Below are 54,648 nucleotides of genomic sequence, written 5' to 3' on the forward strand. Positions count from 1 at the left end.
GGCGACCATGCGGATGCCGCGCCCGCCGCCGCCCGCGGTGGCCTTGAGCATCAGCGGGTAGCCGATCTCGTCACCGGCGCGCAGCGCCTCCTCCAGGGTGGCGACCTCGCCGCGGCTCCACGGCGCGACCGGGACGCCGACCTCCTCGGCGATCAGCTTGGCGCCGATCTTGTCGCCGAGCTTGCGCATGGCCTCGGCGCTGGGCCCGACGAAGGTGACGCCGATCCTCTCGCACAGCTCGGCGAAGGCCGGGTCCTCGGCGACGAAGCCCCAGCCCACCCACGCGGCGTCGGCTCCGGTCCGGAGCAGCGCGCGCTCCAGGACGGCGTGGTCGAGGTAGGGGCGGGCCGAGGCGGGACCCAGCGAGTAGGCGACGTCGGCCTCGCGGACGAAGGTCGCGTCGCGGTCGGCGTCGGTGTGGAGGGCCACCGTCTCGATCCGCACGCCGGTTTCCGCTGAGAGGTCCCGAACAGCGTGGATGAGCCGCATCGCGGCCTCTCCACGGTTGACGATGGCGACACGACTGAACACCGGTTGAGCCTCCCAAGTACCCACGCGCAGAAGGCGACGTCCGGGTCTCGGAGCGTCGCCTGCACCTACCCTTTCTACCCTGGTCGATTACCGCCGGGTACACCAATGGTCCGAACCACGCATAGCGAAGCCGATGCGTTGTGGGAACCCCACAAAAAACGTCCGGCCACACCGCCTCGCTCCTGTTTCACGCGAGGTTCGCCACATCGAACGGCCGCCTCCCGCGGTGGCGGTGACCAGGACGGCGTCCGTCCGGCGAACGCGTCACCATAAAGGACTATTGGCCTATCCAATAGACCAAAGAATGTCCGCTGGTGCGACCGCCACGGTTTTCCCGGACGCCGTTTCCCTCCGGCGCGACCCGATGCCGCGGACCCGCCACGGACCGCGGGCGGACCAGCGACGGCCCCTCCCACCACACGAGCGGCCGCCCTCAGGAGAGCGACGACCGCGGCAGGGACCGCTCCACCACACCGGGCGCCCCTTCTCCCCCGGCGGCGAAGTGGCGTCCGGCCCCACCTGAGCCGGTCACAGCTCCAGCGCGGTCTGCCCGGGCACCTGCCGCTGGCGCTCCTGACCGCTCTGGGCCAGACACCTGCGACAGGTCACCGGCCCGGCGGAGGCACGCAGGCGCAGCGGATCGACGGAGGCGTGGCAGGCCACGGCCGGGACCGGTACCCCCGCCCACATGTGCGTGGTGACCGCGTGCACGACCAGGCCGCTCCCGATCCGCACCCCGTCCGCGCCCGCCAGCTCCTCCCGGCGGCGGCGCAGGGTCGCGGCCAGGTGCTCCACGGCCGGGTCGCCTCCCGCGTGCGCCTGCCCGCCCATCAGGCCTCGGCCCAGACGCCCAGTTCGTTGCCGCTGGGGTCGGTGAAGTGGAAGCGGCGCCCGCCGGGGAAGGCGTAGGGGCCCCGCACCACACGGCCGCCCGCGTCCTCCACGTCCTTGACGGAACGGTCCAGGTCGGCCGAGTACAGCAGGACGAGGGGGCCGCCCGCGCGCGTCTCCTCGCCCAGCGCGAGGCCGCCCACCTCGGGCGCGTCCGGCCCCTCGGGGTTCTGGATTCCCGCGTAGCCGGGGCCGTAGTCGTTGAAGCGCCACCCGAACGCCTCGGAGTAGAAGCGCCGCGCCCGGTCCAGGTCGGTGACCGTGAGCTCCAGGTAGTCGATGGCGTGGTGTCGGTGTGCTGCCTGTGTCATACATCGATTCTCCGCGATGGTGACGACAGTCGCGTCCCGTTGTGGGATCCGGCCTCAGGACGGGGATACCCCGGCCAAGAGCAAAACGGACAAACGCCACCTTTACCGCGTAGATTCATATTTCCCACCAGAGGGATGAAAGCCGGGAACAGTCCCCTGCAACCGCACGGACCGGCCCACCGGCGACACCTCACAGACCCCGGTGTCCGCCGTCCCGCAACGTGGCCGAGGCAAGGTTCGGCTAACCTCACCTGGAAGCAGCCCGCCCCCGTGCTCCCAGGCAAGGAAGAAGAGGTCCCGTGCGCGTCGAACAGCCCGGCCACCGCGCCATGATCCGCACCCGCGTGGTGCGGACCGAGCGCCTGAGCAAGCACTTCGTCACGGTGACCCTGGGCGGCGCCGGGCTGGCCGACTTCGCCTTCCTCGGCCGGGACCAGTTCGTGCGCCTGTTCCTGCCCCGCGCGGGCCAGGACCGGCTGCACATGCCCGCCGACGCCGACAAGCGGTGGGTCGAGCAGCTCCACGCGATGCCCCCGAGCCGCCAACCGCACGTGCGCAGCTACTCGGTGCGCCGCTTCGACGCCGAGGCGCTGGAGATGGACATCGAGTTCGTGGACCACGGCGACGCCGGTCCCGCCTCCGCCTGGGCCGCCGGGGCCGTTCCCGGCGACGAGGCGGGCATGCTCGCGGACGGCGTGTACTACCTGCCGCCCGAGGAGGCCGACTGGCACCTGCTCGTGGGCGACGAGAGCGCCGTACCCGCCCTGCTCTCCATCCTCGAACAGGCCCCCGCCGACCTACGGGGACAGGCATTCCTGGAGGTGCCCTGCACCGACGACATCCGCCCCGTGACCGCCCCGGCAGGAGTGGACGTGCACTGGCTACCGCGCACCGACCCCCACGCCGTCCCCGGACGACTGGCCCTGGAGACCGTACGCACAGCCCAGCTTCCCCAAGGACGCCCCTACTGCTTCCTCGCCGGAGAGAACACCCTGCCCACCGAACTCCGCCGCACCCTCGTACGCCAACACGGAGTACCCAAGGACCACATCGCCTTCATCGGCTACTGGCGCCACGGCCGCGCCGCCATGGACTAGCCGCCCGGTCAGGCGGCGGGCCGTCCGGTCAGGAATCGAGAAGCACCGCCCCCGGCCCCCCGTCTAGCGTGGGCACCACGGACCCCACCGCTCACCCGGGCCGACACGCGACGGCCGTCGCCCGGCGCCGGTGGGACCGATCCAGACGACGCCGACGACGCCGACGCAGAGGCCTCGCCCGACCGAGGGAGATCACGATGAGCACGGCCACCAGGGCGGACGCGGGGACGTCCGAACCGCACGCCGCCGACAGCCACGACCTGATCCGCGTGTACGGCGCACGCGAGAACAACCTCGGGGACATCAGCGTCGAGATCCCCAAACGACGGCTGACGGTGTTCACCGGCGTCTCCGGCTCGGGCAAGAGCTCCCTGGTGTTCAACACGATCGCCGCGGAGTCGCAGCGGATGATCAACGAGACCTACAGCGCCTTCGTGCAGGGCCTCATGCCGACGATGGCCAGGCCCGACGTCGACGTCCTCGACGGGCTGACCACGGCGATCATCATCGACCAGGAGCGGATGGGCGCCAACATCCGCTCCACGGTGGGCACCGCCACCGACGCCAACTCGCTGCTGCGCATCCTCTTCAGCCGCCTCGGGGAACCGTACGTCGGCTCGCCCAACGCGTTCGCGTTCAACGTCGCCTCGGTCCAGGCGAGCGGTGCCATCAAGGTCGGCACCGGCAAGGCCGTGAAGCAGACCTTCACCCGCACCGGCGGCATGTGCACGCACTGCGAGGGACGGGGCACGGTCTCCGACATCGACCTCACCCAGCTCTACGACGACTCCAAGTCGATCGCCGAGGGCGCGTTCACCATCCCCGGCTGGAAGTCGGACAGCTTCTGGACGGTGCGGGTCTACGCCGAGTCGGGCTTCGTGGACCCGAACAAGCCGATCCGCGACTACACCGAGGGGGAACTCGCCGACTTCCTCCACAAGGAACCGGTCAAGGTGAAGGTCGAGGGCGTCAACCTCACCTACGAGGGGCTGATCCCCAAGATCCGGAAGTCGTTCCTGTCCAAGGACCGCGAGGCGATGCAGCCGCACATCCGGGACTTCGTGGACCGGGCGGTCACCTTCACCGCCTGCCCCGAGTGCGACGGCACCCGCCTGAGCGAGGCGGCACGGTCGTCGAGGATCCGCGGCGTCAACATCGCCGACGCGTGCGCGATGCAGATCAGCGACCTGGCCGCGTGGGTCCGCGACCTCGACGAACAGTCCGTGGGGCCGCTGCTGACGAAGCTGGGGCACACGCTCGACTCGTTCGTGGAGATCGGACTGGGCTACCTCTCGCTCGACCGGTCCTCGGGCACCCTCTCGGGCGGCGAGGCGCAGCGCACCAAGATGATCCGTCACCTGGGCTCCTCGCTCACCGACGTCACCTACGTCTTCGACGAGCCCACCGTCGGACTGCACCCGCACGACATCGAGCGGATGAACCACCTGCTGCTGCGGCTGCGCGACAAGGGCAACACCGTGCTCGTCGTGGAGCACAAGCCGGAGACCATCGCGATCGCCGACCACGTGGTCGACCTCGGCCCCGGGGCCGGTGACGACGGCGGCCGGATCGTCTTCGAGGGCGGCCTCGAGGGGCTGCGCGCCAGCGGCACCCTCACCGGCCGCCACCTCGACGACCGGGCCCGGCTCAAGCCGAAGGTGCGCACGCCCCGCGGCGCCCTGGAGATCCGCGGCGCCGACGCCAACAACCTGCGCGACGTCGACGTGGACGTGCCGCTGGGCGTGCTGTGCGTGGTGACCGGTGTGGCGGGCAGCGGGAAGAGTTCGCTGATCCACGGTTCGGTCCCCGCGGGCGCGGGCGTGGTGTCGGTGGACCAGAGCGCGATCCGCGGCTCGCGGCGCAGCAACCCGGCCACCTACACCGGGCTGCTCGACCCGGTCCGCAAGGCCTTCGCCAAGGCCAACGGCGTGAAACCGGCCCTGTTCAGCGCCAACTCCGAGGGCGCCTGCCCGGCCTGCAACGGCGCCGGGGTGCTCTACACCGACCTGGCCATGATGGACGCGGTCGCCTCGCCGTGCGAGGAGTGCGACGGCAGGAGGTTCCAGCCGCAGGTGCTGGAGTACCGCCTGGGCGGTCCGGACGACGGCCGGGACATCAGCGAGGTGCTCGCGATGTCGGTGGCCGAGGCGCACGCGTTCTTCGACGGCGAGGGGGCGAAGGTGCCCGCGGCCGCGAGGATCCTGCGGCGGTTGGAGGACGTCGGCCTCGGCTACCTCAGGGTCGGCCAGCCGCTGACCACCCTGTCCGGCGGTGAGCGGCAGCGGCTCAAGCTGGCCGTCCACATGGCCGAGGAGGGCGGCGTCTACGTCCTGGACGAGCCGACCAGCGGCCTGCACCTGGCCGACGTCGAGCAGCTGCTCGGCCTGCTCGACCGGCTCGTCGACTCCGGGAAGTCGGTCGTGGTCATCGAGCACCACCAGGCGGTCATGGCGCACGCCGACTGGATCATCGACCTGGGCCCCGGGGCGGGCCACGACGGCGGCCGGGTCGTGTTCGAGGGCACGCCCGCCGACCTCGTCGCCGCCCGCGCCACCCTCACCGGCGAGCACCTCGCGGCCTACGTCGGCGCCTGACCGGACCGCGCGAAGCCGACGGCCCCGGCCGGTCCCGTGACCGTCCGGGTGGCCGCGGCCCGCGCCCGGGCAGGGCGAAGCGGGCAGGGCGGAGCGGTGTCCGGCCCGGGACCGCTACCCCCCGCCTCCCAGGGCGAGCTCGCAGCTGAGCGCGTCCGGCACCTCGTCGCACGGGACGAAGGCGCGTTCCTCGGTGTCGGAGACCGTGTAGCCCGCCACCCAGTACTGCTCGGGCTGCCTGGGCAGCGCTTCGGCAAAGAAGGGCCGGTCTCCGTCGCGGAGGACGACCTCGTCCTCGTTCTCGCGGGCGTCGACGTAGCGGGCGCTCAACTCCCACTCGCACGAGCGGTCGTGCACCACCGCCTCCACCCGCAGCCCGCCCGGGTCCAGCCCGCCACCGAGGTCGATCCGCCTGCGGCTGAAGTACGGCTGCTCGCGGTCGGGGCCCTCGTCGGCGATGTACAGCTGCGGCTCGTCGTGGTGGAGGTCGACGGTCACGCCCGGATAGGACGCCTCGCCCGAGGGCGGGGAGTCCACAACGGTGACGGCCGTGGGTTCGGTGCAGGAGATGTTGACGGGGGTCATGTCCACGATGCTCAGCTGGGAGCTGCGCGTGGACAGCAGGTTCATGGTGAACACGGTCGCGGCGGGCGAGCCGTCCTCTCCACGCCAGGACCATCCGCCCGCGGGCGCCGCGCTCATGCGGTCGAGATTGCGGACCAGCCGTCCGCCCAGCGGCCGCAGGAACTCCCAGACCTCGGCGGGCTCGACGGCCTGGAGCGCCTCCCCCTCCTGCTCCGTCAGGGGCCGGTCGAGGACGATCTTGAAGCCCTCGGGAAGTGAGGTGTCGTAGGTGACGGAGCTGGTGAACGGCGCCCTCTCCTGGTCCACCTCCGCCTCGGCCGCGCGCTCCTCGCGGAAGCGCGCCTCGGTGGACCACAGGTCGTAGGCGTAGCCCGCGGCGTACCCGCCCAGGGAGACCAGGAGGAGCAGCGCGAGGCAGACCGCCCACGCCCCCAGGCGCGTCCGCCGCCGTGCGCCCCGCCCCTCGGGGAAGTACCGCTGCTCCAGGAGGCCGAGCACGGACGGCTCGTCCGGCCGGGGCCGGGACCGTCCGCGTGCGCGGGTCCACCGGGGGAGCCGGGGCCGTCGTCGTGGCCGCCGGGGGGACGGAGGCGAGGACCGCGTTCTCGGCGGGTGTGAGCTCGGGGACCGCTCAGGGGGTCCGGAGGCCTCGCGCCCGGCGCCCTGCTCGTCGTTCTTGCCCATGTCGAACGCCGGACCTCCTCCGTGCGGGGGACACATCCGGCGAGAGTAACCCAGGGATCACTTTCGGTCGCCGGGTTTGACCGTAAACGGCCACCCGGCACAGCCCTTTCGGGCCCTCAACCGGCGGCGGTGACCTCCAGCAGCGAGCCCACGCGCTCCACCGTCAGCCGGGACTCGCGGCGCAGGGCCACGGTGTCCATGCCCTCGTCGCCCAGCACGACGAGCAGGGCCTCCATCCCGACCGCGTAGACGACCGCGTAGCCGCCCTGGCAGCGGGTGACGACCTCGCGCAGGGGCCCCAGCCCCGTCTCGTCACCGGTGCGCTTGCCCAGGCCCAGGGAGGCGGCGGCGAGCGCGGCCAGCGCGTGGGGGCGGCCGCCCTGGATGTCGGAGGCCACCAGCATGCCGTCGGAGGCGGCCACGGCGCTGTCGGTCACACCGACGACGCGCTCGCGCAGCCGCGCCAGCTCCTCGGCGATCTGCCCCTGAACCATCTACTTCTCCTTCAAGAGAGTGCCACCGGCTTCAGCCGGTGGGTGAATCGCCCGTCACGAAAAGTCACACCCCGCGCTAGGGTCGATTCAGACTAGCCAAGGGAGGTGACACATCAAGCGCGAACGCGGCCACAAAGCCCGCCTCTACCCCACCAAGGAACAGCTCTCCGGGCTGGAGACCCAGGGCCACGCCGCCCGCGCCCTGTGGAATCTCCTGCACGCGTGGGTGCGACGTGAAGTCGCTTGTTGGTAGTGATCAGAAACAAGACAGAAGGAGTTGCTGATTCCGGGCGGTGTGCGAGCCCGGTCCCCACGGACAACTGCGGGAGGAGTAATCCACCGGTGGAGAGCAGTCCGGAAAAGCCCAAGGCGAGACCGCCCATCGGTCGAGTACAGGCAACCGGAGGAAAGGGGTCGCCCCCTGCCCGGCAATGGGTACTGGACGCTGATCTACAAGCGGCGTTCGCCCAAATCGACCACGCCATGCTCTTGGAGACCATCGGGGATGTCCCGGGAAGGGGATTGATCCGGGGGTGGCTCAAGGCAGGTGTCCTGGAAGGCGGGAAGCTCGCTCGTACCGAGGAAGGTACCCCGCAAGGGGGAGTGATCAGCCCGCTCTTGCTCAACATCGCTTTGCATGGAATGGAGGAGGCGGCTGGATGCCGGTATATCCCGAGAGGGGATACCCGCAAAGGCTCTCCTGTCCTGGTCCGGTACGCGGACGACTTCGTGGTCATGTGTCACACGGAGGAAGAAACACGGCAGGTCAAGGCTAAGCTGGAAGAATGGTTGAGGCTGAGGGGCTGAGGTTCAACGAGGAGAAGACCAAAATCAGGCACCTGACGGAGGGCTTCGACTTCCTCGGATTCACCATTCGACGCTTCGTGAAGGACAACAGATCCGTCACGTTGGCGCAACCCAGCAAGGACTCCATCAAGAGAGCCCGGGAGCGACTGAAATCGGACGCCAGGGACCTATACGGGTCCAATGCGACTGCGGTCGTCGCGCGACTCAACCCCTTCATTCGGGGATGGTCGACATACTTCCGGGCGGCATCATCCAGCACGACCTTCAATCGCCTGGATGCCTTCCTTTGGAAGAGGACATGGCGATGGGTCAGCTGGACGCACCCGCATAAATCGGCGAGCTGGAAAGCGAGCCGGTACTACGGGAAAAGGGGCCGAAAGGGTACATGGCACTTCGCTGACCCACAGAGTGGGTTGAAGCTACTCATGTTCTCAAAGACCAAGATCGTCCGACACCCCATGGTCAAGGCAGGGGCATCCCCCGATGACCCTGAACTCAGTGACTATTGGAAAAACCGCCGTAAGAGAAAGGTTCCGCCGACCATGACCGTCTCCAAAACGGCCTTGGCGGCGCGGCAGAGCGGGCTTTGCCCGCTGTGCCGTACGGACCTGATCATCGGCGCCGAGTACGAACCCGACAACGTTCGAGACTGGGTGAAGTGGTTCGAGGCCATGCGGCATCGGCTTCACGAAGATCACCTGGTGTACCGGCGCCACGGCGGCAGTGACGACCCGAAGAATATGCGTCTCGTGCACGCCGAATGCCACCGCCTGCACCATGCGGGCGACGGGCGTCGGTTCCCCAAGAAAACCTCCACCAAACGGCCTGAAAAAGGTCATGGGAAAGCAGCCGAAGGGTCTGCTTGAGCCGTATGCGGGGGAACTCGCACGTACGGTTCTGAGGGGGCGGTAGCCCGGTAACGGGCTACCGCTACCCGACTGGACCATGTCCTCCGAGAACCGGCGGGTATCCCTCACCGACGCCGATGCCGCGATTCGTCAGGCCCGTAAGGATATCCCCTGGCTCGCCGACCTGCCCGCGCAGGCCGCTCAGCAGGTGTTGAAGACCTACTTCCGGGCGTGGCAGAACTGCTGGGCCGGACGGGCAGGCCCGCCCACCCTCAAGGCCCGCTCGCGCACCCGGATGTGCATGGACGTCCCCCAGGGCCGGGATCTGGCCATCGAGCGCCTCACCCGCCGTTGGGGAATCGTGAGAATCCCCAAGGTCGGCGTGGTCCGGGGTCGAGGACCTGCACATCACCGGTATGGTCCGCTCAGCCCGGGGCACGGTGGACGCCCCGGGCACCAACGTCAGGCAGAAGGCCGGATTGAACCGTGCCATCGCCGGTCAGGCGTGGGGACGCACCATCACCCTGCTGGAGTACAAACTCGCCGACCGGGGCGGGCACCTGGTCCGGGTGCCCGCCCCCTACACCTCACGGCGCTGCTCGCGGTGCCGGGCCATCACCGAGGGCAGCCGCGAGTCACGGGACCGGTTCGTGTGCAAGGCACCCGGGTGCGGTTATGCCGCGCACGCCGACACCAACGCCGCGCGCAACGTCGAGCACCTGACCAAGCAGCAAGCGCCCCAGGACATTGTGGGTGCCAGGACGTGGAGCCCTCGCCGCCAGGCGGGCTGTGAAGCGTAGACCACCAGCGGCGGGCACCTTCGTTAGCTGGATTCTTCCGTCTCCAGGCGGAAGAGGATGTCAATCGCTCCCGTGCTCGTCGGTCGGCCGCGGTGCGCGGCCGGTGTGGGCGTCCAAATCCTGTAGCGCGCTGCGCACCCTCTCCAGAGGCACCGCGGCGCGCTGCGCACGGCGCAGGGCGGCGAGCGGCCCCGGCTCGGGCTCCTTGGGGCCGAACAGGCCCGGCCGGGGGCGCGGCCCCCGGGGCACCGGGGAGGGGGTGCGCTTGGGAAGGGCGGTCAGGCCGCCCGCCTCGTGTCCTCCGGCGGGGGGTTCGCCGCCGCGGGCCGGACGGGGGCGTCCGGTCGTGCTCATTCGGCCCTCCCTCCCGCGCCCGCTCCGGCCGTCCCGTGGTCGGCGCCCAGCGAGCGCAGGCGTTCGCGCACGCTCCCGGGGACGGGGACCGACGAGGCCCGGGGCGCGGAGCGCACGGCGTTGGAACCCGGCCGCCGCTTGGCCAGCGCGGACGGGCCCTCGTCCCGGGCGGGGCGTTCGGGGGTGCGACGGGTGAGGCCGTCCGCGCCGCCGGGGGCGGCGGCCTCCAGCAGCCCGCGTTCGGTGAGGCGCGCGACGTCGGCCATGACCCCGGTCAGCCCCCGGCCCAGGACGAAGGCCAGGTCCCGGGGGGTGCGGCGGCCGTTGGCCTGGGTGAGCAGGAGCCGGTAGGCGGAGGGGAGGGAGTCGCGTACCGGCCCGGCGGACACCGGGCGGTGGCGGGCCAGTTCCGCGGGCGCGCCCCACCGGTCGGCGAGGAAGGCCAGGCGGCGCCCGGCCTCGGCCAGCACCTCCTGCGGGTCCAGGCCGTGCTCCAGGCCCAGCAGCGGCGGCGCGGCGTCGGCGAGCACGGCCTCCACCCGGGTTTCGGGGGACAGGCACAGCGCCAGGACGCCGTCCGCCAGGGCCGTGGCGCACGCGAGTTCGAGTACCGCGGCCGAGACGGCGCCGCGGCTCAGCAGTTCCCGGGCCAGGCCGTCGGTGTGTGCGGCGGCCTCGTAGGCGTCGGCCCAGGCCCCGGCGGGGACCGCGCCGGACCGGACCAGGAGGGTCTCGGGCGTGGGCGCCGCCGGTGTGGTGACGGCGGTGACGCGACCGGCGTTCAGGTGGACCAGGGCCTCGGGCGGGCCGGTCAGGCGCAGGGCTCCGGTGAGCTCCTCCTCGCGGGCGCGGAGCAGGGCCTCGGTCAGGGCCCGCGGGGGCGCGGCAGCGCTCATGAGAGCAGCGCCGCGGTGTGCTCGTCGGCCTGGTAGCGGGCCAGCGCGAGGTTGGTCCGCGCGCGGTCGAAGACCAGGACGAGCAGGACCTCGTCCGCGCCCGGGGAGGGCACGGCGCGGGTCAGCACGTGGTGGCCGCCGGTGGTGACCACGCTCTCCTGGACCGCCGGTTCGTGAGAGGCGACGGCGAGGTCGAGGGCCAGGTGGTGGGAGTCCGCCACGTGCTCGGGATCGGGCAGCGCCGACACCGCCCCCGATCGCGCGTGCGCCTGACCCGTCGCGCGGTCCACAAGCATCGCGGCCACGACACCGTCACAGCTCAGGTAACGCTCCGTGGATACAGCTGTGCTCGACACGTGCCCCCCGGCGTCTGGTTTGCTCCAAAAGACATTTAACAGTCAAAGTGGAGCAAAGAGAACACACTGTGGTAACGATGGACCCCGCCGCAAACTGTCCACTTACGCACCCTCCAGGCGTTTCGCTAATTTTCGACATGTATCGCCGCTCCTGCGGTGGACACCGAGCGTGAGGAGACAGCATGAACGCCGAAGCGGCGATGAAGGAAGCCATGGGGATCGAGGGCGCCATCGGCGTCGCGGTCGTCGACTACGAGAGCGGCATGTCCCTGGGCACCATGGGCGGGGGCGGCCACTTCGACCTGGAGATGGCCGCGGCGGCCAACACCGAGGTCGTGCGCGCCAAGACGCGCGCCCTGGGCGCGATCGGCCTCGACGACCGCATCGAGGACATCCTCATCACGCTGAGCAGCCAGTACCACCTCATCCGCCTGCTGGAGAAGTCGCACGGCAGCGTCTTCCTCTACCTCGCGCTGGATCGCCAGCGCGCCAACCTGGCCATGGCCCGCCACACCCTCCGGCGCGTGGAGAGCGAACTCCAGCTGTAGGCCCGGCCCGGGTCGGCACGCTGCCGCGCCGACCCCGACCACGGTCAGCGGGAGAGCAGTTCCCCGTCGTCCGGCGCGCCCTGCCAGCTGCGCCACAGATCGGCGTAGCGCCCTCCGGCCGCGACCAGCTCGGTGTGCGTCCCCTGCTCGACGACGCGGCCCCGGTCCATGACCACCACGCGGTCGGCGGTCTGCGCCTGGGTCAGCCGGTGCGCCACCACCAGCGTCGTGCGCCCGGCGGTGGCCGCGGCGGCGGCCCGCTCCAGGCGCCGGGCGCCGGAGCTGCCAGCCTCGGCGGTGGCCTCGTCCAGGACCGCCACGTCCGGGTCGGCCAGCACCAGCCGGGCCAGCGCCAGGTGCTGGGCCTGCTCGGCGGTCAGGGCGTGCCCGCCCTCGCCGACCACCGTGTCCAGCCCCTCGGGCAGGGCGCGCACCCACTCCAGGGCACCGACGGTCTCCAGGGCGGCCTCCGCCTCGACCGCGTCGGCCCCGGCGCGGGCCAGGCGCAGGTCCTCCAGCAGGGTTCCGGCGAACACGTGGGTCTCCTGGCTGACAAGGAAGACGTGCTCGCGCACCCGCCGCTCCCCCAGCTCCTCCAGGGGGATCCCGCCCAGGTACACGGTTCCGGCCGTGGGCGTGCGCAGACCGCTGACCAGGGCGGCCAGGGTGGTCTTGCCCGCGCCGCTGGCCCCGACCAGGGCCACGCGCTCGCCCGGGGCGACCTCCAGCGACACCTCCTCCAGCGCGGCCGGACCGCCGGTGCCGTAGGAGTGGGTGACCCCCGCGACGCGGACCGAGGAACCGGCCGGGCCCTCCTCCGCGCCCGGGTCGGCCTCCACCGGGAGGTCGACCACACCGGCCAGGCGGGCCAGGCTCGCCCCGGCCGACTGCACCTCGTTGAAGTTCATGACCAGGAAGATCAGCGGGCCGAACAGGCGGTGGAAGTACAGGGCGGCGGCGGTGACCATGCCGACGCTGGCCAGGTCGGCGCGCACCAGCCAGAACCCGGCCACCAGCACCGCGGTCAGTCCGACGCACTCGGCGGCGTTGAGTCGCGACCCGAAGCGGGTGAACAGCCGGAACACCGCGACCGTGATGTCCATGGCGGCGGTCGAGCGCTCGCGCACCCGGGACTCGTGCTCGTCCTCCAGGCGGTAGGCGCGCACGGCGGAGCGCCCGCGCAGGGCGCCCATCATCGCGTGCGAGCGCTCGCCCATGGCCACGCGCTCGCGGGCGTAGTAGGGACCCGAGCGGGGCAGGTACCAGCGCACGGCGGTCACGTAGACAGGCACGCAGAGCATCGCGGCCAGGCCCAGGCGCCAGTCCAGGGCGGTGATGCCCACCGCGGTCAGCAGAACGGTGGCCAGCGCGACGACCGCGTCGGGGCCGCTGCGGGCGATGCTGGCGGTGACCACGGCGACGTCGTCGCCGACCCGGGAGAGCAGGTCACCGATGCGTACCCGCTCCAGGCGGGCGGCGGGCATGCGCAGCACGCGGTCCATGACGCGTTCGCGCAGGCGGGCCAGGACGGTCTCGCCGACCCGGCTGACCAGCCAGCTGCCCACGCCCGTGAGCAGACCGCCGAGCAGGCCCGCCCCGGCGATCAGCAGGACCGAGGACAGGACGGTGTCCAGCCCCCGCCCCGCCGAGATGTCGTCGACCATCCGGCCCAGCACCCAGGGGGCGACCAGTCCGGCGGCGCTGCCCACGAGCACGGTGGCCAGGGCCAGGGGGGTGCCCCAGCCGGTGCCGCGCACCCCTTCTCCCAGCACGGCCCACGTGCGGCGGGCCGAGGCGGTGGGCAGCAGTTCCCCGTGTTCGCTCGCGGAGTCCTCCACCGGCGTGCTCATCGGTCGTCCTCGGGGTCGTGGGTGTGGGGAAGGAGGGCTCGGCGCCCTGGGGCGGCGGTCGGTGACGGAGCGCTCTGGTGTGCGGCGGGCTGCCGTGGGACGCTCCGCGGCGTGGCGGTCAACGCAGTACCGCCTCGCGGTAGTCCGCGTCCTCCTCGACCAGCAGCGCGTGCGTGCCCGCGCACCGCACCCGCCCCCCGGCCAGCACCACGACGCGGTCGGCGCGGGCCAGCAGCGCCGGGCTGTTCGCCACGACCAGGGTGGCCCTGGCCGCACCCGCGCGGGCGGCGGCCGTGCCCCGGGCGATGGCCTCCTCGGTGACCGCGTCCACGGCGGTGGTGGGGTCGTGCAGCACCAGGACGGGCGGGTCGGCGACCAGGGCACGGGCCAGGGCCACACGCTGTCGCTGGCCGCCGGAGAGGTTGGCGGCGCGGTCGGCGACCGGTCGGTCCAGGCCCTCGGGGTGACCGTCGACCAGGTCCGCGGCGGAGGCGGCGCGCAGGGCGTCCAGCAGCCGCTCCTCGTCGCCGCCCGCGCCGGTGTCCAGGTTGGAGCGCAGGGTGCCCTCGAACAGGGTGGCACCGTGCTCCTCCACCAGAACCGCCTCGCGCAGTGCGTCCAGGGCGAGTTCGGGGACGGGGACGCCGCCCACGGTGAGCGTGCCGTCCAGGGCCGCGGGCTCGGCCCGGCCCGAGAGCAGTTCCAGCAGCGCCTCGGCGTCGCGGGGGTCGGTGGTGAGCACACCGACGAGTTCGCCGGGGGCGAGTTCGAGGTCCACCCCGCGCAGCGTGCGGTAGCTGACCCCGGAAAGCGCGACCACGGGCTCCCCCGCGCAGACGCGCTCGCCCGGGGTGACCGCGTCGGGGGCGTTGAGCAGACGCACCAGCCGCTGGGCGGAGGCGCGGGCGGTGGCGAACAGCTGGCCGACCATGCCCAGCCCCTGCACGGGTTCGGCCAGGAACTGGGCGAGGCCGATGACGGTGACGAGTTCGCCGACGCTGAGGCGCCCCTGGAGGGCCATCCACCCGGCCACGCCCGCCACACAGGCCAGGAAGACGGCGCTGGCCGCGGTGACCAGGCCGCGGTAGACGCCGTTGCTGGCGGCGGCGTCGACCGAGGCGTCCAGGGCGAGGGTGCTGGCCCGGCGGTAGCGGGTGGCCGCGTTGTGCCGCGCCCCGATGCCCATGAGGACCCGCAGACCGCCGACCAGGTCCGTGGCCAGGGCGGTGGCCCCGGCGGCGGTGGCCTGCTTGGCCTCGCTGCGCCGGGTGATGCGGGCGGCGGGCAGGCGCAGGAGCAGCATGAGCAGGGGGACGCCGACGAGGACGCCGACCCCCAGGGGGACGTCGATGGCCAGGAGCGCGACGGTGGTGACGGCGATGGCGACCACCACGGCGATCGACGCCGACCAGGCGCGCACGTACAGGGCGGCCTGCTCGGCGTCGGAGGTGGCCACCGACAGGACCTCGCCCGCGCGCAGGCCGCTGCGTTCGCCGCGCGGGTCCAGGGCGCGGCGGGCGGCCTCCACCCGCAGCAGGTGCGCCTCGTTCTCGACGGCGCGCAGGGTGAAGCGGGCGCCGTTGCGGTAGGCCTGGGCCAGGACGGTGAAGAGCACGACCATGCCCGCGACGCAGACCGCCAGGGCGCCGACGTCGCCGGTGAAGACGGCCCAGTCGATGGTCAGGCCGATGGCCACCGGGACGAGGGCCTCGGCGACCTGGTGCAGGGAGAGCAGGACCACGCCGACGGTGACGTGGCCGCGGTTGCGCCTCAGGGTGCGGCGGCGCAGGGCGCGCACGCTGTCGGGGACCTCCCACTCGGGGGCACGGGGAGAGCGCCGTTCGCGCTCGGCGGCGGGGGCGGGGGCGGCGCTCATACGGCGCGTCCGCTCGGCGCGGGGCGCGCGGCCCCGTACAGACGTCTACTCATCCGATGTCCTGTTCCTCCCGCGATGTCGTGCCCTGGGCAAGGCTAGTCGGTGTTCCCTGGGGCCTCCGGCCCCGGACCACCGTGCCACACCGACCTTGGTTAGGCTAACCTTTCCCGTGTCGGTATACGGTCACAGCACCCCGAGGCCGGACGAACCCGACACCCGCCGCTCTCCGACCCGAACGAAGGGGCCGCGCCTTGCGCATCAGGTATCCGAGCCACCGCACCATGATCCGCACCCGGGTGGCGCGCACCGAGCGGACCAGCGAGCACTTCCTCACCGTGACGCTCACCGGCGAGGAGCTGACCGGGTTCGAGTTCCTGGGCCTGGACCAGTGCACGCGGATCCTCTTCGCCCGGCCGGGCCAGGACCGGCTGCACCTGCCCGTCGCCGACAGCGGCGGCGACGGCAACGGGTGGGTGGCCGCGTTCCGCGCCATGCCCGACGACCTGCGCCCGCACGTGCGCAACTACACCGTCCGCCGCTTCGACGCCGAGGCGCTGGAGATGGACATCGAGTTCGTCGCGCACGGGGACGAGGGCCCGGCGTCGGCGTGGGCGCTGGCCGCCCGACCCGGCGACGAGCTGGGCCTCTACCCCGAGGGGATCTACTACCTTCCGCCCGAGGAGGCCGACTGGCACCTGCTCGTGGGCGACGAGAGCGCCGTGCCCGCCCTGCTCTCCATCCTCGAACAGGCCCCCGCCGACCTGCGAGGACAGGCCTACCTCGAAGTGCCCTGCGACGACGACATCCGCCCCGTGACCGCCCCAGCCGGAGTAGAGGTGCACTGGCTACCGCGCACCGACCCCCACGCCGTCCCCGGACGACTGGCCCTGGAGACCGTACGCACAGCCCAGCTTCCCCAAGGACGCCCCTACTGCTTCCTCGCCGGAGAGAACACCCTGCCCACCGAACTCCGCCGCACCCTCGTACGCCAACACGGAGTACCCAAGGACCACATCGCCTTCATCGGCTACTGGCGCCACGGCGTGGACGCCTACGCCTGACGGTGTGACCCTCGACACGAATGCGCCCCTCAAGGAGGGCCGTGCGGGCCCGTCGGTCACCGTGCATACCGCGCTTCACCGGCATACGTGACTTTTTCCGTTCTTCGGCACGGGCTTGCGCAAAACCGCCGGCTCCAGCACCATAACCCTTGCTTAGGCAAGGCTAAGCTCATCCACTCGACCGAATGAGGCCCCATGAACCCCGGTCCGCTGACCCGCGGCGGCGCGATCGCCGCCGGTGCGCTGTCCCTCCTACTGCTCGCCGCCTGCGGCGGCCAGACCTCCGGTTCCGCGGAGGGCGGCTCGGACGGCGAGGTCGCCGAGGGGTACCCGGTCACCGTCGAGACCCTCTTCGGCGACGTGGAGATCGCGGACAAGCCGACCAACGTCGTCGCCATGGGCTGGTCCGACGCCGAGACCGCGCTGGCGCTGGGCGTGCAGCCGGTCGGCGTGGCCGACTGGCAGGCCTACGGCGGCACGGGCGTGGGCCCCTGGGCGGCCGACATGTTCGACGAGGAGCCGGTCCAGCTCGGCACCATGGAGCCGAACCTGGAGGCGATCGCCTCCCTGGAGCCCGACGTCATCCTCGACACCCGCTCCGACAACAGCCAGGAGCGCTACGACACGCTCTCGCCGGTGGCCCCCGTGGTCGGCCCGCCGCCCGGAGTGGAGGTCACCTACGGCACCACCTGGCAGCAGCAGACCCGCCAGGTCGCCCAGGTGGTCGGCGAGCAGGAGCGCGCCGAGGAGCTCATCGAGGAGCTGGAGGGCCGCTTCGCCCAGATCCGCGAGGAGAACCCCGAGTTCGCCGACATGACCCTGACCGTGGGCGCCTACTTCGACGGCCAGTACGGCGCCTACGTGCCCGGCGACTCCCGGGTGGACCTGCTCCAGGAGCTGGGTTTCCAGTACGACCCCGAGGTCCAGGAGATGGCCGACGACGCGTTCTACGTCGACCTGAGCCCGGAGCGGCTGGAGGTCCTGGACGCGGACCTGACGGTCATGTTCCCCATCGGCGGCACGGCGGACCACCTGCACGAGGACCCGGTGCTCCAGGGCATCCCCTCCGCCGAGGACGGCCGACTGGTCATCCTGGACGACCCGGAGCTGGCCAACGCCTTCTCCAGCGGTTCGCACCCGGGCATCTCCCACGCGCTGGACGAGCTGGTCCCGCTGCTCCAGGAGACCCTGAACGGCTGACGCCCCCGTCTGACGGGCCTCGCGGAGCACGCGCTCCACGGGGCCCGTCGTCGTTCGGGAGGCGACATCACCCCAAAAGCACACAGAGCACACGTTTCACCCAGCCCTATGGGAGCGGTCCCAACTTTTTCGCGCGACCCCCCTTGTCCGCGAGCGGTCGCGTACGTACAGTCACTTAACGCTTGTTCAGTGGGCGCCCGCCCACGCGGGCGCGCCCCTCGCGATCCGTGCGGAACCCGCTATTTCGCACGCGTCGCGGCGCCGGACGCGCCCGTCCCCCCGCTCAACGGAGTACGCCATGACCAAGAGCGCCCGCCGCAGTACCCGCCGCACCGCCACCGCCGCCACGGCGGTGACCGCCTCCGCCGCGCTGGCCGCGGCGATCCTCACCGCACCGCAGTGGACGGGAGGCACCGTGGACGAGGCCAACGCCGAACTCAGCGCGGCGCCCGGGGACATCGTCTGGTCCGACGAGTTCGACGGCGCCGCCGGAAGCGCCCCCGACCCCGCCAACTGGAACCACGAGACCGGCGACCACGGCTGGGGCAACAACGAACTCCAGAACTACACCAACAGCCGCGCCAACTCCGCCCTCGACGGAAACGGCAACCTCGTCATCACCGCACGCCAAGAAACCCACGGCGGCTACACCTCCGCACGCATGACCACCCAGAACAAAGTCGAACACGCCTACGGCCGCATCGAGGCACGCATCAAGATCCCCCGCGGACAAGGCATCTGGCCCGCCTTCTGGATGCTCGGCGCCGACTTCCCCAACACCCCCTGGCCCGACTCCGGCGAGATCGACATCATGGAGAACGTCGGGTACGAACCCCACATGGTGCACGGCACCGTGCACGGGCCCGGCTACTCGGGCGCGAACGGCATCGGCTCCTCCTACACCCACCCGCAGGGCTGGTCCTTCGCCGACGACTTCCACACCTTCGCCATCGACTGGAGCCCGGGATCGATCACCTGGTCGGTGGACGGCAACGCCTACCACACCCTCACCACCGCGGACGTGGGCGGAAACCCCTGGGTCTACGACCAGCCCTTCTTCATGATCCTCAACATCGCCGTGGGCGGGAACTGGCCCGGCTACCCCGACGGCACCACACAGTTCCCCCAGCAGATGGTCGTCGACTACGTCCGGGTCTACGAGAACTAGCCCCCGGCCACCACGGTCAGAAAGGCGCCCCGGGCCGGATCCCCCGGCCCGGGGCGCCCGCCTCCGGCGGGTCAGGGCCGGAAGACGACCTTGAACACGCCGTCCTGCTTCTTCTGGAACTTCTCGTAGGCCAGCGAGGCCGCGTCCAGGCCCACGTGGTGGGTGGCGAAGTCGTCCACCCCCAGCGGGTCGGCCCCCTCCAGCAGCGGCAGGATCTCCGGCACCCACCGGCGCACGTTGGCCTGACCCATCCGCAGCTGGATCTGCTTGTCGAAGAGCGTGAGCATCGGCATCGGGTCGGCCATGCCGCCGTACACGCCGATCAGGGAGACGGTCCCGCCGCGCCGCACCAGGTCGATGGCGGTGTGCAGGGCGGTCAGCCGGTCCACCCCGGCCGTCTCCATCATCTTGGCCGCCACGCCCCGGGGCATGAGGTTGGCCACGCGCTGGGCGAACCTGGCCGAGCCGTGCCCGGCCGCCTCCATGCCGACCGCGTCGATGACCGCGTCCGGGCCGCGCCCGTCCGTGCGGTCGCGGATCTCCGCTACCACGTCGTCGGTGCCCTTGGAGGAGTCGAACACCTCCACGTCCCGCGCGGCGGCGCGGGCGCGCCGCTCCGACACCGGGTCCACGCCGAACACCCTGCCCGCGCCCAGGTGGCGGGCGATCCGGCAGCACATGTCGCCGATCGGCCCCAGCCCCAGAACGGCCACTGATCCCCCCTCGGGGACGTCGGCGTAACGGACGGCCTGCCAGGCGGTCGGCAGCACGTCGGACAGGAACAGGTAGCGGTCGTCGGGGCCCTGGTCGGGTACCGGGACCGCGGTGGTCTCGGCGCGCGGGACGCGCAGGTACTCGGCCTGCCCGCCGGGCACCGCGCCGTAGAGCTTGCTGTAGCCGAAGAGCGCGGCGCCCATGCCCTGCTCCTCGACCTGGGTGTTCTCGCACTGGCTCTGGAGGCCCGTGTCGCACATGAGGCAGTGCCCGCAGGAGATCTGGAAGGGGATGACGACCCGCTGGCCGGGGGTGAGGGAGGTGACACCGGAACCGACCTCCTCGACCACGCCCATGGGTTCGTGTCCGAGGATGTCCCCCGGGGTCATGAACGGCCCGAGCACCTCGTACAGGTGCAGGTCGGATCCGCACAGGCCCGAGCTGGTGACCCGGACGACGGCGTCGCCGGGTTCCTCGATCCGCGGGTCGGGAACGTTCACGGTGTCGACGTTCCTGGTCCCGTTCCACACCACTGCCTTCATTGTTCCCCCTGGTCTCACGACGGTGGCGGTCGTCGCCTGGGGAGCGCGCGGCCCCCTGGGCTGCCCCCGGCCACTACCCCTCGCGTGTCGGCGGAAACGGGCGGCGCGGGCTCCCCGGGACGGTCCCGCTCACCCCCGCTCGGAGGTGTCCCTGACCGAGCTGTCCTCGACGTCCGCGCCGGGAGCCCCGCGGTCGGGGGCGGCGGGGCTGTGCGCGTGCTGGTGCGGCGCGGTGTCGTCGCCCGCTCCCTCGCCCACCGACGGGATACGCAGGGCGAGCAGGGCGACGTCGTCACCGCTGGGGTCGATACGGGCGAGGAGTTCGTCGCAGAAGTCCTCGACGTCGCGGCGGGCCAGGGCGGCGGCGTGGCGGCGCAGGTTGGCCAGGCCCGTGTCGATGGGGTGGTCGCGGCTCTCGACGAGGCCGTCGGTGTAGAGCAGCAGGGTGGACTCCGCCGGGATCTCCTCGCGGGCGTCGGGCCAGTGCAGGCCCAGGTGCAGGGCGGCGCTCATGCCCAGCAGGGGGCCGTGGCCGCCTTCCAGGTAGCGGGTGTGGCCGTCAGAGGTGACGAGCAGCGGCGGCGGGTGCCCGGCGTTGACCCAGTGCAGGGTCCAGGGCCCGCCCTCGGGGCCCTCGATGCGGGCGAAGACGGCGGTGGCCATGGGGGCGTCGCTGGTGTTGGTCATGGCCTCGTCCAGCCGCCGCATGATCAGGCTGGGGGGCTCCTGACGGTCCCAGGCCAGGGCGCGCAGCATGTTGCGGACCTCGGCCATGTGCGCGGCGGCCTGGAGGTCGTGGCCGACCACGTCGCCGATGACCATGGTCATGACGCCGTCGGCGAGCAGGAAGGCGTCGTACCAGTCCCCGCCGATCTCGGCGGCCTGCTGCGCGGGCTGGTAGCGGGCGGCGAACCGCAGGTGGCCGACCTGCGGCAGCGGGGTCAGGAGCTGGCGCTGCATGGTCTCTGCGACGTGGCGCTGCTGTTCGAAGAGCTGGGCGCTCTCCATCACCAGACCGGCGCGCCGGGCGACGTCCCCCAGCACGAGGACCTCGGCGTCGGTGTAGGCGGACCGTTCCCCGGTGCGGGCCACGGTCAGCGCCCCGAGGACCTGTCTGCGGGTGTGCAGCGGCACCACCACCGCGGAGTGCCCGCCCAGGCGGTCGAAAAGCTGCCGGTGCGCCCGGGCGAGCGGCTCGGCCGGCTCGCGGTCCAGGTCATCGGCGTCGAACAGGACGGACTGGGTGGTGTACAGGGCGCGCAGCAGCTCCGCGTGGGAGTCGGAGGACAACTGCGGCAGTGGGCCCTTCAGCGACTCGGCCGTGCCGTGGTCGCCGAAGGCGTGCACGGCGACGCGCTCCATCTCCTTCGTGTGCCCGTCCGTGACCATGTCGACCACCGCCCAGTCCCCCAGTTCCGGCACCAGCAGCCGGACCAGCCTGTCCAGCATCTCGGGGACTTCCAGGGTGGAGACCAGGACCACGGAGATCTCCGCCACCAGGCTCAGCCGGGCGGTGAGTTCCTCCAGGGCCGCCAGGTGCGCCGCGGTCTGATCGGCGGCGTCGCGGTGCGCCCGGAAGTCGTGGAAGACGATGACCGCGCCCTCCATGCGGCCCTCGTGCTGGAGCGGGGTGGCCGCCCAGATGATGGGCACGAGCGTGCCGTCCCCGCGCAGGAAGGACTCGCTGCTCCCCTCGGCCGGGTGGCCGCTGTCGAGCGCGGCCAGGACGCGGCAGTCCTCCCGGGGCGTCTCCTCCCCGTCCGGGTCGCGGTGCAGCAGGTCGTGCAGGTCGGAGCCCAGCATCCGTTCCCTGGGGCGACCGAGGATCCGCTGCGCGTAGGGGTTGGCGGCGGTGATGCGGCCGCTGGTGTCGATGACGAACATCCCCGCGCCCACGCTGTCGAACACCGCGCGCAGCAGACCGGTCTCCAGCGGCCAGCCGACGTCGCTCATCGCCCCGCCCTCCGGTCCCCGCGCGTCCGCGAGGGGCCGCACCGCCGCGCGGGCGTTCGCCCCGGCCGTGCCGGGGCCGTCCGAAGATCGTGCTCAAAGACACTCATCTGTTTGTTGGGCGTGGAAACCCCGTGTCCTTCAGGACGGGGAGGAAACGCCCTCTCCTTCTCGTGACTTTGTGTTGGATTCCCATCACGCGATCGCAGGGCGGCCGCTACGGTGTGTGCTATGACCAGGAAGAGCGTGAAGCGGGCGTTTCGGTACCGCTTCTATCCGACCGATGCGCAGGCGGCTGAGCTGTCGCGCACGTTCGGGTGCGTGCGCCTGGTCTACAACCGCGCCTTGGCCGAACGCACCGCCGCCTGGCAGCAGCGTCAAGAGCGAGTGGGCTACTCCCAGACCTCGGCCATGCTCACCACGTGGAAGAGGACCGAGGAGCTGTCCTTCCTCACCGAGGTCTCTTCCGTGCCGCTCCAGCAGACGCTGCGCCACCTGCACACCGCGTTCGGCAACTTCTTCGACCGGCGTGCGCGGTACCCGCGGTTCAAGTCGAAGAAGACCTCGCGCGCCAGCGCGGAGTACACCCGGTCCGCCTTCCGCTACCACGACGGGCAGCTGACCCTGGCCAAGATGGCCGAACCGTTGGACATCGTCTGGTCGCGGCCCCTGCCCGAAGGAGCACGCCCCTCGACCGTGACGGTCTCGCGTGACGCGGCCGGGCGTTGGTTCGTATCCCTGCTGTGCGAGGACACCGTCGAACAGACACCGGCCGCCAACGGCGCGGTCGGCATCGACGCCGGAATCACCTCCGTGGTGACGTTGTCGACCGGGGAGAAGGTCGCCAACCCCCGCCACGAGCAACGCGACCGCGCCAGGCTGGCCAAGGCCCAGCGGGCGCTGGCCCGTAAAACCAAGGGCAGCGCGAACCGGAACAAGGCCCGTCGCAGGGTGGCGCGGGTGCACGCCCGCATCACCGACCGCAGGCGCGACTTCCTGCACAAGCTCACGTCTCGACTCGTCCGCGAGAACCAAGTGGTCGTGATCGAGGATTTGACGGTGAGCAATCTGTTGAAGAACCGGAGGCTGTCCCGGGCGATCTCGGACGTGGCCTGGCGTGAACTGCGCACGATGCTGGAGTACAAGGCGCAGTGGTACGGGCGGGAGCTGGTCGTGGTGGACCGGTTCCTCCCCTCCTCCAAGGCGTGCTCGACACCCGGGTGCGGCTACGTGCACCCGTCGCTGCCGCTGCACGTACGGACGTGGACATGTCCCCACTGCGACATCAGTCATGACCGTGATGTGAACGCGGCGCTCAACCTCGAAGCCGCCGGGCTGGCGGTGTTGGCCTGCGGAGCTGGTGTGAGACCTCAACGGGAGTCCTCCCGGACGGGGCGACCGGCGACGAAACAGGAAGGTCACGGGGCGACCCGTGACGAGGCGCTGGCCTCGAACCATCGGTAGGTGGTTCCGAAATCTCCTGCCTCCAGGCAAGAGAGGAAGTCAAGCGGTTCGCGTACCCACATTTCTCCTGACGACCAGCGCGGCCAGTCTGCCCCGCGAGACGGTCCGGGGGGCGCATTGCGGCGTCGGCGGCATGTCACCACACCACCGAACGGGGCCCTTCCCCCGCGAACGCCGCGCCGGACCCGGGGGAAGCGCGGACCGACCCGGGTCCCGGACCGTCACCGGTCGGCAGCCGGGACCGCTGTCTCCTCCGTCTCCTCCGTACGCCTGCGCAGGGCCGGGGCGAGGGCGAACAGCACGAGCCCCAGGACCACCGTCCCGGCGCCGACCGCACCGAAGTACACGCCCGCGGTGTCGGCGTCGTAGAACCCGACGAGCTGCGCGGCGATGCCCTGGCCCGCCGCGCCGGAGGCGAGCCACAGGCCCATCGTCTGGGTGGAGAACGCGGCAGGCGCCATCCTCGACGTGGCCGAGAGCCCGATCGGGGCCAGGAACATCTCCCCGACGGTGACCACCGCCAGGCTGGCCACCAGCCACAGCGGGCTGCTCAGGCCCTCCTGCGACGCGGGCAGGACGAGCAGGACGTAGGACAGGCCCGCGATGACCAGGGCGGCGCTGAACTTCTGGGCGGTCGTGGGCGGGGACGCGGACCGGTCCAGGCGCAGCCACATCACCGCGAACAGCGGGGTCAGCGCGATCAGCACGACCGAGCCCACCGACTGGAACCACGGGGCGGGGATGGCGAAGCCGAACGCGGTGAGGTCCGTGCTCTCCGCCGCGTACTGCGCGATCACCGTCGCGCCCTGCTCCTGGATGACCCAGAAGAAGACCGCGGCGACGAACAGGGGGATGTACGCGCGCAGGCGGACGCGCTCGGCCGGGGTCGTGCGCCCGCTGCGCAGCATCACGGTGAAGTAGGCGACCGGCAGGGCGATCGCCGCCAGGCTGACGGCGTCCACGACGGTGTCGGCGGTCAGGGCTCCGGTCAGGGCGGCGGTCACCGCGGCGGCGGCGAGCAGGACCACGGCTGCCAGGACGGGAACGGACCGCGAACGCGGCACCTCACGCAGGCGCAGCGGGTTCTTGGGCTCGCGGCTGGCCGCGCTCAGGTTGCGCTGGGTGCACAGGTACACGACGAGGCCGAGGGCCATGCCGACCGCGGCGATGCCGAAACCGAGGTGGTAGTCGTAGCGCTGGCCCACCGTGCCGACCACCAGCGGCGCCGACACCGCGCCGAGACTGATCCCCATGTAGTAAATGCTGAAGCCGGAGTCCCGGCGCGGGTCCCCGTCGGCGTACAGGTCCCCGACGGAGGCGGAGATCGTCGGCTTGAGCAGCCCGGTGCCCAGGGCCAGGAGCACCATCGAGGCGAACAGGGCGGTCGCGCCCGCGGGCAGCGCCAGGCAGACGTGCCCGCACATGATCAGTACGCCGCCGCAGAGGGTCGCGCGGCGGTCGCCGAGGAGGCGGTCGCTGATCCAGCCGCCCAGGATGGCGGCCATGTAGGTGGCCGACCCGTACACCGCCACCAGGGACCTGGCCGTGTCGTCGGGGATGCCCAGTCCCCCGTGGGCGACCTGGTCGTACATGTAGTACAGCAGCAGCGCGCGCATGCCGTAGTAGGAGAAGCGCTCCCACGCCTCGGTGAAGAACAGACCCACCAGGCCGCGCGGATGTCCGAAGAACGTCCGCTCACGCGCGGCCGCGGGGGGCGGGGACGGACTGCTGGGCACACCCACCGGCTACCTCCGGGACGACTGCGACAGGGCCCGTGGCACCACGGGAGGATCTCGACACGAGCGCCGACGCTACATCCGCCAAGGTGGACGCGCAAGGGATGATCCGCAGACGCATGAACCGGAAGCGTCGCTGAAACGGTGGTCACAGCAGCTTGTGAAGGGGTATGCGACGGTGCCTCCGGCCCCCGGGAGGGGGCGGGCGGTACGGTAAGTTGACCGCCTCGACCTCCCCTGGCCCGACCTCCCCCGAAGGGACGCGCGTGGAACTGGACCGCGTGGACGAACAGCTGGTCCGCGCCCTGCAACGGGACGGACGGGTCTCCTACGAGGCCCTGGGCCGCCTGGTCGGCCTGGCCCGCTCGACCGTCCAGGCGCGGGTGCGGCGGCTGTCCGACGCGGGTGCGCTGCGCGTGGTCGGCGCCGTCCATCCGGCCGTGTTCGGCCTGCGCCAGCTCGGACACGCCATCATCTCGGTGGAGGGTCCCGCCCGCCGGGTGGCGGACGCGGTGGCCGCGATCGGGGAGACGTCGTTCGTCACCACCACGGCGGGCCGCTTCGCGGTGACCGCGGAGCTGCGCGCGCCCGGGCTGGACGCGTTCGCCCGGGGGCTGGAGCGCGTGCAGGCCGTGCCCGGGGTCCGCGCCGTACAGGTCCTGACCTACCTGCGCATCTGGAAGGACCCCTACTTCCCGCCGGGCCCGCTGGAGAGCCCCGGCCCTCCGGGCGGCCTCGAACTGGACGGCTCCGACCACGCGCTGCTGGAGCGCCTGCGCGCCGACGGGCGCGCCTCCTACGTCGAGCTGTCCGAGGCGAGCGGCCTGTCCCCGGGGGCGGCGCGCGCCCGCGTGCTGCGCCTGCTCGACTCGGGGGTCGTGCACGTCGGCGCCCTGGTGCGGCTCAGCCCGCTCAGCACGGTGCACACGGTCGGGTTCGCGCTCACCGTGGACGGGGCGACCGAGCCCGTGGCCCGCAAGGTGGTCGCGCTGGAGGAGGTCGACTGCCTCGCGACGGGCCTGGGCTGGTGCAACGCGATCGGCACCGTGCGGGCCGCCTCTCAGGAGGAGGTGTTCGCCGCCCTGGAGAGGCTGCGCGAGCTGCCCGGGGTCCGCGCGGTGGAGTCGTGGGCGCACCTGCACGCGGTCAAGGAGGAGAACGACCTGGCGCTCCCCCGCTGAGCGGCCCCGGCCGCCCGGCGACGCCCTCCGTCCGTCAACGGTCAGCGGCCGGGACCGCCACCTCCTCCGTCCGCCCGTGCGGAGCCGGGGCGGGGGCTAGGGCCTGTACCCGCCTTTCTCGCTGCGTTTCGGCAGCCCCGGCTGGAAACCCGCCAGGTCGTCGATGACGCTCTCCACCAGCAGGTCGATCCGGTCCCGCTGGACGTACTTCCACGTTCCCTGCCGGTCCTGCCATGCCCACGACCAGCCCTGCTTGAGGCCGATGGGGGCGTTGCCGAGGTAGGCGGGACCGATCAGGGCCCGTTCGACGTCCGCGCCGCGGGTCCAGGGGAAGCGCCGCCATTCCAGGGTGAAGGCCAGTCCTCGCTGGCTGAGGAACGCCTCACGGGCCTCGGCGAAGGGATTGGGACGAGGGTTGGCGTTCATTCGACGCTGTTCTGTTTCGTTCATGATCCCAGCGTCCGACCGAAACCCCAGGTTGCACAGCGTCTGATCGGATTCCGCTGTTTCACGGCTAGAGGTGGGACGCTGTGGCTACCATCTGGGATATGACGGGATCTGACTTTGCATCCACTCTCACGCGGTACCGAGACGTTGCGGGATTCACGCAGAGCCAGCTTGCAGTCAGAGCACGGACGTCTTCGTCTTCCGTGTGCCGTTGGGAGGGCGGTTCCGTCCTACCCAAGCGCCGAAACGCGGAGCTTCTGGACGAAGCGCTCGAAGCGAAGGGCAGGCTGTTCGCGCTGTGGCTCACGGCCACGGGTGGGAAGTCAGTCCCCGAATGGGGATTGGACGTCGCGGAGTTGGAAGCGTCGGGGTTGTCGGTTGAGTGGGTTTGTCCGCTTCCCGCTGTCCCGGGGATCTTGCAGTCACCGAAGTACGCGCGGACCGTTTTCGAAGAAGCCCAACCCTTCCTGCCCGCAAAGGAACTGGACAGGTTGACCAGGATTCGCTGTGAACGGCTCGACCAGGTTCCGGAACTGAAGGTGGTCGCGGTCTTTCCCGTGTCGGCGCTGACGACGTTTCCCCAGGAAGCGCGCTCGGAGCAAGCAGGCCACCTGTTGCGGTTGGCGGAGTCGGGGCGCGTGCGCGTGCTGGTGATCCCGGAAGGGACGTTGCTGGTGGGGTTGCCGTCCCCGTTGCTGGTCTTCCGGATGCGGGATGGTTCCACGGTGGCAAGCAGCGATCATGCAAACGGGAATATCGTGTACCGGGAAGGCGACGGGCTGGACAGGCTGACGGAACTGGTCAAGCGGTTCATGCAGTCCGCGCTTCCCGACAGGGAAAGCCGGAAAGTATTGGAAGAGCTACTTTGAGTGATCGCGAGTTCCACAAGTCGAGCTACAGCAGCACCAGCGGGCAGTGCGTAGAGGTCAGCGAAGGACGGGACACCTTGGTTCGCGACACTCAGCACCGGGACAAGGCGACCCTGACGTTCCCCGCGTCGGAGTGGCGCGCGCTGCTGACCGCCGCACGCTAGCGCTCCGCGCTCCGGCCCCCGTCTCACAGAGGCGGGGGCGTTCCTGCCACCAACCGTTCCCCGCGCGCTGGGTGCCAACAACCTCCCCCACCGCTCCAATGTGTGCCACGAACGGCACGGGCTGCCCGGGGTCCGCGCGGTGGGGTCGTGGGCGCACCTGCACGCGGTCAAGAAGAAAAACAACCTGGCGCTCCCCCGCTGAGGGGCCCCGGCCGCCCGGCCCGGGACGCCGGCGCGGGGCCGCCCCTGGGCGCCACCCGCGCCCCCGCGGCCCGGGTTGCTCACCCGGACGTCCCACCATCGGACGGTCAGTGCCAGAATGCGCAGTGTGAGACACCAGCACTCGGACAACGCAGACCCCGCCCAGGACTCCCCGGCGGTCAGCCCGCCCAAGACCAGCGCGGCCGGACTCCCCGCCGTGCTCAACAGCCTCCGCCAGCTCAACGAGCACACCGGTGTACGGCGCGGGCTGCCCGCCATGCTCGCGATCAACCAGAAGCGCGGTTTCGACTGCCCCGGCTGCGCCTGGCCCGAGGGGGACAAACGGCACCGGGCCGAGTTCTGCGAGAACGGCGCCAAGGCGGTCGCGGAGGAGGCCACGGCCACGGCGCTGACCGGGGAGTTCTTCGCCGCGCACCCGATCTCCGAACTGGCCGGGCGGTCCGGGTACTGGCTGGGCCAGCAGGGCCGCCTCACCGAGCCGCTGTACCTGGCCGAGGGCGCCACCCACTACGAGCCGGTCAGCTGGGAGCGCGCGCTGGACCTGGTCGCCGAGGACCTGCGAGGGCTGGACTCCCCGGACCAGGCGGTGTTCTACACCTCCGGGCGCACCAGCAACGAGGCGGCGTTCTGCTACCAGTTGTTCGCCCGCGCGCTCGGCACCAACAACCTCCCCGACTGCTCCAACATGTGCCACGAGTCGTCCGGTTCGGCCCTGACCGAAACCCTGGGCGTGGGCAAGGGCAGCGTGTCCCTGGAGGACCTGCGCGAGGCCGACCTCATCATCGTGGCCGGGCAGAACCCCGGCACCAACCACCCCCGCATGCTCACCGCCCTGGAGCGGGCCAAGAAGTCCGGGACGCGGATCGTCACCGTCAACCCGCTGCCCGAGGCGGGGATGCGCGAGTTCCGCAACCCCCAGCACGCGGGCGGTCTGCTGGGGCGCGGCACCGAGCTGACCGACCTGTTCGCGCAGGTGCGGCTGGGCGGCGACCTCGCCCTGTTCTCCGCCCTCAACCGCCTGCTGCTGGAGGCCGACGAGCGCGGTGAGCCGGTCCTGGACCGGGAGTTCGTCTCGACCCACACCCACGGGTTCGAGCAGTTCGCCAAGGCGCTGCTGGCCGAGTCCGACGAGGAGTTCTGGGCGCGCACCGAGCGCGACACCGGCCTGGAGCGGGAGCTGGTCGAGCGCATCGCCGCGATGGTCACCTCCTCGGAGCGGATCGTGGTGTGCTGGGCGATGGGGCTGACCCAGCACCGGCACTCGGTGCCCACCATCCGCGAGGTGGTCAACTTCCTGCTGCTGCGCGGCAACGTGGGCCGCCCCGGCGCGGGCGTGTGCCCGGTGCGCGGCCACTCCAACGTGCAGGGCGACCGCACGATGGGAATCTTCGAGCGCCCGGCCGAGGAGTTCCTGGACGCCCTGGGCGCCGAGTTCGGCTTCGCGCCGCCGCGTGAGCACGGGTACGACACCGTCAACGCCATCCGCGCCATGGCGCGCGGCGACGTGCGGGTGTTCTTCGCGATGGGCGGCAACTTCGTCGCGGCCACCCCGGACACGCTGGTGACCGAGGACGCCATGCGTCGGGTGGGGCTGACGGTGCACGTGTCCACCAAGCTGAACCGCTCGCACGTGGTGACGGGGACGCGGGCGCTGATCCTGCCCGCGCTGGGGCGCACCGACCGCGACCTGCGCGACGGCGAGCCGCGGTGGGTGACGGTGGAGGACTCCATGGGCAAGGTGCACGCCTCCCACGGCGTGCTGGCGCCGCTGTCACAGGGCATGCGCTCGGAGGTGGACATCGTCTGCGACCTGGCCGGGCGGGTGCTCGGCGACTTCCCGGTGGCGTGGTCGGAGCTGACCGACTACGACCGGGTGCGCGAGCACGTGGCCGCGGTCGTGCCGGGGTTCGAGGACTTCAACGCCCGCGCGCGCAGGCCCGGCGGATTCACCCTGCCGCACGCCCCGCGCGACGACCGGCGCTTCCCCACCGCGACCGGGCTGGCCAACTTCACGGTGAACGGCACGTACGCGCCGGAGGTCCCCGAGGGGCGGCTGCTGTTGCAGACGCTGCGCTCGCACGACCAGTACAACACCACCGTGTACGGCCTCGACGACCGGTACCGGGGCATCACCGGCGGCCGCCGGGTGGTCCTGGTCAACCCCGAGGACGCCCGGGACCTGGGGCTGGTCGACGGCGCCTACACCGACATCGTGAGCGAGTGGCACGACGGCAGGGAGCGGCGCGCGGCGCACTTCCGGGTGGTGCACTACCCGACCGCGCGCGGGTGCGCGGCCTCCTACTTCCCGGAGACGAACGTGCTGGTGCCGTTGGACTCCACGGCCGAGGTGAGCAACACGCCGACGTCGAAGTCGGTGGTGGTGCGCTTCGAACCCGACTCCGGGGCCGTCTGACCCTGTGACCGGAAGGGTGCGCCGGCCCGCCCCCTTCACCGCAGGTCAGGCCGCACGCATCACACCGGGAACACTTCCGGTCAGCCTGCTGAGGCGCGCCCTGCCGTCCGGGTCCCGGGGCGCTCCCGGGACCCGGCGGGGCCGTCAGGCCTTGCGGGCGACGCCGCAGTACTGGTCGGCCGCGACGATCTCGCCCACCTCCGTGGCGTCGGGCCGCCAGAAGGGCGCCGAGACCACGCCGGGCTCCAGCAGGTCGAGCCCGTCGAAGAAGCCCGCGATCTCCTCGGGACTGCGCAGGTGGTAGGGCAGGGGCGCGGTCTCGTTCCAGCGCCGGGACGCCTCGATCATCGGTTCGCTGGTGTCGGTCCCGTCGCACATGGCCAGGAAGCTGCCCGGGGGCAGCGCGTCCACGTAGGCGCGCACGGTGGCGTAGGCCCGGGCGTTGTCGGGGGTGTGGCCCATGGTGCCCAGGATGGTGAGCGCGATGGGCCGGTCGAAGTCCAGGTGGGCGGCGGCCGCCTTGAGGACTTCCTCGGGCTCGTGCAGGTTGGCGTCGACGTAGTGGACGTCCCCCGCCCCCTCCCCGACCAGCAGCGCGCGGGCGTGCGTGAGCACCAGCGGGTCGTTGTCCACGTAGACCACGCGGGCGTCGGGGGCGGCGGCCTGGGCGACCTCGTGGGTGTTGTTGTGCGTGGGCAGCCCGGTGCCCACGTCCAGGAACTGGCGGACGCCCTCCTCGCGGGCCAGGTGGGTGACCGCGCGGATAAGGAACTCCCGGTCGGCGCGGGCCGCGGTGACCATCTCCGGGTAGGCCTGGAGCACGTAGTCGCCGACCTCGCGGTCGGCCGGGTAGTTGTCCTTGCCTCCCAGCCAGTAGTTCCACACCCGGGCGGAGTGTGCCACGGTGGTGTCGATGGGGGGTGTGTCCGTCATGATGTGCCCTCTCACGGGAAGCGTGGTTATCACCCGCATTGTCCTGCTCGCGGAAAGCGCCACGCAAGCGAAAACGCCGTGTACGCGGGCGTTCGCGAACAACGATCGCCTTCGCCCGTCCCCCGTCCGGTCCCTCACCCCGCCCCCGCCGGACCCCCGCGCGCGCGGCCGTCCGGCGGACGGTGCCCCTGCCCCGATCGCGTCCCCCGGCGTGCGGGCGTCCTTGGGCCCACTCGTACGCTGGTGCGATGCCAGCGATCTATCTGATCCGCCACGGGAAGGCCTCCCCCGAGGCGGAGGACTACGACGAGTTGAGCCCGACCGGCTACGAGCAGGCACGCCTGCTGGGCGCCGAACTCCGGCGGCGCGGGCCCCGGGTGGGCCGTGTGGTGACCGGCGCGCTGCGCCGCCAGCGCCAGACGGCGGCCGCGGCCCTGGCCGAGGCGGGTCTGGTTCTGGAGCCGGTCGGCGACGAGCGGTGGAACGAGTACGACCACCTCGGCCTGCTGGGCGCCCACCCGGTCGCGACGGGCTCGCTCCAGGAGCGGCTCGACGCCTCCCTGACCTCGTGGATCGAGGCCGGGGGCAGCGGCCCGGGCACCTGGGAGGGCTTCCGGGCCGGGGTCCGGCAGGCGCTGGACGACCTGGTCGCCGGGCTCGGCAAGGGGGAGACCGCACTGGTCTTCACCTCCGCCGGGGTGATCGCGACGGTGTGCTCGACCCTGCTGGGCACGGCGCCCGCCGGGTTCCTGGCCCTGAACCGCGTGGTGGTCAACGGTTCGGTGAGCAAGCTGCTGCACGGCCGGGGCGGCACGCGGCTGCTGTCCTTCAACGACCACGCCCACCTGGAGCAGGGCGGTCCCGCGCTGATGACCTACCGCTGAACGCACGTGCCGCCCGACGCGCGCACGATACAAACCGACCAGTCGGTACTGCTTGTTCGACGGGGAGCGGCCGGTCCCCGCCCGTGGGCGCGTCCGCCGCGCACAGCCCCACGCCCCCCGGCCCCGACCGGCCCCGGCCCGCGGGGGCGCCCCCCCGGGCCGCCTCACGGCGAGGCGCCGGGAACCGGTGCGGTCGTGCGGCTCAGCCCGCCTGGGCGCCGTCCGCCTCCCGGCGCTCGGCGTCGCGCCGCAGCACCGCGCGCAGGGCCAGCTCGTAACCGAAGACCCCGCACCCGGCGACGTAGCCCGCGGCCACCGGCGCGGTCACCGACGTGTGCCGGAACTCCTCGCGGGCGTAGATGTTGGAGATGTGCACCTCCACCACGGGCGCCTCGACCGCGTCGATCGCGTCGCGCAGCGCGATGCCGTAGTGCGCGTAGGCGCCGGGGTTGAGCACCACCCCGGCCCAGCCGCGCGCGGCGTGGATCCGGTCCACCATCACGCCCTCGCTGTTGCTCTGCGCGCACACCACGTGCACGCCCAGCTCCTCGCCGAGGGAGACCACGCGCCGCTCGACCTCCGCCAGGGTGGTGGTGCCGTACTGCCCGGGGTCGCGGGTGCCCAGCAGGTTGAGGTTGGGGCCGTTGAGCAGCAGGACGGTGCGGGAGGGGTCGGACACAGCGGACATGCGGGTCAGCGCTCCTTCTCAAGTCGGTGGCAGCAAGCTTAGGGCTCGGACGGCCGCGTGGCCCCGGCCACCCCTGAGTCCCGCGAACCGGGTAGCATACCGACCAGTCGGTCCACGATCCCAAGGAGGCGACCCGTGGCGTCCACGCTGCTGTCCACGCGCGACCTGCACTTCCTGCTCTACGAGTGGCTCGACACCGAGGCGCTCACCAGCCGCCCCCACTACGCCGACCACTCCCGCGAGACCCTCGACGCCGCGCTGGAGCTGGCCGAACGCGTGGCCACCGACCACTTCGCGCCGCACAACAAGGCGGGCGACGCCAACGAGCCCCGCTTCGACGGCGAGCGCGTCCACGTCATCCCCGAGGTGAGAAAGGCTCTGGAGGTCTACGCCGAGACCGGGCTGAGCGCCGCCGGGATGCCCGCCTCCGTGGGCGGCGCCCAGATCCCGCACGTGGTCTCCAGCGCGTGCGGCGCCTACTTCCAGGCCGCCAACCTGGGCACCTCGGCCTACCCCTTCCTCACCTCCGGCAACGCGCGCCTGCTCCTGGCGCACGGCAGCCCCGAGCAGGTCGACACCTGGGTGCGCCCCATGGTGGAGGGGCGCTTCACCGGGACCATGTGCCTGTCCGAGCCGCAGGCGGGCAGCTCGCTGGCCGACATCACCACCCGCGCCGAGGAGGACGGGGAGGGCGGCCACCGGCTGTTCGGCAACAAGATGTGGATCTCGGCGGGCGACCACGAGCTGACCGAGAACATCGTGCACCTGGTGCTGGCCAAGATCCCCGGCGGCCCGCCCGGGGTCCGGGGCATCTCCCTGTTCGTCGTGCCCAAGTACCTGCTGGAGCCCGACGGGTCGGTCGGCGAGCGCAACGACGTCGTGCCCGCCGGGCTCAACCACAAGATGGGCTACCGGGGCACCGTCAACGCGCTGCTCAACTTCGGCGAGGGCCGCCACACCCCCGGCGGGCGGCCGGGCGCGGTCGGCTACCTGGTCGGCGAGCCCCACCAGGGGCTGAAGTACATGTTCCACATGATGAACGGGGCCCGGATCGGGGTGGGCGCGGGCGCCGCCGCCGTCGGCTACACCGGCTACCTCAAGTCGCTGGCCTACGCCCGCGAGCGCCTCCAGGGCCGCCCGCTGGGCGACAAGGACCCCGAGCGGCCGCAGGTCCCCATCATCGGCCACACCGACGTGCGCCGGATGCTGCTCGCCCAGAAGAGCTACGTCGAGGGCGCGCTCGCCCTGGTGCTGTACTGCGCCCGGCTGGTGGACGAGACCGCCAGCGCCGGGGACGAGGAGGCGCGCGCACGGGCCCACCTGCTGCTGGACGTGCTCACACCGATCGCCAAGAGCTGGCCCTCCCAGTGGTGCGTGGAGGCCAACAGCCTGGCCATCCAGGTGCACGGCGGGTACGGGTACACGCGCGAGTACGACGTGGAGCAGCACTACCGGGACAACCGGCTCAACCCGATCCACGAGGGGACCCACGGCATCCAGGCCCTGGACCTGCTGGGGCGCAAGGCGGTGCTCGACGGCGGATCCCGGCTGTCGCTGCTGGTGGAGACGGCGCGCGCGACGGCGGAGCGGGCCCGGGAGCTGGGCGGCCGCGAGGCCGAGTACGCGGAGCTGCTGTCGGACGCCCTGGACCGGACCGTGCGCACGGCCGCCGAGGCCTGGGCCGGGGGCGACCCGGCGGTGGCGCTGGCCAACGCCACCCCCTACCTGGAGGCGGTGGGGCACGTGGTGGTCGCCTGGATGTGGCTGGAGCAGCTGGTGGCCGCGCACGGGCGCGAGGGCGGCTTCTACGAGGGCAAGCGCGCCGCGGCGGCGTACTTCTTCCGGCACGAGCTGCCGCGCACCGGACCGCAGTTCGACCTGGTGGCCTCCCGCGACCGCACGGTGCTGGACGTCTCGCCCGACGTCCTCTGAAGGCGGAGGAAGGCGGAGGAGGGCCGGGAACGCGTCGTCCCCGGCCCCCGTTCAGCCCCTGGCCGGGCGGAGCCGTTCGGCCTCGGGCACGTCCAGGACGAAGACGCGGCCCAGGTCGGCCTCCTCGTAGCCGAGGTCGATGTTGGCCACCCGCATCCGCTCGGGGCTGACCTCCACGATCCGCACCCTGATCGGCTCCTCTCGCCCGGGGACGCTCAGCAGCCAGGGGTCGGCCAGGTAGGCCAGTCCCCGGGCGTCCAGGACGGCGCGAGCGGAGTCCTCGTCACCGGGGCCGTCGAGCGGACGGCCGAAGGGGGTGACCGGACGGTACCGCCCCTCCCCCACGGGTTCGAGGTAGCCGAGCACCTCGCCGTCCTCGTCGCGGCGGTGGGCGGGCCAGTGCGCGGGGATCACGCGTCCTCCTTCTGGTCGAGCCGATGGCGTGCGTAGAACGCCATGGCCTCGTGCTGGTAGTCGGCGAGCCCCGGGGCGAAGCCCTCGTAGACCTCGCGCCAGGGCCCCTTCTCGGCGTAGGCCCGGCCCAGGTTCTCGAACGCGCCCGCGTCGGGCGTCCACGCCCACATCCGGCTCACCGTCAGGTAGTGGACGTGCACCTCGGCCTGGACCGCCGGGTCGTCGGGCGGGATCCCCGCGACCAGGTGGGCGGCCATGCGCCGCAGCTGGTCCGCGGCCTCGTCGCGGCCCCGCGCCCAGTCGTCCCCGGTCATCCCCTCCGCGGTCCGCCGCGCCCGCTCCCACGTGCGCGGCCACTCGACGCGGGCCCGCTCGCTGTAGACGGACGCGTCGAACCCTGCGAACAGGTCCTCGGGATGGTCCACGGCCTTCATGGCGTCTGCCTCCTCCAGTGCGTCGACGGTGCGGCGCACGGTGGCGACGAGGGTGTCGACGCGGTCCCGCTCGGCCAGCAGGCCGCGCAGGTGGTCGCGCAGCGCTCCGGCCCGGTCCCCGCGCTCGTCCAGCGCACGGGCGATGTCGGACAGTCCCATGCCCAGCTCGCGCATCACCAGGATGCTCTGGAGGCGCAGGAGCTGGCCGTGCCCGTAGTGGCGGATCCCGCCGGGCCCGGTCCGCTCCGGCTCCAGCAGGCCGATCCGGTGGTAGTGCCGCAGGGCGCGGGAGGTGACGCCGCTCATACGACACACCTCACCCATCGACCAGGACATCGCGGTCTCTCCCTCGTCGGGCCGGTCCCTCCGGCCCGGGGAACGACGTTAGGCGTTGACGCTACGTCAACCGCAACGCGTTCTCACCCGGTTTTCCGGCGGCCGGTCCCCGTCCGGGAAAACCGCTTCGGCGCGGGCGGGGTCCTGTGCCAGGCTGGCCCCATGTCCGACCCTCGTTCCGCACTGCTGCGCTGGCAGTTCGACTTCACCTGGTCCCTGTTCGAGTACCACCTGGAGCGCCTGGAGCCCGGCGACCTGCTCTGGGAGCCCGGTCCCCTGTGCTGGACGGTGCGCCGGGACGGGGACGGCCGGTGGGTGCCGGACTGGGCGGACACCGAACCCGACCCCGTGCCCGTCCCGACCGCGGCCTGGGTCACCTGGCACATCGGCTGGTGGTGGTCGACGGCCCTCGACCACCTGCGGGGGCGCGTTCCGCGCGAGCGCGAGGAGGTCCGCTGGCCGGGCCCGGAGGAGGCGGCCGACTGGCTGCGCGAGCTGCGGACGTAGTGGCTGGCGGTGCTGGAGGGGCTCACCGGCCCGGACCTGGACGCCCCCGCCGCGTTCCCCTGGCCGCCGGACTCGGGTCTGGCGGTCGAGCACACGGCCGCCTGGGTCAACGGCGAGCTGATGAAGAACGTGGCCGAACTCGGTCAGCTGCGGCTGCTGCGCGCCGCGCGGCGTCCGACGCCTGAGAGGCGCCCGCGACGGGCGCGCGGGGCGCCGGGCCCCGCGCGGTCCCTCTAGCGGCGGGCCGGACCGCTGGCCAGCGCGACCAGGGCGCCGAGCACCGACAGGGACGCCAGCAGCAGGAACACCGCCGGATAACCGCCCAGGGGTCCGGCCAGCAGCGCGCACGCCCCCGGAGCCAGGGCCATGGTGAGCATGAGCGGGGTGTGCATGATGCCGTTGAGCGTGGTGTAGTGCTCCTCCCCCCAGCGGTCCGCCACGGCCGTGGCCTGGAGCAGGGTGAGCACGCCCCGCGCGGCGCCCACCAGCGCCGCGGCGGCCATGACCAGGACCAGCGGTCCGCTGACCAGGGCGATCAGGCCGGTCGCCCCGGCGCAGGCCAGGAGTACGGTCGCGATCCGGTGCACCGCCCCGCTGCGCCGCGCCAGCGGGGCGTAGACGAGGCGGCCCAGCACCTGGCCCACGCCCACGACGCCGAGCGCCCAGGCGGCCTCGGCGGTGCCGAACCCGCGTCCCTCCATGAGCGGGACGATGCCGACCACGACCGCGTACACGGTGAGGCTGCCCAGGGCGAGCGCCGTGGTCAGCGCCCAGAACGCGCCGCTGCGGACCACCCCGCGCACCGTCCGGCGGTCCCCGGCCCGGTCGTCGGTGCCGCCGGGGGTCCAGGGCGGGGTCAGGGCCAGGGCGTGCAGCGGGACCACCACCAGCACCAGGACCAGGGCGAGGACGAGGTAGGCGCCGCGCCAGCCGACCAGCGCCTCCAGGGCGGCGGTCAGCGGGGCGAAGACGGTGCTGGCCAGCCCGCCGACCAGTGTGAGGATGGTGAGCGCCCGGACCCTGCCCGTCCCGTACCAGCGGGTCAGGGCGGCGAAGGCGGGCGGGTAGGAGAGCCCGGCCACGGCGATTCCGGCCGCCTGCCAGGCCGCGCCGAAGAACCACAGGTTCGGGGCCAGCGCGAGTCCGGCGACGGCGACCGCGCCCAGCAGGGCCGCCGCGGTCATCACCAGGCGGGGGCCGCGCACGCGCAGCCAACGGGCCACCAGGGGTCCGCCCAGCCCGGCCACGACCTGGGATCCGGAGAACAGGGCGATGACGGCGGGCAGGGACCAGCCGGTGTCCTCGGCGATGGCGGGTGCCAGCACGGGGAAGGCGTAGAACAGCACTCCCTGGCTGGCGGTGACGGTGACGCACAGGGCGGTCAACGCCCTGCGCGCGTCCGTGTCGGAGGGTGCCCGGCCGGGCGCGCGAAGGGGTCGGTGGGTCATGCGCGCCGTCCGCGCGGTGTCGGTCGGGTTCTCGGAGGAAGCGGGGGAACGGGGGCAGGGTTCCGTTGCGCTTGCACGGGGGGACTCCTCGCCCTGGGAAGGGCAGACCCAGGGATCGAACGGACAGGTGACGCGTTCGTGTACATACCCGTGCTACTACACCGAGTATTCACCGAATGACCATCTGTCGCTTACCTGGAATTCCAGCTTTTGTCCCCGAAATCCCCACCGGGGCCTGGCCCCACGCGGGCAGGCGGGGGCCGTCCCCGGGGAGACGCCGCACCCGGGGTCGCGGGGAGGCGTCCGCCCGGAACACGGCGCGGGCCCGGACATCGCCGGGGAGACCCCCGTACCAGGAGCCCGAACGGCCCGGACGGCCCAGGCGGCCCGAACGCCCCCGGCGGCCCAGGCCGCTCAGCCCACGTAGCGCCGCGCCCGCGACTCCCTGCGGGGCGCCTCCAGCGTGCGCAGACCGCGCTCCACCCGCGGCGGGACCGGCGCGCGCTCCCTCAGCACCCAGGGCAGCCCCCCGAGGGCCTCGGCGACGGCCATCGCGCTCGGCAGGTCGCGCGGCACCGACCGCAGCACCGACCAGGTGTGCCGCCACGCCCCGTCCAGCGGACGCCGCAGCCACGCGGTCCACAGGGTGTTGCGGATGCCCAGGCGCCGCCTTCGGGTGGGGTCGCGCACCGGCGACGCGGCGTGGTGGGCGACCGTGTCCTCGTCCCAGCACATCCACCACCCGGCGGCGGCCAGGTCCAGCGCCAGCAACTCCTCCTCCCCGCCCATCCACAGGCGCCGGGAGAAGCCCCCCGCCTGCCAGAAGGCGCGGACGCGGAACACGGTGACCCCGGCGAGCACCCCCAGCAGGGCGGGACCGGGCAGCCAGTCCGGCCCGGGCACCGGCGAGTGGCGCAGCTCCGGGGTGATGGGGTCCTCGCTCCCCGCGGGCTCGACGATCAGCCGCGCCGTGACCGACCCCAGCCCGGGGTGGGCGTCCAGCAGGTCGGCGGCCCGCTCCAGGGAACCCGGATCCCACCAGGTGTCGTCGTCGCAGAAGGCGACGTAGGGCGTCTCCAGGGCCTCCACCCCGATGTTGCGGCCCACCGAGCCCAGGTTGGCCCCCGCCCGGACGAGCCGCACCCACCCGTGGCGTTCGGCGACGGCCGCGGCCGTGCCGTCGCCCGAGGCGTTGTCCACGACGACGGTCGGCGGCGGCCCCGGCAGGTCCGCCAGCCGGTCCAGGGTGCGCAGCAGCTCCTCCCGGCGGTCGCGGGTGATGACCACGACGCCGACGCGGGCGCTCCGGCTCATGCCTCCTCCAACAGGGACAGGTCGCGTTCCACGTGCGCGGGCACCGGGCGGCGCCGGGCCAGTACGGCGGGCAGGACCCGCAGCGCCCCGGTCAGGGCGCCGCGCGAGACGGGGTCGCGCAGCGAGCGCCCCGCCAGCCGGGCCGTGCGCGCCAGGGCCAGGCCGGGGCGGCGGCGCAGCCAGACCGTCAGGAGGGCGTTGCGCTCCTCCAGCGTGCGCCGCCACAGGCCGGGCGGGCGCACCGAGGACGGGTGGTGGTGCACGCGCACGTGCTCCAGGTGGCACAGCTCCCAGCCCGAGGCCGCCAGGTCCTGGGCCAGGAGGGCCTCCTCACCGGCGAAGAACAGCAGGTGGTTGAAGCCGCCCGCCTCCGTGAAGGCCTCGCGCCGCACCACGGCGGCGCAGGCCAGGAAGCCGAGGATCCGCGGGCCGGGCAGGCCGTCGCCGTCCGGGAGCGGGCTGTGGGCCAGCGCCCCGTTGACCGGGTCCGGCCGCCCCTCCTCGCCGACGAACACCGACGCGGCGACCAGCCCCAGACGCGGGTGGGCGTCCAGGGCGTCGGCCGCCGCCTCCAGCGCCCCCGGCGCCCACCAGGAGTCGTCGTCGCAGAAGGCGACGTAGGGCGTCCGGGCGCGCGCCACCCCGGTGTTGCGGGCGACGCAGCCGGTGTTGCGGTCCTGGCGCACGAGTTCGACGTCGGGGAAGCCCTCGCGCACGGCCTCGGCGGTGCCGTCGCTGGAGGCGTTGTCCACGACCACCACGGGCGGCCGGGGCTCCAGCCGTTCCAGGTGCCCCAGCGTACGCAGCAGTTCTTCGCGTCGGTCGCGGGTGGCCACCACCACGGTGACCCGTGAGCGCTCCGGATTCCCCACGCTGGTCCTCTCCCCCTTCTCGTGTCCCGGCCGTCCCACACATCACACCGGCACCCTTTCCGGTCCGAACGTCAGTTGGCGGGCGCGGCCCCCTCGGACAGGTCCTCGTAGCGGTCGCGCTGGTCCACGAAGTAGGCGACGGTGCGGCGCAGCCCCTCGTCCAGCCGGATGCGCGGCCTCCAGCCCAGGGCCCCCTCGGCCAGGCGGATGTCGGGGCGCCGGAAGTGCGGGTCGTCCTCGGGGCGCTCGACGAAGGTGATCTCCGACCGCGTCCCGGTGACGCTGAGGACGACGCGGGCCAGGTTCAGCACGGACAGCTCCTCGTCGCTGCCGATGTTGACCGGCCCCGTCGCCTCGCTGTCGGCCAGGGCGATCAGGCCCCGCACGGTGTCGTCCACGTAGCACAGCGACCGCGTCTGGTGGCCGTCGCCCGCCACCGTCAGCGGCCTGCCCTCCAGCGCCTGGTTGACGAAGGTGGGCACCATGCGGCCGTCGTCGGCGCGCATGCGCGGCCCGTAGCAGTTGAAGATGCGGGCGATGCCCACGTCGGCCCCGCGGGCGCGGTGGTGGGCCATGGTCAGCGACTCGGCGTAGCGCTTGGCCTCGTCGTAGACGCTGCGCGGGCCGACCGGGTTGACGTTGCCCCAGTAGGTCTCGCGCTGCGGGTACTCCAGCGGGTCGCCGTACACCTCGCTGGTGGAGGCCAGGACCAGGCGGGCGCCGTACCGCTCGGCGCACTCCAGCGCGTTGCGGGTGCCCAGGCTGCCCACCTCCAGCGTCTCCACCGGCAGACGAAGGTAGTCCGGCGGCGACGCGGCCGAGGCCAGGTGGAACACCGTGTCCACGGGTTCCTCCAGTGTGAACGGTTCGGTGAGGTCGGCCTCCATCAGCTCGAACCAGGGGTGCCCGGCCAGGTGCGCCACGTTCTGCGCCCGGCCGGTGGCGAAGTTGTCCAGGCACACCACGCGTGTGCCCCTCTCCAGCAGTCGCTCGCACAGATGGGAGCCGAGAAACCCGGCGCCACCGGTGACCAGGGCCCTTCCTCTCGACGCGTACTCGCGCATCGTCGCCCACCTCCTCGGATGGTCTCACCGCTTACCTGGGTGCTGTTTCCCGGCCGATCAGGGCCAGGACGTCTCCTGCGAGGGGCAGATCACCATCTCTCGCACCTCGCAGCCGGGCGGCTGGCTCAGCGCGAACACCACCGCGCGGGCCACGTCCTCGGGCGCGTTGAGCTTGGCGTCCGGGCCCGGCTTGTACTGGTCGGGCCGGTCGTCGAAGAAGGAGGTGCTCATGCCCCCGGGGACCAGGAGCGTCACCCCGACCTGTCCGGCGAGCTCGGCGGCCAGCGCCCGGGTGAAGCCCACGACCCCGAACTTGGAGGCGCAGTAGGCGGTGGCGTCGCTGAGCGCGCGCAGGCCGAGCGTGGAGGCGCAGTTGACCACCGTGCCCCGGGAGGCGCGCAGGTGCGGCAGGGCGGCGCGGGTCACGGCGGCGGTGCCGATGAGGTTGACCTGGATGACCCGCTCCCAGTCCTCGGCGGACACGTCGGTGAGCGTGCCGCAGGCGTCGGTCCCGCCCGCGTTGACCAGGGCGTCGACGCGTCCGTGCTGGACGCTGACCTGCTGCACGACGCGTTCGACCGCCTCGCGGTCGGCCAGGTCCACCTGATGGAAGGAGAAGTCGTTGCCGGGGTGCTGCCGGTCCAGGATGATCGGGTGGCCGCCCCCGTCGGCCACGGCCTGCGCGGTGGCCGCTCCCAGGCCCGAGGATCCTCCGGTGATCAGCGTGTTTCCGAGTGGGCGCATCTGTCTCCCTCGTTCTCCGTCGTCGTTCGTCTGTCGTTCCCGGGCGCCGGGGCAGGGGCGTCCGGTCTCGGTGGTGCTCAGCGGGCGGGCACTCCGTCGCGGCCCCGGCCGCGTATGCGGGTGATCAGCCCGGTCGTGGAGTGGCCGGGTACGAGGGGCACGGTGACCACCTCTCCCCCGGCCCGCCGCACGACGGGCGTCTCGGGCAGGTCCTCCACGTCGTAGTCGCCGCCCTTGACCCACACGTCGGGCCGCAGCTCCTCCAGAGCGCGCACGGGCGTGTCCTCGCCGAAGAGGACCACCTCGTCCACGCAGTCGAGCGCGCTCAGCACGCGGGCGCGGTCGTGTTCGGCGACCACCGGACGGCCGCTGCCCTTGAGCGCGCGCACGGAGGCGTCGTTGTTGAGCAGGACCACGAGGCGGTCACCCAGGGCGCGGGCGCGGCGCAGCAGGTCTACGTGGCCCGCGTGCAGGACGTCGAAGCAGCCCCCGGTCGCCACGACCCGCTCCGCCCGGCGGCCCTGTCCCGCCGGGCTGCTCTGTCCCGTGCGGGGTCCGGGCACCGCGGCGGCGCGCGCCTCCCCTGCGGCGGGGCGCGGGGCGGCGTAGGCCGAGGCCCCGCCCCCGGCGACGAAGGCCGAGGCGGAGGCGACCCCGCGGCGGACGGCGTCACGCACGTCACCGCCGTCGGCGAGCGCCGTGGCGCACGCGGCGGCGAAGGCGTCCCCGGCGCCGCAGGTGTCCGTCGGCGAGTCGACGGGCGCGCCCGGCAGGAGGGCGCGTTCGCTCCCCGTGCCGGACCAGGTGGCGCCGCGCGCGCCGAGGGTGACGGCCACCGAGTGCACACCCCACGCCCAGGCCAGCTCCCCCGCCCGGCGCAGAGCCTGCTCGTCGGTGCCCCCGGAGACCCCGGCCTCGGCGGCGTTGGGCGTGGCCAGGCGGGTTCCGGGTACGGGATCGGCCCCGCGCGGGTGCGGGTCCCACACGAGCGGGACGCGCTGCGCGCAGGCAGCCAGGGCCCGGCGCACGGCGCGCTGGCGGGTGAGCCCGTGCCCGTAGTCGGCCACGAGCACGACCGCCGCCCCGGACAGGGCCTCGGCGATCTCCTCGGCGCGGGCGTCGAGTTCCACGCCGTCGCAGCCCTGATCCAGGCGGGCCACGGTGCGGCCGTTGGCCTGGACCCGGGTCTTGGTGGGCGTGTGCCCCATCAGGGGCAGCCCCACCAGCCGGACGCCCTCCCCCACGAGCGCGGCCAGGTCGTCGGCGGCCGCGTCGCGGCCCACCGCGGTGACCAGGACCACGTCGTGGCCGTCCTGCCGGGCGCGGCGTGCGGCCAGGGCCGCGCCGCCGGGCCGGTACCAGGCCTCGGGCTCCTCCAGCACGGGCGCGGGCGCGTCGGGGCAGTCGCGCCGGGACACGCCCCGCAGGTCCACGTCGAGCAGGGCGTCGCCGACCACCACCACGGTTCCCGCGCTCATGTGGCCGCCCTCCCCTCCGGGACGAAGACCCCGTGTGCGCGGGCGGCGACCTCGGCGTCCACCGCGGCGCAGAACACGTGGACCAGCGCCAGGTGGACCTCCTGCACGGTGGAGGTGCTGGGCGCGGGGACGGCGACCGTCTCCTCGCTGAGCGACTCCAGGGCGCTGGGTCCGGGGCCGGTCAGGGACCAGCAGGTGACGCCGAGCTCCTGCGCGGCCTTGGCCGCGGCGACGACGTTCTCGCTGTTGCCGCTGGTGGACATGCACACCAGCAGGTCGCCCGGGCGGGCGTGGGCGCGCAGCTGGCGCGCGTAGACCTGGTGGTAGCCGTAGTCGTTGGCGATGGCGGTGACGCTGGAGGTCTCCGCGTGCAGCGCGATGGCCGACAGGGGCTCGCGCTCGTCCTCGAAGCGTCCGGTCAGTTCGGCCGTCAGGTGCTGGGCCTCGGCCGCGCTGCCGCCGTTGCCGCAGGCGAACAGGCGCTGTCCCCCGCTCAGGGCGCGCGCGGCGCGGCGGCCCCACTCCTCGACGAGGGCCGCGTCCGTGCCGTCCAGCGCGGAGCTGAGCTGTCTCAGGTGGGTGTGCATCACTCCTCGCCTCCCCCGGTGGTGGTGGCGACCGGCGTGTTGCGTCCCGCGCGGGGCGCCGGGACGGCCGTTCCGGTCGCGGTCGCGGTCACGTGCAGGTAGCACTCCTCGGTGCGCCGGGCCACCTCCGCCCACGAGTAGCGCTCACGCGCCCTCTCGGCCGCGGCCTCGGCGAAGGAGGTCCTGGTCGCCCCGTCCGAGAGCAGCCAGCGCACGGCGCGGCCCAGCCGCTTGGGCGACCTGGCCGGGACGAGCAGGCCGGTCTCCCCGTGCACGACGGTGTCGACGTGGCCGCCCACGCGGGAGGCGACCACGGGGACGCCGCAGGCCATCGCCTCGACGGTGGAGATCCCGAACGGCTCGTACCAGGGCACGTTGACGGCCACGTCGGCCGATCTGAGCAGGGCGGGGACCTCGGCGCGGTCCACGCAGCCCAGGAAGCGGACCCGGTCGTCCACGCCCGCGCGCTCGGCGACCATGCGCAGCCGCACCGCCTCGGGCTGGGTCCACAGGCGTTCGCGGTCGGCTCCCCCGGCGATGACGAGTTCGGCCTCGGGCACCTCGGCCAGCGCGCGGATCACCGTGTCCACGCCCTTGCGCCGGACCAGGCGGCCCAGGCTGAGCAGGCGCGGGCGGTCGCCGCGCTCGGCGGCGGGGCCCTTCGCGGTGAAGCGGGAGGTGTCCACACCGCAGGGCACCACCGCCACGCGCGCGGGCGCGATCCCCCACTCGGCGAGTTCGCGCCGCTCCTCGGTGGAGGTGGCCACGACCATGTCGCACTGACCGGCCACGGCGCGCTCGGTCGGGACGCGCTCGACGGGGCTGGTGTCGTCCGTGCCCTGGTGGCGGCGCTTGACGGTGCCCAGGGCGTGGAAGGTCTGCAACACGGGCAGGTCCAGGGCCCCTGCCGCCCGCAGGGAGGCGAAACCGCTCATCCAGAAGTGGGCGTGGACGACGTCGGGCCGTTGGACGCGCCAGGCGGCCCGCAGCCGCTGCGCGAACTCGGGCATGTACCGGGGCAGCTCGTCCTTGCTGATCGGGGCCGCCGGTCCGGCGCGCACGTGCTCCACGCGCACGCCCGGACCCAGGGAGACGGTGTCGGGCCGCTCGGCGTCGGTGCGGCGCGTGTAGACCACGACCTCGTGTCCGCGCGCGGCGAGCGCCGCGGCCAGCTCGGCCACGTGGACGTTCTGGCCGCCCGCGTCCTCTCCGGTGATCGCCGCCAGCGGGCTGGCGTGTTCGGAGACCATGGCGATCCTCATGACGTCACCTCCTGTAGCACCCGGTCCCAGTCGTCGAGGAACCTGGTGAGCCCGTAGCGGCGCAGTGCCGCCGCCCGGGCGGCCTTGCCGGCACGAAGGGCGAGGTCGCGATCCTCATGGAACGCGCACAGCGCCTCCGCGAGTACTCGGGGGTCGGTCGAGACGGTGCCCGCCTCGGGCGGCACGGCCTCGTAGGCCTCGGTGGTGCCCAGGGCGGCCACGGGCAGGCCGAGCATCATCGCCTCGATGAGGGACAGGCCGAGCGAGGTCCATCGCAGGGGGTGGGCGTAGGCGCGGCGGCGGGCGAGCTCGTCGTGCATGGCGCCCTGGGGCAGGTCCTCGTGGGCGCGCAGCCGCGGGGGCGCCAGGCCGAGGTGCTCGGAGATCCCGGCCACGCCCATGCCGAACAGGTCCAGGGGCACGCGCTCGGCGAGTGCGGGCAGCAGGTCGGTGCCGGTGAAGCGCCAGCGGCGCAGGGGCTCGTTGAGCACCACGCCCGTGCGGGCGATCTCGCCGGTGTAGCGGTACCCGGGGTCGGGCACGCCGTGTTCGACCACACGGGTGGGCGCGCGCCCGCAGTCCCAGAACAGGTCGTTGAAGTGGGTGACGTGGACGACGGGGATGTCGTCGCGGTCGGCGACGGGGTGCCGCGTGACCGGCACGTCCTGGCGCGGGGTGTTGTGCTCGACGTAGACGGCGGGCACGTCCCGGCCCGGTACGCGACCCAGGAGCTCCTCGGCCAGGGCGATCTCGTGCGGTCGCTGGAGGATCACCAGGTCGGGCTCGCTGTCGCGCACCGCCTGCGGGGACAGTTCCTCGGCGTTGGCGGGCCAGTCCCAGGTGCGGGCGCGGCCCCGCCCGTCCGGTCCCCGGTCCGGGGTCACCGGCAGCAGGCAGGTGTGTCCGCCGTGGACGAACGCGGTCGTCCACGAGCCGTGGACGTGCCAGAGCAGGATCCGCAGCACGCGCGCGGGCGTCCTGGCCCGGCCCTGCCCCATACCCCGGGGGGCAGGCGCCGGGATGGTGGGTGTCGGATGGTGGATGGTCATCGTGCCCCCAGGAGTTCGTCGACGGCGGTCAGGACGTCGTCGGAGGAGACGGAGTTCAGACAGGGATGCCCGGGTACGGGGCAGACCCGGGCTCGGGTGTCGGCGCAGGGCGCGAGCTGGTCTCCCAGGACGCGGACCGCGGTGCCGTGGGGCGCCCACGCGGAGGCGGGCACGACCGGGGAGAAGAGCGAGACCACGGGCGTGCCGACGGCGGCGGCCAGGTGGGCGGGGCCGGTGTTGCCCGAGACCAGAACGGCGGCGCGGTCGAGCACGTCGGCCAGTTCGGTGACGGTGGTGCGCCCGGCCAGATCCGCTGCGCCGTGCGCGGCGACCTCGCGGGCCGCCGCGGCCTCCTCCGCGGTGCCGGTGACCAGGACCCGGTGTCCGCGCTCGGCCAGCGCGGCGACGGTCTTGGCGGCCAGGGCGGGCGGCAGCTCCCGGGAGGGCGCGTCCGCGCCGACGTGGACCACCGCGTACCCGTCCGGCCCGGTCAGCTCCCGGGTGTCGGGCAGCGGTCGGCGCACGGCCAGGCGCCCGTCGTCCCCGGGGGGCGGCGGGTACCCGGCCGCCCTGGCCAGGGACAGCATCCGCTCGGCCTCGGGGATCCCGTGGGCCACGTGGTGGCGCACGTCGAGCAGACTGCCCGGGTAGTCCTCGCTGACGGCCGAGACTCGGGGCACCCCGGCCATGCGCAGGAGCAGGGCCAGCGGCAGCGGCGACTGGTGGAAGGAGGTCAGGAGCACGGCGGCGTCCGCGCCGAGGCCGGACAGGCGTTTCACGAGGCGGGTGACGTCGGCGGCGTCCACCGGCGGCGGGTCGGCGGCGATCCAGGGCGCGCACCAGGTCAGGACGTGGTCCACCCCCGGCAGCGTCGCGGCGGTCTCGGCGCCCCGGGGACCGGCGAGGTAGACGACCCGGTCGGCTCCGTGGGCGACGGCGCGCACGGCCGGTCCGGACAGCAGGACGTCCCCCATGCTGTCCAGGCGCGCCACGATCACGGTGCCCCCGCTCACGAGGCGTCCCTTCCGAGCAGGCGCAGGACGGCGGCCTCCAGGTCGGGCGCGGTCTCGGGCGCGGACCGGCACTCGGCGTCCAGGGTGGCGGCGGTGGGCACGAGCACCCCGCGCGCGCCCGCGGCCCGCGCGGCGTCCACGTCGGCGCCGATGTCGCCGACCAGCGCGCAGCGGGAGGCCGGTAAGCCCAGTTCGGCCGCGGCGGAGCGGACCATGCCGGGCGCGGGCTTGCGGCACCCGCAGCCGTCCTCCTCGCCGTGCGGGCACACGCGCCACACGTCGAAGGGGCCCAGCAGTTCCTCCACGCGCCGGTTGACCGCGTCCACCTGGTCGCGGGTGATCAGCCCGCGGGCGATGCCCGACTGGTTGCTGACCACACCGACGGCGAGTCCGGCGCGGCGGGCCAGGGCGAGCGCCCGTTCGGCCGAGGGCGTGGGCCGCACCTTGTCGGGGTCGCCGTTGTAGGGGACGTCCTCGACCAGGGTGCCGTCCCTGTCGAACAGCACGGCCGCCACTCCCACGCCGGGGCGCGCCCCGGCGTGGCGGATCTCGCCGCGCAGCCGCTGCCAGCAGGCCAGGGGCGGGATGAGCGCGCTGGTCACCAGCATGTCGGTGACCTCGTCGCGGGTGCCGGGTCCGCCGGAGATCCGGCGCCGGGCGAACGCGGCGGTGCGCGCGGCCCACAGCGCGGCGCACGCGGCGGCCGCGGCGCGGCGCCCGGTCAGGGCCGCTCCGGCGGCGCCCAGCAGGGCGGCCGTGGTCAGCGCGTGCCCGCGCAGCCCGCCGGGGCCCTCGCCGACCCGGCTGCGCCAGCCGCGCCCGTGCAGGCGGTCCATCAGCGCGTTGTCGGCGTTGCCGCGCTGGGCGGCCAGGCTCGCCCAGCGTCCGCCGCCGCGCAGCGGGTGCACGCACTCGCGCTCGCCGGGCACGAGGACGAACCCGGCGTCCACGACCCGCAGGGCCAGGTCGGTGTCCTCGCGGTAGGCGCGCGGGAAGCGGGCGTCGAAGCCGCCGACCTCCTCCAGGGCGCTCCTGCGGTAGGCCATGTCGGCGGTGATCCAGCGGGCGCCCTCCAGGGCCAGGGTGGCCCGTTCGGCGTCCGTGGGCCGGTGCCCGCGCGGGCGGGGCACGGTGATGCGGCCCTGGCTGGCGCCCACCTCGGCGGGCAGGTCGGCCAGGTCGGCGCACAGGCGCCGCGGCCAGTCCGCGGGCGGGGCCACGTCGTCGTCCAGGAAGGCGATCCATTCGGAGGCGCAGGCGTGCCATCCGGCCTGGCGTGCGGCGGCGGGGCCGCCTCCCCCGGTGCGCAGGACGCGCACCCGGGCGTGGTCGATCCCGGGTAGCGGCGCCGCGGTGTCGGTGGGCGGACGGTCGTCGACGACGACGATCTCCTCGGGCGCTTCCCGGGGCGGCGCGTCCAGGAGCGGCCTCAGGGCGCGGGGCAGGGTGTCGCGCCCCACGGTGGGCACGACCACGGAGTAGCGGGGAGCGCTCACCGGTGCGCCCCCTCGCCCGCGCGGCGGCGCACGACGAACGGGCCGATGGCCAGCAGGTCCACGGGCGCGGACCCGAAGCACTCCAGGGCGTCGCGCGGGGAGTCGACCATGGGCCGCCCGGCGGTGTTGAGGCTGGTGTTGACCAGGACCGGCAGGCCGCTGCGCTGCTCGAAGCGGTCCAGCAGGCGCGCGGTGAGCGGGTCGTCCCGCTCGGCCACGGTCTGGACGCGGGCGGTGCCGTCCACGTGCACCACGGCGGGCAGGCGCTCGCGCCAGTCGGGGTGCACCTCGTGGACGAAGAGCATGTAGGGGCTGGGCAGAGGCCCGCCGGAGAAGATCTCCGACGCCCTGTGCTCAGCCACCATCGGCGCGACGGGACGGAACTGCTCGCGCCCCTTCACCCGGTTGAGCCGTTCGAGGTTGTCGGGGTTGGACGGGTTGGCGAGCAGGGACCGGTGCCCCAGCGCGCGGGGCCCGTACTCCGAGGCGCCCTGGAACCAGGCCACCAGCGCGTCCCGCCCCAGTGCCTCGGCCACGGTGTCGGCCAGGTCGTCGGGGCGCTCGAACGCGACGTCGGCCTCGCGCAGGACCGCGTGCAGCTCGTCCTCGTCCCAGGAGCGGCCCAGGTCGGCCCCGGGCATGGGCGCCACCGAGTCCTCCACGAGCGAGGCCACGTGCAGGGCGCCGCCCAGCGCGGTGCCCGCGTCGCCGGAGGCGGGCTGCACCCAGACGCTCTCGAAGGGCCCCTCACGGGCGATGCGGCTGTTGGCGACGCAGTTGAGCGCGACCCCGCCCGCCATCGTCAGGCACGGGCGTCCAGTCTGCTCGTGCAGCCAGCCGACGACGGCCAGGAGGGTCTCCTCCATGGCGGCCTGCACGCTGGCGGCCAGGTTCGCGTGCTCCTTGGAGGGCTCCCGCCCCGGCTCGCACGGGTCGGCGAGGGAGTTCCAGTCCAGGCCCGAGGCGCGGACCAGGCCGTCGCCCTCGTAGCGCACGCACTTGCGCACCGCGTCGAGCATGGTGGGCTCGCCGTAGGAGGCCAGGGCCATCACCTTGTACTCGTCGCTGGAGCGGTGGAAGCCCACGTGCTCGGTGAGCTCCTCGTAGACCAGCCCCAGGGACTCGGGCAGCGGCTGGCGGGCCAGCACCTCCAGCCTCCCGCCGGTGTAGACGCCCGCCAGGTGCGAGGTGCTCTCTCCGCGGCCGTCGGCCACGAAGACCGCGCACTCACCGCCCCCGGCCTCGGGCGGGGCGGCGAGCCCCGCGGAGGCCGCGTGCGCGACGTGGTGGGGGACGTAGCTGATCTTGGCCGGGTCCAGGCCCGGCAGCGCGGTGGCCAGGAAGTGCGGCACGCGCTCGACGTAGAACAGGCGCAGGCGTTCCCAGCCGCGGTCCTGTCCGGGCCCCTCGGGGTCGGCCAGGGCGGGGTCGTAGGAGTAGGTGACCGCGTCCAGGTCGGTGGGGCGCAGCCCCGCACGCTCCAGGCACCAGCGCATCGCCTGCTCCGGCAGCTCCCACGTGGAGAAGGGCACCGCGGCCTTGCCGTGCTTGCGCCGCGAGAACCGCTCCTCCTCCGCCGCCGCGACCGTACGGCCGTCGACGACGATCGCCGCTGCCGGGTCGTGGAAGACGGCGTTGACACCGAGGACACGCATGTAACCGCTCCCTCCTCAGGCTGGGGTTCGGAACTCAGACGCCGAACGCACTCACTCGACTACCAGCAGCAGCGACGCCTAAACATCCACCACAGGCGACCGGAACCCCCTCACCAGCCCCGACGCGCGCGTGTGGGCTACTCCGGGTCCGCCGCCCGTGCACCCGCCGTTCGTCCGGCGGCGATGGAGAAGCCGTCATGTTTGCCCCCACGGATGCGGGCTATGGGAGGGGTGAGAACTGGAGAGGCACGACCGACACGAAAGGAGCAGGACCATGGTGGTGCGAACCATCGACCAGGTGATGAGCAGCCCGGTCCGCACGGTCTCGCCGGACACGTCCCTGCGTGAGGCGGCGGAGATCATGCGCGACGCCGACGTGGGCGACGTCGTCGTGACCCAGGACAGGCGGATCATGGGCATCCTGACCGACCGCGACATCGTGGTGCGCTGCGTGGCCGAGGGCGCCGACCCCGGTCAGCACAGCGTCAGCGACGTGTGCAGTTCGGAGGTGGCCACCGTGCCGCCGCAGAGCGGGATCGCCGACGCGGTGCACGTCATGCGCACCAACGCGGTGCGCCGCCTTCCCGTCGTGGACGGCGACCGCGTCGTGGGCGTGGTGTCCATGGGCGACCTGGCTCGGACCGTGGACGAGGACTCGGCGCTGGCCGACGTCAGCGCCGCCGACCCCAACCGCTGAGGCACCGGTGGGAGAGACGCCGCCGTCCGGCCACGGGGGCCCGGACGGGGGCGGGGTCCCCGACACGGGCGGACGACCGTCCCTGCTGGCGCTGCGGGCGCTGGGGCTGGGCGACTTCGCCACGGCCGTTCCCGCGCTGCGCGCGCTGGAGCGGGCGCTGCCGTCCTGGCGCCGGACCCTGGCGGGTCCCTCCTGGTACCGGCACCTGGTCGCGCTGGCCGGGCTGGACTGGGCGGTCCTGCCGACCGAGCCGCTGCGCGCGCCCGACACCGGCGCCCCGGACCTGGCCGTCAACCTGCACGGCCGGGGTCCGCAGAGCACGGCGGCCCTGGCCGCCCTGACGCCGGTGCGGCTGTGGACGCACGGCCACCCGTCCGCCCCGCAGTGGCCGGGACCGGGATGGCCCGAGGAGGTCCACGACGCCGAGATCTGGTGCCGTCTGCTGCGCTCGCACGGTGTGGCGGCCGACCCGGACGACCTGCGGTGGCCGAGTCCTCCGGAGGGGAGTGGCGCGGTGGTCGAGGGGGACACCGCGATCGTCCACCCGGGGGCCGCCTCCGAATCGCGCCGGTGGCCCGCGGAGCGTTTCGCGCGGGTGGCCGGAGAGCTGGCGGCCTCGGGGCTGCGGGTGCTGGTGACCGGCTCACAGAACGAGACCGCGCTGGCCGAGCGGGTGGCCGAGGCCGCCGGACTCGGCGACCGGGCGGTGCTGGCCGGGCGCACGTCCCTGGACCTGCTGGCGCGGCTGGTCAGCCAGGCCCGGCTGGTGGTGTGCGGGGACACCGGGATCGGCCACCTGGCCACCGCCTACGGCACGCCGTCGGTGCGCCTGTTCGGGCCGGTCTCCCCGCAGCTGTGGGGCCCGCGGGTGGACCGGGAGATCCACGCGTGCCTGTGGGCGGGCCGCCCGGGCGATCCGCACTCCGCCACGCTGGACCCGGGTCTGGACGCGATCGGCGTCGAGGAGGTCGTCGCCGCGTGCCGGACCGTGCACGCCTCCGGCCGCCCCACCGCCGAGGATGCCGTCCGCGGTTCCTGAGTTCTGCTCCGAGAGCGTCCGCCGACAGGTGCAGCGTCCGCCGCTTGGTGTTGGGTGTGGACTGGCCGAAAACGTTGCTGGTGTGACGCAAAGTGCCCTACCGGCGAACCCTGCCGGTCAGGAGTCGGCGCTCTCGGACGGGCCCTCCGCCTTGGGGCGCGCGCGCAGGTGCGCGCGCTCACCCTGTCTGCCGAACAGGCTGAGGAACTCGACGGCCCCGGTGTCGGCGGAGCCGAACCAGTGCGGCACGCGGGTGTCGAACTCGGCCGCCTCGCCCGGGGTGAGCACCAGGTCGTGCTCGCCCAGGACGACCCGCAGCCGCCCGTTGAGGACGTAGAGCCACTCGTAGCCCTCGTGGGTCTGCGGGTCGGGTTCACTCGGACGGTCGCTGGCCGGGATCACCAGCTTGTACGCCTGGATGCCGCCGGGACGGCGGGTCAGGGGCAGCATGGTCATGCCGTGGTGGGTGACCGGCCGCAGGTGGATGCGCGGGTCGCCGGTGGGCGGCGCGTCCACGAGTTCGTCGAGGGTGACACCGTACGCCCTGGCCAGCGGAAACAGCAGTTCGAGGGTGGGACGGCGAGAACCCGACTCCAGCCGGGACAGGGTGCTCACCGAGATGCCGGTCACCGCCGACAGGTCGGACAGCGTGGTCTCCTTCTGCTTGCGCAGCGCGCGCAGCCGGGGTCCGACCGCGTCGAGCGCGTGGTCGAGGTCGTCTTCCATACCGCCATTTTGCCATACCGGCAACAAAGATTGCGTGAACCGGCGAGGGGTCGCATGGTGGGGCATGGAGGTGATCGCTGTGAACGATCAGTTGGAGAGCGGTTACGACGCGGTGGTGGTCGGCGGTGGCGCGGCCGGGCTGAACGGGGCCCTCATGCTGGCCCGGGCGAGGCGCTCGGTGGCGGTGGTCGACTCGGGCGCCCCGCGCAACGCGCCCGCGGCGGGTGTGCACGGGCTGCTGGCCCGGGAGGGCATGTCCCCAGCCGAGCTGCTGGAGCGGGGCCGGGCGGAGGTGCGCGGCTACGGCGGCCACGTGACCACCGGGGACGTCGTCGCCGTGACCCGCGACGGCGGCGGGTTCCGGGTGGAGCTGGCCGACGGCCGCGACGTGCGCGCGCGTCGGATCCTGGTGACCACCGGACTGGTGGACGAACTGCCGGACGTGGCGGGCGTGCGGGAGCAGTGGGGCGCGGGCGTGGTGCACTGCCCGTACTGCCACGGCTGGGAGGTGCGCGACCGGGCCATCGGCGTGCTGGCCAGCGGACCGATGGCGGTGCACCAGGCGCTGCTGTTCCGCCAGTGGAGCGAGGACGTCACGCTCTTCACCCACACCATGCCCTCGCCGGGCGAGGAGGACGCGGAGAAGCTGGCCGCCCGCGGCATCCGCGTGGTCGAGGGCGAGGTGGCCTCACTGGAGACCGCCGACGGCCGGATCACGGGGCTGCGGCTGGCGGACGGCACGGTGGTCGGCCGGGAGGTGGTGGTCGTCGGAACGCGGATGGTGGCGCGCGCCTCCTTCCTGGAGACGCTCGGCCTGCGGGTACGGGAGCACCCGATGGGGGTCGGCGAGTACGTCCCCACCGACGAGGGCGGCCGCACCGACGTGCCCGGGGTGTGGGCCGCGGGCAACGTCACCGACCTGACCGCCCAGGTCGGCGCCTCGGCGGCGTCGGGCGCCGCCGCCGGGGCCCAGGTCAACGCCGACCTGGTCAACGAGGACACCCGCCGGGCGGTCGCCGCCCACCGGGACGCCTTCTCGGCCGAGTCCGAGGCGCGTGTGAGCGAACTGGTGGCGGGCGAGCGCGGCCACGGCCTGTGAGTTCCGGGAAGGGGAACGGCGTGTCCGAGGATGTCGACAGGGCCTGGTCACCTCCGATTCCAGGACCATGACGGCCGACCACGGCGGCCGCGAGGCCACCCCGCACGACTCCGCGGCGCGGGCCCGCAGACGCCCGTGGCCAGCGTTCCCCCACGGCGTACCGCGCCGCGGGGGAACGCCTCCCGCCGCACGGCGGGGCACGTCCGCGAGGGATGCCCTAGCCTGGCGGCGTGCACCACGACAACGAGGACGCCGGAAACGGGGACTCCGGAGACGATCGAAACCCCGAGGTCGCCCACCTCCTGGTACGGGTGCCCGCAGCCA

General features: G+C 73.2%; 52 protein-coding genes and 1 pseudogene (2 of these 53 running past the window's edge). 22 read left to right on the forward strand and 31 right to left on the reverse strand.

The features are described 5' to 3' along the window. The 3 genes from ACSIH6_RS12825 to ACSIH6_RS12835 all read right to left on the reverse strand — a co-directional run. Positions 1 to 531, reverse strand: the 5' portion of a protein-coding gene (locus tag ACSIH6_RS12825; protein ID WP_435108489.1) for an ATP-binding protein. The gene continues 4,950 nt to the left of window position 1, outside the view; 531 of the gene's 5,481 nt are visible here — the first part of the coding sequence; it begins with the start codon at positions 529 to 531; the stop codon falls past the left edge of the window. Between the two features lie 528 nt (positions 532 to 1,059). Next, complete coding sequence (locus tag ACSIH6_RS12830) at positions 1,060 to 1,362, reverse strand: hypothetical protein (RefSeq protein ID WP_435108490.1); 303 nt, start codon at positions 1,360 to 1,362, stop codon at positions 1,060 to 1,062. Then, a complete protein-coding gene (locus ACSIH6_RS12835; protein ID WP_435108491.1) occupies positions 1,362 to 1,733 on the reverse strand; it encodes a VOC family protein in 372 nt (123 codons plus the stop codon). Before ACSIH6_RS12835 ends, ACSIH6_RS12830 begins: the two co-directional genes overlap by 1 nt. A 329-nt stretch (positions 1,734 to 2,062) precedes the next feature. Here ACSIH6_RS12835 and ACSIH6_RS12840 point away from each other — a divergent pair, with 329 nt between their 5' ends. Next, on the forward strand, positions 2,063 to 2,830 hold the full coding sequence (locus ACSIH6_RS12840) for a siderophore-interacting protein (RefSeq protein WP_435108544.1): 768 nt from the start codon (positions 2,063 to 2,065) through the stop codon (positions 2,828 to 2,830). Between the two features lie 197 nt (positions 2,831 to 3,027). Continuing rightward, positions 3,028 to 5,424, forward strand: coding sequence for an ATP-binding cassette domain-containing protein (locus ACSIH6_RS12845; protein WP_435108492.1), 2,397 nt, complete (start codon positions 3,028 to 3,030; stop codon positions 5,422 to 5,424). Positions 5,425 to 5,538: 114 nt separating this feature from the next. Here the strand turns inward: ACSIH6_RS12845 and ACSIH6_RS12850 are convergent, their stop codons facing one another. Continuing rightward, the gene (locus ACSIH6_RS12850) at positions 5,539 to 6,507 is read right to left on the reverse strand and encodes a hypothetical protein (protein ID WP_435108493.1); all 969 of its coding nucleotides are present in this window, start codon (positions 6,505 to 6,507) and stop codon (positions 5,539 to 5,541) included. A gap of 302 nt (positions 6,508 to 6,809) precedes the next feature. Continuing rightward, on the reverse strand, positions 6,810 to 7,187 hold the full coding sequence (locus ACSIH6_RS12855) for a roadblock/LC7 domain-containing protein (protein ID WP_435108494.1): 378 nt from the start codon (positions 7,185 to 7,187) through the stop codon (positions 6,810 to 6,812). 112 nt (positions 7,188 to 7,299) lie between these two features. On the opposite strand from ACSIH6_RS12855, the gene ACSIH6_RS12860 reads away from it, so the two are divergent. The 4 genes from ACSIH6_RS12860 (at position 7,300) to ACSIH6_RS12875 (ending at position 9,642) form a co-directional block, all read left to right on the forward strand. Next, positions 7,300 to 7,440, forward strand: coding sequence for a helix-turn-helix domain-containing protein (locus ACSIH6_RS12860; RefSeq protein WP_435108545.1), 141 nt, complete (start codon positions 7,300 to 7,302; stop codon positions 7,438 to 7,440). Further along, positions 7,440 to 7,994, forward strand: coding sequence for a reverse transcriptase domain-containing protein (locus tag ACSIH6_RS12865; RefSeq protein ID WP_435108495.1), 555 nt, complete (start codon positions 7,440 to 7,442; stop codon positions 7,992 to 7,994). The genes ACSIH6_RS12860 and ACSIH6_RS12865 overlap by 1 nt, the downstream gene beginning before the upstream one ends. Continuing rightward, positions 7,973 to 8,860: an HNH endonuclease gene (locus tag ACSIH6_RS12870; protein WP_435108496.1), complete on the forward strand. Its 888-nt coding sequence runs from the start codon at positions 7,973 to 7,975 to the stop codon at positions 8,858 to 8,860. Before ACSIH6_RS12865 ends, ACSIH6_RS12870 begins: the two co-directional genes overlap by 22 nt. 398 nt (positions 8,861 to 9,258) lie before the next feature. Continuing rightward, on the forward strand, positions 9,259 to 9,642 hold the full coding sequence (locus ACSIH6_RS12875) for a zinc ribbon domain-containing protein (RefSeq protein WP_435108497.1): 384 nt from the start codon (positions 9,259 to 9,261) through the stop codon (positions 9,640 to 9,642). A 60-nt stretch (positions 9,643 to 9,702) separates the two neighbouring features. Here ACSIH6_RS12875 and ACSIH6_RS12880 read toward each other — a convergent pair whose 3' ends face one another. The 3 genes from ACSIH6_RS12880 to ACSIH6_RS12890 are packed head-to-tail and all read right to left on the reverse strand — an operon-like array spanning position 9,703 to position 11,188. Then, entirely contained in the window at positions 9,703 to 9,996 is a 294-nt protein-coding gene (locus ACSIH6_RS12880) for a hypothetical protein (RefSeq protein ID WP_435108498.1), read from the reverse strand. Next, positions 9,993 to 10,892, reverse strand: coding sequence for a hypothetical protein (locus ACSIH6_RS12885; protein ID WP_435108499.1), 900 nt, complete (start codon positions 10,890 to 10,892; stop codon positions 9,993 to 9,995). The genes ACSIH6_RS12880 and ACSIH6_RS12885 overlap by 4 nt, the downstream gene beginning before the upstream one ends. Beyond that, positions 10,889 to 11,188: a hypothetical protein gene (locus tag ACSIH6_RS12890; protein WP_435108546.1), complete on the reverse strand. Its 300-nt coding sequence runs from the start codon at positions 11,186 to 11,188 to the stop codon at positions 10,889 to 10,891. The genes ACSIH6_RS12885 and ACSIH6_RS12890 overlap by 4 nt, the downstream gene beginning before the upstream one ends. Before the next feature lie 242 nt (positions 11,189 to 11,430). On the opposite strand from ACSIH6_RS12890, the gene ACSIH6_RS12895 reads away from it, so the two are divergent. Continuing rightward, the gene (locus tag ACSIH6_RS12895) at positions 11,431 to 11,796 is read left to right on the forward strand and encodes a hypothetical protein (protein ID WP_017564933.1); all 366 of its coding nucleotides are present in this window, start codon (positions 11,431 to 11,433) and stop codon (positions 11,794 to 11,796) included. A 44-nt stretch (positions 11,797 to 11,840) separates the two neighbouring features. Here the strand turns inward: ACSIH6_RS12895 and ACSIH6_RS12900 are convergent, their stop codons facing one another. After that, positions 11,841 to 13,646: an ABC transporter ATP-binding protein gene (locus tag ACSIH6_RS12900; RefSeq protein ID WP_435108500.1), complete on the reverse strand. Its 1,806-nt coding sequence runs from the start codon at positions 13,644 to 13,646 to the stop codon at positions 11,841 to 11,843. A gap of 118 nt (positions 13,647 to 13,764) precedes the next feature. After that, positions 13,765 to 15,522: an ABC transporter ATP-binding protein gene (locus ACSIH6_RS12905; protein ID WP_435108501.1), complete on the reverse strand. Its 1,758-nt coding sequence runs from the start codon at positions 15,520 to 15,522 to the stop codon at positions 13,765 to 13,767. 281 nt (positions 15,523 to 15,803) lie between these two features. Between ACSIH6_RS12905 and ACSIH6_RS12910 the strand changes: the two genes are divergently transcribed. From ACSIH6_RS12910 to ACSIH6_RS12920, 3 genes are all read left to right on the forward strand, one after another. After that, positions 15,804 to 16,583, forward strand: a complete 780-nt coding sequence (locus ACSIH6_RS12910) for a siderophore-interacting protein (RefSeq protein WP_435108502.1) — start codon at positions 15,804 to 15,806, stop codon at positions 16,581 to 16,583. A gap of 195 nt (positions 16,584 to 16,778) precedes the next feature. Beyond that, on the forward strand, positions 16,779 to 17,783 hold the full coding sequence (locus tag ACSIH6_RS12915; protein WP_435108503.1) for an iron-siderophore ABC transporter substrate-binding protein: 1,005 nt from the start codon (positions 16,779 to 16,781) through the stop codon (positions 17,781 to 17,783). Between the two features lie 298 nt (positions 17,784 to 18,081). Continuing rightward, a complete protein-coding gene (locus tag ACSIH6_RS12920; protein WP_435108504.1) occupies positions 18,082 to 18,951 on the forward strand; it encodes a glycoside hydrolase family 16 protein in 870 nt (289 codons plus the stop codon). 71 nt (positions 18,952 to 19,022) lie between these two features. Here the strand turns inward: ACSIH6_RS12920 and ACSIH6_RS12925 are convergent, their stop codons facing one another. Further along, complete coding sequence (locus tag ACSIH6_RS12925; RefSeq protein WP_435108505.1) at positions 19,023 to 20,207, reverse strand: alcohol dehydrogenase catalytic domain-containing protein; 1,185 nt, start codon at positions 20,205 to 20,207, stop codon at positions 19,023 to 19,025. A gap of 129 nt (positions 20,208 to 20,336) precedes the next feature. Beyond that, positions 20,337 to 22,160 carry a SpoIIE family protein phosphatase gene (locus tag ACSIH6_RS12930; protein ID WP_435108506.1) on the reverse strand — a complete coding sequence of 608 codons (1,824 nt, stop codon included), beginning with the start codon at positions 22,158 to 22,160 and terminating at the stop codon, positions 20,337 to 20,339. Positions 22,161 to 22,388: 228 nt separating this feature from the next. Between ACSIH6_RS12930 and ACSIH6_RS12935 the strand changes: the two genes are divergently transcribed. Beyond that, positions 22,389 to 23,621 (forward strand): RNA-guided endonuclease InsQ/TnpB family protein, encoded by a 1,233-nt coding sequence (locus tag ACSIH6_RS12935; RefSeq protein WP_435108507.1) that lies wholly within the window; start codon positions 22,389 to 22,391, stop codon positions 23,619 to 23,621. 221 nt (positions 23,622 to 23,842) lie between these two features. Here the strand turns inward: ACSIH6_RS12935 and ACSIH6_RS12940 are convergent, their stop codons facing one another. After that, positions 23,843 to 25,357 carry a peptide MFS transporter gene (locus tag ACSIH6_RS12940; protein WP_435108508.1) on the reverse strand — a complete coding sequence of 505 codons (1,515 nt, stop codon included), beginning with the start codon at positions 25,355 to 25,357 and terminating at the stop codon, positions 23,843 to 23,845. Positions 25,358 to 25,623: 266 nt separating this feature from the next. Here ACSIH6_RS12940 and ACSIH6_RS12945 point away from each other — a divergent pair, with 266 nt between their 5' ends. Further along, positions 25,624 to 26,538, forward strand: coding sequence for an Lrp/AsnC family transcriptional regulator (locus tag ACSIH6_RS12945; RefSeq protein ID WP_435108509.1), 915 nt, complete (start codon positions 25,624 to 25,626; stop codon positions 26,536 to 26,538). 96 nt (positions 26,539 to 26,634) lie between these two features. Here the strand turns inward: ACSIH6_RS12945 and ACSIH6_RS12950 are convergent, their stop codons facing one another. Beyond that, positions 26,635 to 26,988: a hypothetical protein gene (locus tag ACSIH6_RS12950; protein ID WP_435108510.1), complete on the reverse strand. Its 354-nt coding sequence runs from the start codon at positions 26,986 to 26,988 to the stop codon at positions 26,635 to 26,637. An 80-nt stretch (positions 26,989 to 27,068) separates the two neighbouring features. On the opposite strand from ACSIH6_RS12950, the gene ACSIH6_RS12955 reads away from it, so the two are divergent. From ACSIH6_RS12955 to ACSIH6_RS12965, 3 genes are all read left to right on the forward strand, one after another. Then, positions 27,069 to 27,854 (forward strand): helix-turn-helix domain-containing protein, encoded by a 786-nt coding sequence (locus tag ACSIH6_RS12955; RefSeq protein ID WP_435108511.1) that lies wholly within the window; start codon positions 27,069 to 27,071, stop codon positions 27,852 to 27,854. After that, a complete protein-coding gene (locus tag ACSIH6_RS12960) occupies positions 27,851 to 28,018 on the forward strand; it encodes a DUF397 domain-containing protein (RefSeq protein WP_435108512.1) in 168 nt (55 codons plus the stop codon). Before ACSIH6_RS12955 ends, ACSIH6_RS12960 begins: the two co-directional genes overlap by 4 nt. A gap of 319 nt (positions 28,019 to 28,337) precedes the next feature. Continuing rightward, positions 28,338 to 30,653 (forward strand): FdhF/YdeP family oxidoreductase, encoded by a 2,316-nt coding sequence (locus ACSIH6_RS12965; RefSeq protein WP_435108513.1) that lies wholly within the window; start codon positions 28,338 to 28,340, stop codon positions 30,651 to 30,653. A gap of 144 nt (positions 30,654 to 30,797) precedes the next feature. Here the strand turns inward: ACSIH6_RS12965 and ACSIH6_RS12970 are convergent, their stop codons facing one another. Further along, positions 30,798 to 31,586, reverse strand: a complete 789-nt coding sequence (locus tag ACSIH6_RS12970; protein ID WP_435108514.1) for an SAM-dependent methyltransferase — start codon at positions 31,584 to 31,586, stop codon at positions 30,798 to 30,800. A 248-nt stretch (positions 31,587 to 31,834) separates the two neighbouring features. On the opposite strand from ACSIH6_RS12970, the gene ACSIH6_RS12975 reads away from it, so the two are divergent. Beyond that, positions 31,835 to 32,470, forward strand: coding sequence for a histidine phosphatase family protein (locus tag ACSIH6_RS12975; RefSeq protein WP_435108515.1), 636 nt, complete (start codon positions 31,835 to 31,837; stop codon positions 32,468 to 32,470). Positions 32,471 to 32,672: 202 nt separating this feature from the next. On the opposite strand, the gene aroQ is transcribed toward ACSIH6_RS12975, so the two are convergent. Then, positions 32,673 to 33,158 (reverse strand): type II 3-dehydroquinate dehydratase, encoded by a 486-nt coding sequence (gene aroQ, locus ACSIH6_RS12980; protein WP_150255539.1) that lies wholly within the window; start codon positions 33,156 to 33,158, stop codon positions 32,673 to 32,675. Positions 33,159 to 33,293: 135 nt separating this feature from the next. On the opposite strand from aroQ, the gene ACSIH6_RS12985 reads away from it, so the two are divergent. Further along, a complete protein-coding gene (locus ACSIH6_RS12985) occupies positions 33,294 to 35,090 on the forward strand; it encodes an acyl-CoA dehydrogenase (RefSeq protein WP_435108516.1) in 1,797 nt (598 codons plus the stop codon). A 51-nt stretch (positions 35,091 to 35,141) separates the two neighbouring features. On the opposite strand, the gene ACSIH6_RS12990 is transcribed toward ACSIH6_RS12985, so the two are convergent. After that, on the reverse strand, positions 35,142 to 35,504 hold the full coding sequence (locus ACSIH6_RS12990; protein WP_435108517.1) for a hypothetical protein: 363 nt from the start codon (positions 35,502 to 35,504) through the stop codon (positions 35,142 to 35,144). Then, positions 35,501 to 36,274 carry a MerR family transcriptional regulator gene (locus ACSIH6_RS12995; protein WP_435108518.1) on the reverse strand — a complete coding sequence of 258 codons (774 nt, stop codon included), beginning with the start codon at positions 36,272 to 36,274 and terminating at the stop codon, positions 35,501 to 35,503. The genes ACSIH6_RS12990 and ACSIH6_RS12995 overlap by 4 nt, the downstream gene beginning before the upstream one ends. 162 nt (positions 36,275 to 36,436) lie before the next feature. Here ACSIH6_RS12995 and ACSIH6_RS13000 point away from each other — a divergent pair. After that, a pseudogene (locus ACSIH6_RS13000) lies at positions 36,437 to 37,018 on the forward strand (DinB family protein). Here the strand turns inward: ACSIH6_RS13000 and ACSIH6_RS13005 are convergent. The 12 genes from ACSIH6_RS13005 to ACSIH6_RS13060 form a co-directional block, all read right to left on the reverse strand. Next, positions 37,015 to 38,229: an MFS transporter gene (locus ACSIH6_RS13005; RefSeq protein ID WP_435108519.1), complete on the reverse strand. Its 1,215-nt coding sequence runs from the start codon at positions 38,227 to 38,229 to the stop codon at positions 37,015 to 37,017. The pseudogene ACSIH6_RS13000 and the gene ACSIH6_RS13005 sit on opposite strands and share 4 nt — an antisense overlap. A 414-nt stretch (positions 38,230 to 38,643) precedes the next feature. Beyond that, on the reverse strand, positions 38,644 to 39,543 hold the full coding sequence (locus tag ACSIH6_RS13010; protein WP_435108520.1) for a glycosyltransferase family 2 protein: 900 nt from the start codon (positions 39,541 to 39,543) through the stop codon (positions 38,644 to 38,646). Further along, positions 39,540 to 40,415 (reverse strand): glycosyltransferase family 2 protein, encoded by an 876-nt coding sequence (locus tag ACSIH6_RS13015; protein WP_435108521.1) that lies wholly within the window; start codon positions 40,413 to 40,415, stop codon positions 39,540 to 39,542. The genes ACSIH6_RS13010 and ACSIH6_RS13015 overlap by 4 nt, the downstream gene beginning before the upstream one ends. Positions 40,416 to 40,486: 71 nt before the next feature. Then, entirely contained in the window at positions 40,487 to 41,479 is a 993-nt protein-coding gene (locus ACSIH6_RS13020; protein WP_435108522.1) for a UDP-glucuronic acid decarboxylase family protein, read from the reverse strand. A gap of 57 nt (positions 41,480 to 41,536) precedes the next feature. Beyond that, on the reverse strand, positions 41,537 to 42,223 hold the full coding sequence (locus tag ACSIH6_RS13025) for an SDR family oxidoreductase (protein ID WP_435108523.1): 687 nt from the start codon (positions 42,221 to 42,223) through the stop codon (positions 41,537 to 41,539). Positions 42,224 to 42,300: 77 nt separating this feature from the next. Further along, complete coding sequence (rfaE2, locus tag ACSIH6_RS13030) at positions 42,301 to 43,701, reverse strand: D-glycero-beta-D-manno-heptose 1-phosphate adenylyltransferase (protein ID WP_435108524.1); 1,401 nt, start codon at positions 43,699 to 43,701, stop codon at positions 42,301 to 42,303. Then, the gene (locus ACSIH6_RS13035) at positions 43,698 to 44,288 is read right to left on the reverse strand and encodes a D-sedoheptulose-7-phosphate isomerase (protein ID WP_150255516.1); all 591 of its coding nucleotides are present in this window, start codon (positions 44,286 to 44,288) and stop codon (positions 43,698 to 43,700) included. Before ACSIH6_RS13035 ends, rfaE2 begins: the two co-directional genes overlap by 4 nt. After that, positions 44,288 to 45,550, reverse strand: coding sequence for a glycosyltransferase (locus ACSIH6_RS13040; RefSeq protein ID WP_435108525.1), 1,263 nt, complete (start codon positions 45,548 to 45,550; stop codon positions 44,288 to 44,290). Before ACSIH6_RS13040 ends, ACSIH6_RS13035 begins: the two co-directional genes overlap by 1 nt. Continuing rightward, positions 45,547 to 46,599, reverse strand: coding sequence for a glycosyltransferase (locus ACSIH6_RS13045; RefSeq protein WP_435108526.1), 1,053 nt, complete (start codon positions 46,597 to 46,599; stop codon positions 45,547 to 45,549). Before ACSIH6_RS13045 ends, ACSIH6_RS13040 begins: the two co-directional genes overlap by 4 nt. After that, entirely contained in the window at positions 46,596 to 47,612 is a 1,017-nt protein-coding gene (locus ACSIH6_RS13050; RefSeq protein ID WP_435108527.1) for a glycosyltransferase family 9 protein, read from the reverse strand. Before ACSIH6_RS13050 ends, ACSIH6_RS13045 begins: the two co-directional genes overlap by 4 nt. Continuing rightward, positions 47,609 to 49,108 (reverse strand): HAD-IIIA family hydrolase, encoded by a 1,500-nt coding sequence (locus ACSIH6_RS13055; protein ID WP_435108528.1) that lies wholly within the window; start codon positions 49,106 to 49,108, stop codon positions 47,609 to 47,611. The genes ACSIH6_RS13050 and ACSIH6_RS13055 overlap by 4 nt, the downstream gene beginning before the upstream one ends. Further along, positions 49,105 to 50,763, reverse strand: a complete 1,659-nt coding sequence (locus ACSIH6_RS13060) for a carbamoyltransferase family protein (protein ID WP_435108529.1) — start codon at positions 50,761 to 50,763, stop codon at positions 49,105 to 49,107. Before ACSIH6_RS13060 ends, ACSIH6_RS13055 begins: the two co-directional genes overlap by 4 nt. A 274-nt stretch (positions 50,764 to 51,037) precedes the next feature. Between ACSIH6_RS13060 and ACSIH6_RS13065 the strand changes: the two genes are divergently transcribed. Both ACSIH6_RS13065 and ACSIH6_RS13070 read left to right on the forward strand, forming a co-directional pair. Further along, a complete protein-coding gene (locus tag ACSIH6_RS13065; protein WP_435108530.1) occupies positions 51,038 to 51,460 on the forward strand; it encodes a CBS domain-containing protein in 423 nt (140 codons plus the stop codon). A gap of 7 nt (positions 51,461 to 51,467) precedes the next feature. Next, complete coding sequence (locus ACSIH6_RS13070) at positions 51,468 to 52,499, forward strand: glycosyltransferase family 9 protein (RefSeq protein WP_435108531.1); 1,032 nt, start codon at positions 51,468 to 51,470, stop codon at positions 52,497 to 52,499. A gap of 117 nt (positions 52,500 to 52,616) precedes the next feature. Here the strand turns inward: ACSIH6_RS13070 and ACSIH6_RS13075 are convergent, their stop codons facing one another. Beyond that, positions 52,617 to 53,225, reverse strand: coding sequence for a helix-turn-helix domain-containing protein (locus ACSIH6_RS13075; protein ID WP_435108532.1), 609 nt, complete (start codon positions 53,223 to 53,225; stop codon positions 52,617 to 52,619). Between the two features lie 64 nt (positions 53,226 to 53,289). On the opposite strand from ACSIH6_RS13075, the gene ACSIH6_RS13080 reads away from it, so the two are divergent. Continuing rightward, complete coding sequence (locus tag ACSIH6_RS13080; protein WP_435108533.1) at positions 53,290 to 54,324, forward strand: NAD(P)/FAD-dependent oxidoreductase; 1,035 nt, start codon at positions 53,290 to 53,292, stop codon at positions 54,322 to 54,324. A gap of 230 nt (positions 54,325 to 54,554) precedes the next feature. Beyond that, positions 54,555 to 54,648 carry the 5' end (the start) of a zinc ribbon domain-containing protein gene (locus ACSIH6_RS13085; protein WP_435108534.1) on the forward strand. Its footprint extends 209 nt past the window's final position, so 94 of the gene's 303 nt are visible here — the first part of the coding sequence; its start codon is at positions 54,555 to 54,557; its stop codon lies off the right edge, out of view.

The organism is Nocardiopsis synnemataformans (genome assembly GCF_965343085.1).
GTDB lineage: Bacteria > Actinomycetota > Actinomycetes > Streptosporangiales > Streptosporangiaceae > Nocardiopsis > Nocardiopsis alborubida.

What these genes read in the sequence shown, in the direction of transcription:
- ACSIH6_RS12970 (WP_435108514.1), bottom strand. Translation starts at nt 31,586, where the DNA reads ATGACGGACACACCCCCCATCGACACCACCGTGGCACACTCCGCCCGG.
- ACSIH6_RS12915 (WP_435108503.1), top strand. Translation starts at nt 16,779, where the DNA reads ATGAACCCCGGTCCGCTGACCCGCGGCGGCGCGATCGCCGCCGGTGCG.
- ACSIH6_RS12995 (WP_435108518.1), bottom strand. Translation starts at nt 36,274, where the DNA reads ATGTCCTGGTCGATGGGTGAGGTGTGTCGTATGAGCGGCGTCACCTCC.
- ACSIH6_RS13075 (WP_435108532.1), bottom strand. Translation starts at nt 53,225, where the DNA reads ATGGAAGACGACCTCGACCACGCGCTCGACGCGGTCGGACCCCGGCTG.
- ACSIH6_RS12950 (WP_435108510.1), bottom strand. Translation starts at nt 26,988, where the DNA reads ATGAACGAAACAGAACAGCGTCGAATGAACGCCAACCCTCGTCCCAAT.
- ACSIH6_RS13040 (WP_435108525.1), bottom strand. Translation starts at nt 45,550, where the DNA reads ATGAGGATCGCCATGGTCTCCGAACACGCCAGCCCGCTGGCGGCGATC.
- ACSIH6_RS13025 (WP_435108523.1), bottom strand. Translation starts at nt 42,223, where the DNA reads ATGCGCCCACTCGGAAACACGCTGATCACCGGAGGATCCTCGGGCCTG.
- ACSIH6_RS13065 (WP_435108530.1), top strand. Translation starts at nt 51,038, where the DNA reads ATGGTGGTGCGAACCATCGACCAGGTGATGAGCAGCCCGGTCCGCACG.
- ACSIH6_RS12920 (WP_435108504.1), top strand. Translation starts at nt 18,082, where the DNA reads ATGACCAAGAGCGCCCGCCGCAGTACCCGCCGCACCGCCACCGCCGCC.
- ACSIH6_RS12935 (WP_435108507.1), top strand. Translation starts at nt 22,389, where the DNA reads ATGACCAGGAAGAGCGTGAAGCGGGCGTTTCGGTACCGCTTCTATCCG.
- ACSIH6_RS12895 (WP_017564933.1), top strand. Translation starts at nt 11,431, where the DNA reads ATGAACGCCGAAGCGGCGATGAAGGAAGCCATGGGGATCGAGGGCGCC.
- ACSIH6_RS13020 (WP_435108522.1), bottom strand. Translation starts at nt 41,479, where the DNA reads ATGCGCGAGTACGCGTCGAGAGGAAGGGCCCTGGTCACCGGTGGCGCC.
- ACSIH6_RS12905 (WP_435108501.1), bottom strand. Translation starts at nt 15,522, where the DNA reads ATGAGCGCCGCCCCCGCCCCCGCCGCCGAGCGCGAACGGCGCTCTCCC.
- ACSIH6_RS12830 (WP_435108490.1), bottom strand. Translation starts at nt 1,362, where the DNA reads ATGGGCGGGCAGGCGCACGCGGGAGGCGACCCGGCCGTGGAGCACCTG.
- ACSIH6_RS12925 (WP_435108505.1), bottom strand. Translation starts at nt 20,207, where the DNA reads ATGAAGGCAGTGGTGTGGAACGGGACCAGGAACGTCGACACCGTGAAC.
- ACSIH6_RS13045 (WP_435108526.1), bottom strand. Translation starts at nt 46,599, where the DNA reads ATGACCATCCACCATCCGACACCCACCATCCCGGCGCCTGCCCCCCGG.
- ACSIH6_RS12900 (WP_435108500.1), bottom strand. Translation starts at nt 13,646, where the DNA reads ATGAGCACGCCGGTGGAGGACTCCGCGAGCGAACACGGGGAACTGCTG.
- ACSIH6_RS12835 (WP_435108491.1), bottom strand. Translation starts at nt 1,733, where the DNA reads ATGACACAGGCAGCACACCGACACCACGCCATCGACTACCTGGAGCTC.
- ACSIH6_RS12870 (WP_435108496.1), top strand. Translation starts at nt 7,973, where the DNA reads ATGGTTGAGGCTGAGGGGCTGAGGTTCAACGAGGAGAAGACCAAAATC.
- ACSIH6_RS13035 (WP_150255516.1), bottom strand. Translation starts at nt 44,288, where the DNA reads ATGCACACCCACCTGAGACAGCTCAGCTCCGCGCTGGACGGCACGGAC.
- ACSIH6_RS12975 (WP_435108515.1), top strand. Translation starts at nt 31,835, where the DNA reads ATGCCAGCGATCTATCTGATCCGCCACGGGAAGGCCTCCCCCGAGGCG.
- ACSIH6_RS13080 (WP_435108533.1), top strand. Translation starts at nt 53,290, where the DNA reads ATGGAGGTGATCGCTGTGAACGATCAGTTGGAGAGCGGTTACGACGCG.
- ACSIH6_RS12855 (WP_435108494.1), bottom strand. Translation starts at nt 7,187, where the DNA reads ATGGTTCAGGGGCAGATCGCCGAGGAGCTGGCGCGGCTGCGCGAGCGC.
- ACSIH6_RS12890 (WP_435108546.1), bottom strand. Translation starts at nt 11,188, where the DNA reads ATGCTTGTGGACCGCGCGACGGGTCAGGCGCACGCGCGATCGGGGGCG.
- ACSIH6_RS13005 (WP_435108519.1), bottom strand. Translation starts at nt 38,229, where the DNA reads ATGACCCACCGACCCCTTCGCGCGCCCGGCCGGGCACCCTCCGACACG.
- ACSIH6_RS12845 (WP_435108492.1), top strand. Translation starts at nt 3,028, where the DNA reads ATGAGCACGGCCACCAGGGCGGACGCGGGGACGTCCGAACCGCACGCC.
- ACSIH6_RS12965 (WP_435108513.1), top strand. Translation starts at nt 28,338, where the DNA reads ATGCGCAGTGTGAGACACCAGCACTCGGACAACGCAGACCCCGCCCAG.
- ACSIH6_RS12910 (WP_435108502.1), top strand. Translation starts at nt 15,804, where the DNA reads ATGATCCGCACCCGGGTGGCGCGCACCGAGCGGACCAGCGAGCACTTC.
- ACSIH6_RS13060 (WP_435108529.1), bottom strand. Translation starts at nt 50,763, where the DNA reads ATGCGTGTCCTCGGTGTCAACGCCGTCTTCCACGACCCGGCAGCGGCG.
- ACSIH6_RS13010 (WP_435108520.1), bottom strand. Translation starts at nt 39,543, where the DNA reads ATGAGCCGGAGCGCCCGCGTCGGCGTCGTGGTCATCACCCGCGACCGC.
- ACSIH6_RS12875 (WP_435108497.1), top strand. Translation starts at nt 9,259, where the DNA reads ATGGTCCGCTCAGCCCGGGGCACGGTGGACGCCCCGGGCACCAACGTC.
- rfaE2 (WP_435108524.1), bottom strand. Translation starts at nt 43,701, where the DNA reads ATGAGCGCGGGAACCGTGGTGGTGGTCGGCGACGCCCTGCTCGACGTG.
- ACSIH6_RS12840 (WP_435108544.1), top strand. Translation starts at nt 2,063, where the DNA reads ATGATCCGCACCCGCGTGGTGCGGACCGAGCGCCTGAGCAAGCACTTC.
- ACSIH6_RS12880 (WP_435108498.1), bottom strand. Translation starts at nt 9,996, where the DNA reads ATGAGCACGACCGGACGCCCCCGTCCGGCCCGCGGCGGCGAACCCCCC.
- aroQ (WP_150255539.1), bottom strand. Translation starts at nt 33,158, where the DNA reads ATGTCCGCTGTGTCCGACCCCTCCCGCACCGTCCTGCTGCTCAACGGC.
- ACSIH6_RS12885 (WP_435108499.1), bottom strand. Translation starts at nt 10,892, where the DNA reads ATGAGCGCTGCCGCGCCCCCGCGGGCCCTGACCGAGGCCCTGCTCCGC.
- ACSIH6_RS12930 (WP_435108506.1), bottom strand. Translation starts at nt 22,160, where the DNA reads ATGAGCGACGTCGGCTGGCCGCTGGAGACCGGTCTGCTGCGCGCGGTG.